Genomic DNA, 43,977 nt, shown 5'->3' with positions numbered 1-43,977 from the left:
GAACAAAAAAATTAGCTAGATACAATAACCCAAAATATCCTAAGAGTGCAGCAATTACCAAAAATCTGCCATCAATTTTTGATTGCTGTTTGAGCATTTTCCTAATCTGGAGATGTATTGAATTTACTATGTCCACTTTGTGCCTGCTGCTATTAAAGGATTGACTATCTGTCAATGACTTGAGTTCGGTATAAGACGCTCATTGCGCCGCTAAATGAAAGATTACATCCGGTCGCCATGAAGCGATTAAACGAGTCACTAACTCAGCCTCTCGAATATCCCCTAGATGGTGACTCAGATTCCGGGCTAAGTCTAACTGGTCAAATAAAGCGGGGGTGGTATTGGGAGCTAAACTGAGGCCTTTTACCTCTGCCCCCAAATGGAGTAACCAAAAAGCCCGCCAAGACCCCTTAAAGCCAGTATGACCAGCAATAAAGACCTTTTTGCCCAGCTAAAATGTTTCCTTTACCATATTTTCCATCTAGCTTGTCCAGTGTCATAAAGGTGATTGAGTATTTCCATTTCTCGGTAAGTATCCATACACTGCCAAAACCCATCATGCCTATAGACGGCGAGTTCTCCTAAAGCGGCTAGGGTTCTTAGGGGTTGTGCTTCAAAAGTCGTCGTATCTCCCTCAATTAAATCCAAAACCTTGCGATTTAAGACAAAATAACCCCCATTAATCCATCCTTCAGCCGTTTGGGGCTTTTCTTGGAATTGAGTGACTAAATTACCCTCAATGATTAACTCGCCAAAGCGAGAAGAAGGACGAACCGCCGTCATCGTGGCTAATTTCCCATGGGAGTAATGGAAATCCAACAGATCCGCAATATTCACATCACAAACCCCATCCCCATAGGTGGCTAAAAAGATCTCGCTTCCGCTTCTCTCTATGTAAGGGGTGAGACGTTTAAGACGGCCTCCGGTCATGGTTTCCTGTCCTGTATCAATTAACCAAATACGCCAGTCTTCCTCCTCGTGTCCACTATCGAGTTTGGTCACTTTTTTATTGCCTAACTCTAAGAGGACATCACTTTGATTCCAATCATAGCTAAAGAAATAGTCCCGGATTATTTCCCCTTTATACCCTAGACAGAGCATAAAGTCAGTTAAGCCATAGTGGGCATAGGTTTTCATGATATGCCAAATAATTGGCCGATTTCCGATGGCAATCATCGGCTTAGGTCGAAATTCGGTTTCTTCCCGCAGTCGGGTTCCTTTGCCACCACACAAGATAGCCACGGGAAGGTTAGACTTATAGTCCTTAACTGTTAAACTGACCGATTGTATTACCATTAGATTATATAGTGAAAGGTTTTTAGAGTGACATCATCTTATCGAGGCAGTTTAACACGGGATTCCCGATTGTGTCCAATATCATCTTAGGTACGAGACAAGCATAAAAGCAAATATTCTTAATTGTCGTTTTAATAAATAAAAGTGATGGAAGGCGAGGGGGTTTCCCAGCTTTGCATAAAGGGAATTTATGGATTTGAAAACAAAGAATATTTGTTTTTATTAAAGCCATTGCCTAGAGTGAAAACAGAGACTCAAAAAGATCACTCAAGGAGATCAAAAACGATGAAACCGACGCTACTGACAGCCTTCTGTCTATTGCTAATCACAATTTTTTCTTGCTTCCACCCTGCCATCGCTAAGGCCGTTACCCCCACTGACAGCGCACCGGCAAAAATTACTCTGGTCGAGCCGGCTGCCGCCGCGGATAATCTGCAAAAACTACAGGAAACTAACGCCTGTGTCGGTTGTGACTTTAACGGAATTAGCCTCAAAGATTTAAACTTGTCCTCGGCCAATCTAGAAGGAGCAAACCTCAGCCAAGCGGATCTAGAAAGAACAAACTTACAGGGTGCTAACCTCAAAGGGACTAATCTCCAGGGAGCCGACCTCGGCAAAACTCTCCTAGCGGGAGCCGATTTAAGCGGGGCCAATCTCTTAGGTGCAGATTTAGAAAAAGCCAACCTGCAAGGAGCAAACTTAACCAACGCCAATCTGCAAAAAGCTGACTTAGAGAAGGCCAATCTCACTAATGCTCGGTTAGACGGTGCTAACCTGCAAGATGCGGACGGTGAAGGCGCGATCGGTGTCGATCCCAATCTGTTCTAAAAAAGTTGGCGTTGCTGAATAAGGTATGAATGCCGGCCGCGCAGGTTCCCGTGCAAAAGTTAGTTTGGGTCTAGGTTTGAAAAATCCCACAAAAGAAGATTCAGACCTCAAATCAGCAACGTCCTTGCTTTTAAGTAAAAACGCGAGCATCCCGAGGACGAACATAAACTTGCTCCCCGACCTTGAGATGCAGTTGAGCCAGTTGTTCTCGATTCAGATGGGCAATCAGGAGAGAGCGATCCGGTAAAATTAATTCCACATCGATGGCCCAACCCAGATGGATAATGCGCTCGACTTTTGCCGCAATGCTAGACCCATTGGGAAAAGAGAGAATTTCTAGGTCGTGGGGACGAATAAAAATCTTGACTCCGTTAGTACCCCCTCCGAGCTGCCCGAATAGTGCAGCCGAGGTCGGTGGTACAACATTCACCCGGCCGATAAAACTCATCACAAAAGCAGAGGCAGGATGATCGTACACCTGATCGGGAGTTCCCACCTGTTCGATTTTACCCTCATTAAAAATTACGATCTCGTCGGCCACTTCCATGGCTTCCTCCTGGTCGTGGGTGACAAAAACACTGGTGACATGAACCTCCTCGTGTAACTGTCGCAACCAAACTCGTAGCTCTTTTCTAACTTTGGCATCCAAGGCCCCAAAAGGCTCATCTAATAATAATACTTCTGGTTCCACCGCTAAGGCCCGGGCTAGGGCAACCCGTTGACGTTGACCCCCGGATAGTTGGGCCGGATAGCGATCGCCTAATCCCTGCAATTGAATTAAACTCAAGAGATTGTCCACTCGTTTTTGAATGTAGTCCGGGGCAGCTTTGCGAATCTTTAAACCGAAAGCGATATTCTGACGCACCGTCAGGTGTTTAAAAAGCGCATAATGCTGAAAAACAAAGCCAATGTTCCTTTTTCTGACATTTAAATTGGTTGTGTCTTTGCCGTTGATGATAATTTTGCCTGTGTCGGGAGGTTCTAATCCTGCGATCGCTCTCAGGAGAGTGGTTTTTCCTGAACCGGACGGCCCCAGCAGTGCCACCAGACGATTCGATTTGATCTCTAGGTTGATGTTGTCTAAAGCAGTAAAGGTGCCGAATTTTTTCGATACTCGCTCGATGATGATGCTCACGGTAGCTAATCCTCTGGCAAAAAAATGTATAGGGTTTGACCGTATTTTAACCATGATTCAATCGCAATCGTATTAAAATACACTCACATTTTACAAGATAGCAAGAAAATTAAGTTTCGATTCGGAGATTACTGGTTGTAAACAGAGACTAAAAAGATTAAACAGCGATAAAAGCTTACTATTACTGTTTTTTGCTCTTTTAGTCGGTTCTAAAGGCTTAATTAACTAATTTTGTCCCTTAACCACCAGAAACACACCGGAGAAAAGAGACAACTGAGGCAAAAATGGACTATTCTTTATTGACAATATTTAGCTTTTTTATCGGAATTGTCGTGGGATTAACGGGAATTGGCGGTTCATCCTTGATTACACCCCTATTGATCTTTGTATTTCAGGTTCCCGCTACCACCGCAGTGGGTTCCGATGTGGTAGCGGCCGGGTTGATGAAAGTGGTCGGCACCGTTCGTCACTGGCAACAGCAAACGATCGAGTTAGAAGTGGTAAAATGGCTAGTAATTGGCAGTGTACCCGGTTCTCTGTTAGGATTAGTCGGTTTTCGCTATTTTCAGCAGAATAGCTCCCTCAATCTCGATCAATGGTTGCCTCCTATCATCGGCCTTGTCTTGATGATCGTGACTGTCCTAGCGGCCCTGGAACTACTAATCTCCTTATTTTTTCCCGATTTGTCCCCTTGGTCCTGGCCAAAATTAGATTTAACCACTCGCTCTGGTCAGATAAAAACAACGATATTAGGGGCAGTTTTAGGCTATTTGGTCGGTTTAACCAGTATTTCCAGTGGTTCCTTGTTTGCATTGGTCTTGATGACCTTTTTTCACCTTGATTCTCGCAAATTAGTCGGTACAGATCTATCGCAAGCGTCCATCCTCTTAACCTGTACTTCCATTGGTCATCTGGGATTAGGAACGGTAGATTGGAATCTGGTACTTCCCATCTGGTTGGGTGGAATACCGGGGGTAGTAGTGGGAGCAAGATTATCGGAATATTTCCCCAAAAATGCCCTAAAAATACTGCTTTATACTATTCTGGTCACGGTCAGTTGGCGCTTACTCCAACCAACCTAATCCCCAGAGTTCACTCGAAGGTCATCATACTACCCATCAACAGATCGGGACTGGTGGCGACAAAATAGATAATTCCCGCACCGAGAATAACGATCGCTAAACTAAATAGTAGCACCCATCGATCGGCTGGTTCGTAGGTATCTTCATCTATATCTCGTCTGACTGTAAAATAATGGGCTGTGGTCAAAAATACGGTCAATAAACCCACTAAAGCAAACATTAAGCCTAATTTCCAACCATAACCGGGCCTGGGAACCAGAGGAGGATGAAAGGCCCGTAAGCGCAGGATAACCATACCAAAACCCATTAATGCGATCGCCGTTCGCATCCAAGACAGATAGGTGCGTTCATTGGCCAGATGATCGCGGACTCGATTGGGATTGACTTTTTTCGGTTTAATGCTGGTCTTGCTTTCCGTCACTGGCGATTTGAGAAAAAATAACATGATCGAGATGGCTAGGGGGCGGTTTCAAGTTGACCGCTTGAAAAGATAAGATGATGTTATTCTATGGCACTTGAGTTATAGATGGTATTGAAAAAATCTAAAATCTCTTTTTAGATGTATTTGTATTGAATTAAAAATTAAATAGATTCTGCTTGCTGCTGGAGAAGCGCCCATCCATAGCTTAAGGATAAGGCCAAGAAAGCCAGGAGAAGACTTTCCTTGATCATAAACACACCCAAACCGATCAGCACACAGGGGACAAAGTGGCTGCCGTGACTGGTAATTAAATTAGCGATCGCCGGTAATTTAGTCAACTGATGAGCAGTAAAACACCAAACACCCACCAAGATCAGAAAAACGCTGACGATAGTGACTAAATTTGGCCAGGTATTACTAGCAAACAGCGGCAGATAAATGCCGATATTATCACTGCCATTGGCGATGGTAATTGCCGCCACAGCGCCGGTTTGAGGGGAAAACCAGGCCGCCAAAGGAGAAGACGGTGCTGATTCTACAGCCATCTCCACATTATTATCCGTCTCGGTTTCTTCTCGCTGCCAGAGACTCCTAATCCCGAAAATCACGGGTAACAGACCGAGAAAACGAATCCACTGAGCCGGAATCAAGAAACTCCCGAAAAAGCCGGTTAAACTCGCCAAAATCAGCAGTATAAAGCCTAAATACTGACCGATAACGATATGACGACGGCGAAAAAGTTTATTGACTTGGGCGAAAAGAATCGTCAAAATCAGGATGTCATCGAGATTAGTGGCAATAAACGCCGCTATTGCTGTGGATATGGCAGTAATCATGGTAGTCATAGGATTTTTTTCTTAATCGGCTCTTCTGGTCTCGATCGCCCTACTTCTACTCTAGAAAGAGCCATTAATAAAATCAAATATTCTTTCTTGTTGATTTAATAAATTAAAATGATGGAAAGACCAATAGAGACGGAAAAACTCCTTGCCATGGCCAGAATGACCCTAGATCAACTGGAAATCTTTCTAGCGACTGCTGAACATCTCCACTTCACCAAAGCAGCAGAAGCTTTATATATCACCCAACCGGCCGTCAGTGCCGCCATTGCCTCCCTAGAAAATGAATACGGGGTGAAATTATTCCATCGCGTCGGTCGTCATATCGAGATCACGGAAACAGGACGTTTACTGCAATTAGAAGCGCAACGCATTCTTACCCAGGTGACTTTGACAGAAAGGGGATTGGCGGAATTCAACGACTTGCAACGGGGAGAACTACAATTAGGGTCGAGTTTGACTATTGGTAACTATTGGCTGCCGGCAAAAATTAGCGATTTTCAGGAGCGCTATCCGGCAATTAAGATCAATTGCACCCTAGCTAATACGGAAGAAATCTGTCTGGGTACGGCTAACGGACGTTTTGACCTAGCATTAATCGAGGGAGAAGTCAAGAGTGATTTAACACATTGTTTAGAACAGGAGAGCGTCGGCAGCGATCGCCTATTAATTATTGTCGGACGTTCTCATCCCTGGTATAAAAGAGAAGCGATCGAATTGCCGGAATTAGTGGAAACCCCTTGGGTAATGCGAGAATCGGGATCGGGAACTCAACAAAGATTCGAGGAAGCGCTACGGAATTGGGGCATCGATTTACGGACATTAAAGGTGACTTTGCTGTTAAATACGGGAGAAATGGTGAAGGCAATCATCGAGAATAGTTCGGCAGCTGCCGGGATTTCCGAATTGATGGTTCAAAAGGAATTAGAATTAGGCACATTGCGATCGATTCGAGTCATCGATACTTCCGGTTTATCCCCTCGCTATCTCGAATTTACGCGCCCTTTTTTAAAAATAAAACACCGTCAGCGCTTTCAACCCCGCGTCTGTCAAGTTTTCGAGCAGATGTTGTAATCTGATAGAAGTCACCAAAAATTAAACCGAGAGAAAATAAAGCTATGTCAGGGAAATTATCTTTGGCAAAAAAGAGAGATTAGGGGTAGTGAATTGGAGGACTTGGGGACGATTTGTTTGAACAGAGTAGAGTGTACGTTTTTCAAGATAACTCGACCGACTTCTCTGCAACAAAAGGTGTTAGATTTATTAGGGGTTTCTTTAATTTGTACTCAGTAACGGGGCAGCAGAAATTCTCTTAATCCCTCCTCCGGCAAAAGTTGTCGCTTTTTGTCAACGGGGAAGTTCAGTAATATAGCCGACTTTGGTGGTTTCTTGTTCGGTGGATTTAGATGGGTTTAGTTGGCGCTTGAGGGTTGAAACTGTGGTGAAGAGGTCGAAGACGATTTGAGGCACGCTGTTAAATGTGATTGAATAGATGTCTAATGCACAGCTGTCAGGGTTGTGGGGTGAAGGCTATCAAAATTGCCTAGCTTACTTGGGAAGTAAGCCTCTCAGGGCAACCTATACAAAAAAGACCGATCGAGCTAGACTCGTAAAAAGATAACTCCATCTAGAAAGCTTACCCTAGACTGGAAAGAACGTCGGAAAAATCTCGTCAGAAATAGGAGTCAATCGAGTTTATGCCAGAGCTTGCTGTACCATTAGAGCTTGATTTCACTAGCGAAACCTATAAATCAGCCTATAGTCGCATTAATGCCATCGTTATTGAAGGCGAATACGAGGCCAATAGCAATTATATTCAATTAGCAGACATCCTTGCCGATAACAAAGAAGAGTTACACCGTCTGGCAAAAATGGAAAACCGTCACATGAAGGGTTTTCAAGCTTGCGGCCAAAATTTGCAAATCACTCCTGATATGGAGTATGCTCAAGAATTCTTTTCCTCTCTGCACGATAACTTCCAAATTGCCTACGCAGAAGGTAAAATCGTCACCTGTTTATTGATCCAATCTTTGATTATCGAAGCTTTTGCGATCGCTGCCTATAATATTTATATTCCTGTTGCCGATCCTTTTGCGCGTAAAATTACCGAAGGCGTAGTTAAAGACGAATATTTACATCTCAATTTTGGCGAAGAATGGCTAAAAGCGAACTTTGAAACCGCTAAAGAGGAATTAGAAGCGGCAAATCGCGCTAATCTTCCCATTGTCTGGAGAATGCTCAATCAAGTCGAGGATGATGCTCGCGTCCTCGGTATGGAAAAAGAGGCCCTCGTGGAAGACTTTATGATTAGCTACGGGGAAGCTTTAAGCAATATTGGTTTCAGCACCCGTGATATTATGCGGATGTCTGCCTACGGATTAACTGCTGTCTAAAGCTTGAGTCTCTAGATTTCCTTTTTTTCCCTGCTGCCGCTCAACACAGAGCGGCGCTTTTGTGTAATATATTTAAGAGTCTTAACGATTTCTTAGCAATATCCTCATTTTTATCTAGTGCCATCTAGTCTAACGAAAGAACAATCAATGTTTGGTCTTATAGGTCATCTTACCAGTTTAGAACACGCCCAATCGGTCGCCGACGATCTAGGTTATCCTGAATATGCTAACCAGGGATTAGATTTTTGGTGTGCTGCCCCCCCGCAAATTGTCGATGATTTTCATGTCACCAGCATCACGGGGCAAACCATCAGAGGGAAATATATCGAATCCTGTTTTTTACCGGAGATGTTGTCGAATCGTTGGGTAAAGTCTGCTATTCGTAAGGTGCTAAATGCCATGGCACTCGCTCAAAAAAGTGATATCAATATCACCGCACTCGGTGGTTTTTCTTCAATTATTTTCGAGGAATTTAATCTCAAAGATAATCGACAGGTGCGGAATATCGAGCTAGATTTTGGCCGTTTTACCACAGGTAACACCCACACCGCTTACGTCATCTGCACTCAGGTGGAAACCCTCGCTGAAAAAATGGGCATCGATTTAGCTCAATCTACCGTCGTGGTTTGCGGGGCAACCGGAGATATCGGCAGCGCCGTTTGTCGTTGGTTAAATGAAAAAACCGATACAAAAAAACTAATCTATGTGGCACGCAATCAAGAGCGTTTACAATCTCTCCAAGAGGAGTTAGGACGCGGTAAAATTCTTCCCCTAGAGGAGGCTTTACCCCTAGCTGATATCATTGTTTGGGTGGCTAGTATGCCTAAAGGGGTGGAAATTGATGTGGATAAACTCAAGCGCCCCTGTATTATTATTGATGGTGGTTATCCGAAAAATTTAGGCACGGTGTTAAATGCCCCCGATATTTCGGTGATTAAGGGCGGCATTGTCGAGCATTCCCTCGATATTGACTGGAAAATTATGAAAATCGTTAATATGGATATTCCCTCTCGTCAAATGTTTGCCTGTTTTGCCGAGGCGATTTTATTAGAGTTGGAGGGTTGGCAAACTAATTTTTCTTGGGGACGCAATCAAATTACCGTCCCTAAAATGGAACAAATCGGCGCAGCTTCCCGCAAACACGGTTTTCAACCTTTGTTATTTTAACTAATATCCCCAACCCCCCACCGACCAGGGAATTAGAAGTTTCAGGCGACAAATAATTAGGAGTGAGCGCTTGACTTTGACGGCGGCTTGGGTTATGATTGTTTCATAATGGGATGTTCGTGTTTAACACTGAATGCTTAGATTACCATTATAAATAAACTCTTTTAAAAATATTATCCCAAAATCTGCCCACAAAAGCCAGCCAAATTTTGCCATCAATTGTTAAATTTTGTTAAGAAAAATCCCAATAGTGGCAAGGTATAGGACTCCCTTCGCTGATCAGAGGTCTTTTGGGGGAATTATAGAGATGTGGTCCTGAATTTTAGCGCGTTCCCAGGTTCTACCTGGGAACGCTTTGTTGAGGTTCTACCTGAATACTACTTTAAGGCAGAGCCTTCGACTCATTGTTCGCTTACTCTTTTAAGGGAAGGGTTTTAAAATTGCTTTAACCTTTATCCTGTATGCTTTTTAGCGAATAAGGTAAGCAGAAAAGTGCCGAATGCGATCGCCAATTGACTCGCTCAAACCCTGATCAATTCGTTAACTTCCAAATGGTCTTTTTGTACTAATAAATATTCGAGTAGAACGCTCAATGCGTTTGCTAGACTGCATTTGAGACAATTTATCAAATTTTCGGTTCGAGAAATGAGCGAACGGTGAGTTTGAACTCTCAAAAATTAATTATGCAAGAAATCTAATAATAATAGGAGTGAGGGCTTGACTTTGCCGGCGGCTTGGGTTATGATTGTCTCATAATGGGATGTTTGTGTTTAATGGCAAGTGCTTAGATTACCATTATGAATAAACTCTTTTAAAAATATTATCCCAAAATCTGCCCACAAAAGCCAGCCAAATTTTGCCATCAATTGTTAAATTTTGTTAAGAAAAATCCTAAGAGTGGCAAGGGATAGGACTCCCTTCGCTGATTAGAGGTCTTTTGGGGGAATTATAGAGATGTGGGCCTGAATTTTAGCCTTCTAGCAAAGACGACAAAACCAATAAACCCTGACTAAATCTAGGGTTTGCGGCAAAAAGTTTGTCGTGGGATCTGGGGTGTAGGGTTTTACCGATCTCATCTGGTCAATTACTCAATTTTCAGGGAAAAAGTACCTGAAGTTTCCCCCTGATCACTCCCATGCCAGGCACTTTTGGATTTCAAAAAAGTCTAAAAGTCTTATCCAACAAGGTTTTTAGATTTGTTCAGCCAGCCCTAAATAATTAGGAGTGAGGGCTTGACTTTGACGGCGGCTTGGGTTATGATTGTCATATAATGGGATGGTCGTGTTTACCATTGAATGCTTAGATTACCATTATAAATAAACTCTTTTAAAAATATTATCCCAAAATCTCCAGACAAAAGCAAGCAAAATTTTGCCATCAATTGTTAAGTTTTGTTAAGAAAAATGGCAAGAGTGGCAAGGAAGAGAACTTCCTTAGCTGATCAGTCCGATATCCTTGATAGTTTCTCAGGGCTTTTGGGGTAATTCTAGAAGTGTGGGCCTGATTTTTAGCCTTCCAGCAAAGACGACAAAACCACTAAACCCTGACTAGAACTAGATTTTTTCCTGATGAAAACTTGGTTAGAAGATCGCGGTATTTTACCCGCTTACGGTGGTGGGGTAATCATTGGCATTACCCTCTGTTTTTTCGGAGCGGCGACTAATACCATGGCGGGATGGTTGTATGCTATCTGTGGCACGACGATCGCTGTTTTAATTTTATCGATAATTTTACCCCGTCGTTCCCTTCTTCCCCTGAAAGTGCGTCGTCTTGCCATTGTACCCGTAAGTGCGGGAGACGATCTTAGTATTAGCCTAGAGATAGAAAATACTAGCAATCAGCCGATAAATCTGTTAGAAGTGACAGATATGCTGCCTATAGTTCTCGATCAGCCAAAAATAACCCCAATAGAAGCGATTGCCCCCAAAAGTTGCCATCGTTGGACCTATTATTTACCCACCAGTAAACGGGGTATTTATCACTGGCAAGAAGTACAATTAAGAACAGCAGCCCCTCTCGGTTTATTTTGGTGTCGTCGTTGTAGTCAAGCAGCGGCTAAAGCTTTAGTTTATCCCCAAGTTTTACCCTTACAACAATGTCCCCTGATCGATTCCCTCGGTCAAGAGATGGAACAAAAATTAGAAAATAATCGCTATTATCAAAGGGCTAGTCAAGGACTTACCCGTAACCTGAGACAATATCGCCACGGGGATTCTACCCGTTTAATTCACTGGAAAACTAGCGCCCGTTTGGGAGAATTGCAAATTCGGGAATTAGAAGTGTTAACGGGAGGACAGGAAGTGATTATCTGTCTCGATACCCTCTGTGATTGGCAAGAAGACAGTTTTGAACGGGCGATTATTGCCGCTGCTTCCCTCTATTTTTATGCCCATCGTCGGCAATTAAATGTGAAACTCTGGACCGGTGAAACGGGTTTAATTCAGGGGGAAAGGGTCATTTTAGAGACTTTAGCCAGTATAGACGCAAAAGCTAGTCAAAAAAACGCCAATCTGCCTAATTTACCTGTAATTTGGTTGACAAGTAACTTCAATTCCATCGAACAACTCACCCCCGGCAGCCGTTGGTTATTTTTCCTCGCTGCCGATTCTAGGGAGAGTCCTTCACTCTTAATCCGACAGTTTAGCGGATTGGCGATCGAACCGGAAACTTCTCTACAACAACAATTGCAAAAACCCCCTCGTTGAGAAAATTTCCGTTCACAGTCTAGATTGAGAGGAAATTCTCCAGAAAAAAATACCGGTATCCCCGAAAAAGATGTTATGATGAAAAAGACTCGGACTCATGCGATCGCAACGCCTTAACCTTGTCAGGACCGGAAGGTAGCAGCAATACGGGATGCTTGTGACTGGCGTGATCTCCGGGTCTTTTTGTTGCCTGTGACGGTCGCTGTTGTGAACGCTTTCAAAACTTTTCGATCGCTTACTGCCGAGACTCGTAGTCAACTACTCTTCCTCTTCGTCACGGCGCTGTTTTTCTGGATAAGTATCACCACTCTCCTCCCCACTCTCCCCACCTATATTGACTCCCTAGGCGGTAGCAAACAAGATATCGGTTTTGTCATGGGGGCCTTTGCTATCGGTTTAATTTTATCGCGCAGTTGGTTAGGCAATCTAGTTGATCGCCGCAGTCGCCAATTAGTGGTTTTATTTGGAACTATTGTCGCCGCTACCGCACCCCTCGGTTATCTATTTTTTCGCGATCTTTCCTCTTTATTCGCCGTCCGCGCCTACCATGGCCTCAGTATCGCCGCTTTTACCACCGGTTACAGTACGCTAGTGGTGGATTTTTCCCCCGTTCGTCAACGGGGAGAGATAATTGGTTATATGAGCCTAACTGCACCCATAGGCATGGGAATCGGTCCAGCTTTAGGCAGTTATCTCTACGAATCGATCGGTTATAACGGTTTATTTCTAGTTTCCGCCACTTCGGGAGCGATCGCCTTTCTCCTGAGTTTCTCCATTCAAGAACCGGACTTCAAGAAAAAATTAGCCGAAATGAAGGCAGAAAATCAGACAATTGAGCGCAGTTTCTGGGCATTATGTCAAGAGCGAGCTTTTTTAGTCCCCACCTTAGTTTTTCTACTGGTGGGGACTTTATTCGGCGGTTTAGTCGCTTTTTTACCCCTGTTTCTCATCGAAAATCAGATCCCTTTCAGTGCTGGTCTATTCTACAGTTGTGCGGCACTATCGGGCGTAATCGGACGGATTTTGTCGGGAGGAGCCAGTGATCGCTATGGACGGGGTTTATTCATCACTATTAGCGTTTTTTGCTATGGTTTATCCATGTTGGTTCTATCTTCTGCCCGATCTTCCTCCGCTTTAATTTTAGCCGCTATCCTCGAAGGTACGGGAGGGGGGATTTTATTCCCTATGTTACTGGCTTTAATCTCCGATCGCTCTGGGCCCCAAGAACGCGGCCGGGCCTATTCTATCTGTATCGGCGGTTTTGATGTGGGAACAGCCTTAGCCGGTCCAATTCTGGGGGTTTTAGCAGTTTCCTACGAAACTATGTTTAGTTTATCGTCAGGATTAGCTGTTATCGCTCTCTTTCTCTTTTTTACTCTCTCTAACCCCACTATACGCCATTCTTTTCTCTTCGCTTTCGGTTTAGAAAAAGATCGTTATGCTCTGCGCGGACAATTACAATAAAGCTTACTGAAAAAGTTTTTCCTAGAGCAGGGTTATTTAATAGGTTTGAGGCTGAAAATTATCGGGAATATCTAATTCAAATACTTGGTCATGAATCCGAGCCACATAAAGCCCTTCTTGCAGAATTTTTTCGCGTAATTCTGGGGATAAATCAACCGCCGCTAATATGCCATAGAGTTTTTTATCCTTGTGTTCAGGAAAAAAGCGGCGAAACCGTTGCAAAATACTTTTTAATTGAGTAATATCTTCCTGTCTAGCATGACTTTTAACCTCAACGATATAAGCAGTATTTAGCTCACCATTGCTATAGGCAAGAACATCAATTTCTAGGTGTTGTCCTTCTTTACTGACTCGGACACTGGGACTGATAACCTCCATACCAAATTGTTGTCCGAGAATCGTTTCCATTGAAGGAAGGGCAAGTCCTTCGGTAAAGCTGCCGAATTTTGCACCGAGTCCCCCAATTTGTTTGCCCAGTTCTTTGAGTTGTTTGTCAGTTTCTTTCTGTTGTTGGGCGTTTTCCTTCTGTTGTTGACTAACTTCCTTCAATAGTAGTTCAGTCTCCTTCTGTTGTTGACTAACTTCCTTAAGTTGTCGGTCAGTTTCCTTGAGTTGTCGGTCAGTTTCTTTTTGAGCGGCAGTTAATTCGGCTAAGAGTCGCCATACGTCTTCGGATGTGGTTGCCATAAATAATTGTTTCCTTCCGATCTAGTCTATTGTTATTTTAGTCAATCGCGCCGATACTTCCTACTTTTTAACCTTCCATGCTCTCTTTTTTGTCCAGTACATCTTATAGGATTTTAGATGAGCTTACCCTGATAATCAATTATCGGCGGCAAGAATTGACTTTTTCTACCCCTAATTTATGACAATTTTAGGCACTTCCTCCCTTTGATGCACAAAAAAGATCGATTAAATTTCCGGTTAAACTGATAGGCTCTTCCCTTGCTCAGAAGTGGCAAAATGCCGCTCGATTAGGGAGGGGACATCTTGGGGAGCTACCTGATTATAATGCTTTTTATCGGGCATAACCACCAGATTCGGGCCTTTTTTGCACTGTTTTAAACAGCCAGTTAATTTAATATTCACCGCTTCTCCCAGTCCTTTTTCCTCTAAACCACTCTCTAACCTTTGGCAGACTCTCGCACCGCCATTTTTCCAACAATCGGACTTCTGACAGATTAAGACGGTGGCTTTTTGCGCTTTTGCCGGGGTGACTTCTGGGGTTTTTTCGCCGGATAAATGCTCAATCCCTAGTACCCTAAGTTTTAATTTTCCCTTTTTTGAACAAAGACTACTTTCTCCCGTCACTTTTAGCCATGAGTGGAGAGCAATATTAAGAGGTATGTGGTCTCGCAGTGTTTTTTCGGGCTTCAACCAATATTCCCGTTTATCAACACTGATTCTCAGGTATTTTACCTTATATCCGTCCTTGAGGACAAAACCGAGGAATTGACCGACCACTTGAAAGGGAACCATGGCAGTTGCAGATTTTGACATAATTTCTTACTTTTTACTCTCAGATTGCTAATTTTTCTCAAAGATTATGCTTGTCAACAGGTTTCCAGCCAAGCGATTAAACAGCCTCGAGAAACCCCTACCTGTCGCAGGACAATCCACAGCTGTAAAAGTTGAGCCGGTCCATCGATGCGAACCGGCAAAGGCTGATGGAGCGAGCATTTACCTTCAATGTCCAGGGCCTGCAGCCGGTGGTCAACCTGCCAGCGATCGCAAGCACTAAGATTGAATATTTTCTCACCTTCCGATGGCCATTTGTCTATACTCATGGAGCTTTTAATTGAGAACTATTAGCAATATAACTCTAGGCTGATGTTCTCAGTATAACCGACAACTGCAAATTATTGTCAATAACCCGAAGAAAAAAAGTTACCCGGTGACGGCGATCGGCTAAAATCTTGCTATCGTTGCCTTGTCCGCTTTGCCGACAGGAATCCCTACCGCCTACAATTGTCAAAGAGATAAAAATGGAGATAACAAGATTTATTAACGAAAATTATGGATAAAAAAGCTCAAAAAACCGATAATTCAGCAATTCTCTATTTTGATGGTGGTTCTCGCGGCAATCCGGGGAGAGCAGCGGGTGCAGCGGTAATAGTTTTAGCCGAGGGTAATTCCTTGACTACGACTAGATATATGGAGATAGCCACTAATAACGAGGCCGAATACACGGGATTGATTATTGGATTGGAAAAAGCCCAAGAATTAGGCTTAAAAAGCCTAGAAATTCGTGGAGATAGTCAATTAGTCATCAATCAAGTTAAGGGAGACTGGAAGGTAAAAAGCGATAGTTTACGTCCCTTTTATCAGCGTGCTTGTCAATTAGTCGCCCGATTTGATCGCATTAGCTGGTGCTGGATTGAACGAGCTAAAAATAGTGTGGCTGACGCTGCTGCTAATCATTGTATGGATGCGGCGAAAAAATCGCCAGAAAAACCGAAGGAAGGCGAAACTAATCTCGATATTCTGCTCCAATCCCTGAAACCAATCCTCAATACCGAAGAATTCGTTTTCTCTTCCCTAACAGCAACAGGACTAGAACAGCTACAATTAACCCCTATCTGCCAATTTCAGGAAGAGGAAGGCATAACGGTGATTATTCCCCGTCAGCAGGCTGATCGCACAGGATTACAGTACAAATATATTTATAGACAAATTACTCTTTCTGTGCATTCTAGTTTAGCGGCGGTGGGATTTTTAGCGGTGATTAGTGAGAAACTGTCCGAAGCGGCAATTAGCGTCAATGTCATTTCCGGTTATTATCACGATCATTTATTTATCCCTAGGGATAGGGTGACAGAAGCGATGGCTATTCTCGAAGAAATTAGCCGCTCATAACAGTTATCAGTTATCAGTTATCAGTTATCAGTTAGCAGTTAGCAGATGTGAGTTTTCAATTCACTCATTACTGTTTACTGTTCACTGAAAAAACAGGATTTATTGTTATTTGCCCTCCTCTGAGGAATTTTTCACCGTTTCTTCTAGGAAAACTACCGGTTCTTTTTCCCGTTGCTGCGAGCGGATGATATCGATGGTACTTTTCAGCACACTAGCGATGGGAACTGCTATCAATAAACCGAGAATTCCTGCCACTTTGCCCCCGATAAAAAGAGATAGAATAATCCAGACGGGATTAAGTCCGATCATACCTCCCATTAACCGAGGGGCGATGACATTATCATTAATTTGACCCACAATAATGGTCAGGGTCAAAACTTTTAACCCTAACCAAAAATCTTGAAACATCAGTAGGGTACTAATGCCAATAATGGTAAAGGCACTGGCAAAAGGAATTAATGTAGTTAGACCGATCGCCACCCCGAATAATAGGGCATAATCAACCTTGAGAACCACAAAAACAAAAATTTGAGCAAGGCTGAGAATTCCCGCTAAAATGGTTTGACCAGCAAAATAGGTTTCAAAAGTTTGACGAATAATCGTTCTTAATTTGAAATTCCAGGGAGCAGGAATCCAGCTAAAAATTCCCTCCCAAATTTGTTCGCCATAGAGAACCAGAAAGACAGTTAGAACCAGAACAAAGAGAATGTTTAGGATACTGTTGATAGTTCCCAGCACAAAGCTGAGTAATTGCGTGCTAAGAGTTTGTAAAACATTGGTTAGTCGTTCCGATAACTGGGTGATTGATTGCTCGATATAAATCGCATATTTCTGAGTTTTATCCCACTTTTCTAAATTTTGTATCTGTTCGGTTCCCGACTCGATCCACTGGGGCAAACTATTGATTAAACTGCTTAATTGCTCGACAATCTGGGGAATTAAAATTAAACCTAAAACAATCAAAATTAATAGGGCAATTAAAAAGACAATAGCGATCGAACCACTGCGATTAACCCCGCGTCTTTGCAGCAGTTTGATGGGAACATCTAAGACAAAAGCTAGTAAACTAGCAGTGACAAAAATACTGACTAAGGGTTCTAGATAGCTAAATAATTGGAATAATAACCAACCATTGAGAAATAAGAGCGGAAAAACTAGACTTAGCCGCAACCAACGAGGTAGTTGCTTAAAAAGCTCTATCATTAGACCTCTTGTAAAAATCAAAAATTGTTGTTAGGGTTAGGAGTCAGTAGTCAGTAGTCAGTAGTCAGGAGAATTAAGGCTCTTCGTTACTTGGTATGGTTCGATAGGGTGGCATAAATCGACTAAATCCTTGTCTGGCAAAAGATTTAATTGATTAGTTCGCTCTAGATCGAAAAAAATTGACAAAAATCGCCAAGTGCCTTTCTCTATAAGAGTTTCATTCCCTATAACCCTGTCCGTTGCATAAGACAAACCGAAGAGCCAGAATTAAGAATGAATAATAATCAATTAAACGGTCTATTTCCAGATTTTATGTAATTTAATCCTTGTTTTTGCCGTTTTTGAACCCTCAAAAATTAATTATGCAAGAGGTTTATTAATTTTGTCCTGAGAGAGTATCGAGGTAAAAAGAGACTTTTCTAACTAGAAATCCCCTTTCAATTTACCATCTCCTCGTTACTTTTTTGGTTCCAGTAACCCTGAAACTCTTATCCTAACTGTATGGAGCTAAGCGGATTCGAACCGCTGACCCCCTCAATGCCATTGAGGTGCTCTACCAACTGAGCTATAACCCCTTGAAGACCATTTTTGAATATAGCTTAAATAGAATCATTTTGTCAAGGGGGGACGAGAAAAAAATTTGTCACTCAAAAGGCGATCGCTGATAAGACAATGGTAAAACAATCGCCCCCATTTAGACAGGAGCCGGAATTTGGGTTAAATAGGTTAAACAGTGACCCATGAGGAAATAAACTACTAACATAGCCGCTGCCGCTGCTGCCACCAAGGTTCCCGCCAGCATCAAGGAAAACTCTTGCTTGTCGAACGCTTGCTGCATCAGATGCAATGACCAAGCCACAAGACCGAGGTCAAAGATGAGAATCGGAACTAACATATTTTAAATTTTGTTAACTTTCCTCTATTCTAATACATAATTTTCCCTGGGGATAATCGGAGGGAAGTTAAAAACAGGGATTTTTTGCCGGTTTCTCGATCAAGGCTGTCAGCCCTCAGCCATTAGCTTTCAGTAATAAGCTGCCCGGGAATTTAAATTGCTTGTTGACATAAGGCAAGAGGCAAGCGGCAAGAGGCAAGCGGCAACAGTAAGCGGTTAAAATGTGTCTTAGCTTAGGTCTAAACCTTGCTATTCTTGGGTTTAAGCCTGAAGAAATCCTTATCCCGGAAAAGCGACTCAATCACTAGATTAAGTTCTGCAAATCTGTCCCTCATTTTCGGGCTAACGCACGGGGACCTGTTGATTTTGCAGATAATTTTTAACCTCAGCGATGGTTAATTGACCATAATGGAGCAAAGAAGCCAATAAAGCCGCTTCTGCCCGCCCTTCCGTCAATGCTTCGTAAATATGCTGACAATTACCTGCTCCTCCCGAAGCAATCACAGGAATCTCCACCCTTTCCGCGATCGCTTTTGTCAAGGCCAGATCGTAACCCGCTTGCGTGCCGTCAGCATCCATACTGGTAACTAACAACTCACCCGCCCCGCGTTTTTCCACTTCTTGCGCCCATAATAAAGCATCAATACCCGTATTTTCGCGTCCACCCCGAACATAAACCTCCCAACCGGGGTTATGCACATCCTTACGTCGTCTAGCATCGATCGCCACCACAAGGCACTGTTTCCCAAAGCGATCGCTGGCTCGATCGAGCAATTCCGGCTCGCGCACGGCAGCCGAGTTAATGCTGACTTTATCGGCCCCGGCTCTTAACAAATTTTTAATATTTTCTAAGGATTGGATACCGCCACCCACGGTCAGAGGAATAAAAACCTGTTCCGCCGTACGATAGACTACATCAATAATCGTGTCGCGATCTTCATGGGTAGCAGTAATATCAAGAAAAACCAACTCATCGGCCCCTGCCTGATTATACAAGCGGGCCAACTCCACGGGGTCGCCAGCATCCTGAAGATTGACGAAATTAACTCCTTTAACTACCCGACCTTTATTGACATCCAAACAAGGCAAAATCCGCTTCGCTAACATATCCTAGACTCTTGATTGTAACAATGGCCATCAAACGATCGCACAATTCCCCCCCGGCTGCCGAGGAAAATCTGCTCACTCCCAATCCCACTATAGAAGAAACGGAAAAAGCAGAAGCGCAGATTCGTCCGCAATCCCTAGAGGATTATATCGGTCAACAGGACTTAAAGGCTAATCTAAAAGTCACCATCGCCGCGGCCAAAGCTAGACAAGAAGCGATCGATCATTTGCTCTTCTACGGACCGCCGGGGTTAGGAAAAACCACCATGGCTTTAATTTTAGCGGCTGAGATGGGAGTAAATTGCCGCATTACTGCCGCCCCCGCTTTAGAGCGTCCCCGGGACATTACCGGCATCCTGATCAATCTTCAACCCCGGGATATTCTTTTTATCGACGAAATTCATCGACTGAATCGGGTAACGGAGGAGTTATTATACCCAGCGATGGAGGATTATCGGCTGGATGTGACGATTGGCAAGGGTCAAGCGGCAAAAATTCGCAGTATTTCCTTACCTCCCTTTACTTTAATCGGTGCTACTACCAAAGTTGGCTCTTTAACTTCGCCTTTGCGCGACCGTTTTGGCATGATTCAACGTCTGCGCTTCTATACAGTCGAGGAATTGACCACAATTATTCTCCGAAGTGCCACTATTTTTAATATTCCCATGACTGAAGCGGGTGCGATCGAAATTGCCCGTCGCGGTCGGGGAACTCCACGCATTGCCAATCGTTTATTAAAACGGGTGCGCGACTATGTGCAGGTGAAGGGAGAAACTATGATTACCCCCCAGTTAGCCGCTGAGGGATTAAATCAATTAAATGTGGATTCTATGGGTTTAGATTGGACCGATCGATTAGTATTAAAGACGATGATCGAACAGTTTCAAGGCAGACCCGTGGGATTGGAAGCGGTAGCGGCAGCCACGGGAGAAGATGCCAAGACGATCGAGGAGGTGTATGAGCCTTATTTATTACAAATAGGTTATCTTAATCGTACTGCCCGGGGTCGCGTGGTGACGGCTGCCGCCTACGAACATTTAGGTTTACTGGCAAAATTGCCAAAAAATAATTATCAAAGTTTGCCTTTGTTTGAGTTGTAATTGTCTAGCTGTTAACTAGGTTAAAGATGGCATAGCCAACGCATAATTGAAACCAGTGGATTATCATTGGTTAAGTTAGGGGCATTGGTGAGTTTTTTCGTCTCTAATTGCTGATAAATTTCCCTAGCCATTTTTGTTTCAATAGCAGTGCTGATAAAAAAAGTATAAGGATGCTTAGATATTTTTCTAAAAGCATCATCAATTCTCTGCAAAGCAGTACGAGCAGTTTTCCAATGTTCATCTGCTCCCGCGGGATCAATCCCACCTTTCAATTCTCCCAAAGCAATGTATAAATCAGGAGATTGTCAGGTTTGTTTCAATCCCTAAGCGAGGGAGAGGAATGTAAAGATTTATTAAATTGTAGCGTAGGATACTTTGACCCCACTAAACAGTATTGGCTATTCTGCTAGATTGAATTGCACGGAGTTTTTCAACGCAAACCATCTTGATCCAATCCTGACGATTCATGTTCTGCAATTGACACTCTACATCTATGCTTCGTAGTAATTCCGGGGGAAAATCAAGATTAATCTGTTGCTTAACCTGAAAATTACCTGTGAAATGCTCAGAGACATCTTTCCCTAGATGTGCTTGTTGAGCAATTTCCTCAATATCTTTAATTTCAGTTGACTGTTTCCTCATAGCTTTTGCGCTCCTGTTTAGTTGATTTCCAAGCGGTGACAACCCAAATGTAATCACCGACTTCATCGACTCTGTATTCTACGATGAATGTTGTTAACGTTCCGCCCGCAAAGCCAACAATTCGATATTGTTCTGGCTGCTCAGAGCGTTGGTCTTCGATGTAAGGTTTGTAAAGCAGATCGTTTAACCGAGTGAAGTCAATGTCACGTTCTGTTAAAACTCGCTGTCGTTTGGCTTCATCCCATTGAATACCCATGAGACACCCGAAATCAATGGAGAAAAATTGTTTTCACCCACTCTATGCTAACCTATCGCTTCCGAAGGCGAGGGACTAAGGGGAGAGGAATGTAAAGATTTATTAAATTGTAGCTTTTGATACAACGGGGGGGGGAGAAGTGTGTATGATTTTCGGCGTTTATCTTAAAACCACTAAAAAATGAAATTTGTTTCACTGTTATCCATCACTGCGCTCACAAGCAGTATCCTCATCGCGACCCCCCAAGCGAAAGCAGCAGTAGTTTTCCTTGACTTGAATACCTTTACCGCTGGGGGACCAGGCACAGGAACATTCGCGGGAACCCTAGGGGGAGTCAACGTTACAGGTTCTATACTCGCTGGTGGCGGACCTAACTTTACGATTGCAGGTATTAACCCAACAAGTTGGGAAGGAACAACAATCGATAATACTACCCCTCAATACAGCTACAGCAGCATCTATACTCCATCCCAAAGTTTAGGTGATCGGGTAGGTTATACAATGGTTAATCAGACTGGCCAGACTGCGACTTTAAAGATTCAGTTTAGCTCGCCCGTGACCAATCCCACCTTTCACGTTGCCAACCTTGACGGGATGATCTATGATTTCTCCGATCCCAGCAATGGTTCGATCGCACTCAATTTACTGAGCGGTAACGGTGGTGGCGGCGATGGCTTAACAGTCGATACCACGAACAAAATCATCGCCGATGCGAATCCGTTGACTGGCGTTGGTCTTCCTCCCTCCACTACCCCTCCGACTACTGGTGCTCGTTCCGCTTACGGTTCTGTGGAGTTATTGGGGACTTTTTCCGCCTTGAACATCAAGCTAAGGGGAAATCCTAGCCTAACACTTGCTGGGGATGGTGGAAGCTTTATTCTTAGCCTGAAGACACAGATTCCACCAGTTCCCGAACCCACCTCAACTCTCGGTCTCCTAGCCCTCGGCACCCTCGGCGCAGCTTCAACCCTCAAGCGCAAACTCAAACCATAAAAGTAGGCTAAATTGCCCACCGAAAATACTATAAATGCCCCTTCATTCAGTCAGTTGAGGGGGTTTTATTTTTTTGCTTTATTAACTTGATTAAATACCTTAAGAATCGAGGGCAATTGCACTATAGCAAAATGACAAAACCTTCCTGAGTAAAATGTTTATCATGGGTCAATATCTCGATAATTTCCAGTTCTCGCATCGTCTGCATAGAGATACAATCAATGAGACTATATTCTTTGTCAGGACGATTTTGGTAAAGAGTTAGACCCGCTAAAAATGATTCATGAGTTTGGTGGATTACCTGAATATTGGGGTTTTTTATTATTCCTTGAACAAGTTGACAAGCACGCTGTCTCATCTGACTCCCGTAAGCTGAAAAAAAAGTCAAAGTCTCTGCTAAAACTTCTTCAGTTGTCACGAGACAAAATTGTTCTAAGGTGCGAGTAATAGCAATTACTTGACCGTGCCAATTATCTCTAGGATTGATGGATGCTGTCCAATAAAATGTATCAGCAAAGATAGTTCTCATGAATCGCTTTTAGGAATACCATAGATATAGTGGTCATGTTCTTGTGCGCCGTCCCTCGGCAAATTGTTGATTTCTGTTTCGGTCATGCCGGCTGTAATATTTTCAAAAAGTTCGAGAAGCGATTGGGCCGTTGTCTTGCTGGATTCTTCTTCCTGTTGATGCCAATGGGATTGGATGGCTTGTTTTATAGCATCAATGACTGAATCTAAAGAATTTCCTTCTGCTATATATCCTGTAATTTCAGGACTGTAAGCAGAATATCTTCCTTCTCTCTTTTCTATTTCAATACTGACTTTTGATTTCATCGCTCACCTGTTTAAATTAAATGAATATCTTAACTCAATTGTAATTTGTAGGAATGGAGATTGGCCAACTGCGTGAATCGCCAGTCGAGAAATGTAAAGATTTATTAAATTGTAGCTTTTGATACAACAGGGTGGGAGAAGTGTGTATATTTGTCGGCGTTTATCTTATAGTCATTTCAGATAAGTCTGATACACTCTAGACCAGTTAAACTCTTATGGACTCTGGCATTGATATTCTCAATCTTAATTGAAATGACTATATTGTAATTTTATTCCATAACGGAAGTTAATTACAGCAGTTATCTTAATGGTGAAATAACTTCTTTATTTGAGTTGTAGTTTTCTAGCTGTTAACTAGGTTAAAGATGGCATAGCCAACGCATAATTGAAACCAGTAGATTATCATTGGTTAAGTTAGGGGCATTGGTGAGTTTTTTCGTCTCTAATTGCTGATAAATTTCCCTAGCCATTTTAAGGTTCTTGCTTCTGCAATTAAAGGAGTAGCTCTCTGATTTTTTTCTAAGGCTAGAGCAATAAATCCTGAACGGATAGCTTCATAGGTAGTCTCCAAATCACAACTTTGGTTTAAATGCAAGAGATAGGGTTTTTCCATTAAGGCTTTCTCCACACATAAATACATTTTCTTAAAGATTCTCTACCATGACATCCCATTTGCTGACTACTATTACCTTTTCCCTGAGGAACTACTAAAATATTTTCTACTTTAAATCCAATTTCTTCGGCAATTTTTGACAAAATTAAATCTACAGAAATACTAGCCCCCGCATAGCGCACGTTATCATTAATCATACAGAAAATACCCGAGGATTTCATAACCCGAAAGCATTCATAAATTAGACAAGACATTTCCAGAAAATACCCCCTAATCATCCGAGGAATACCATGGTTATTTAAGGCCTTGCTTGATTTTAATTCCTCTAAATAATCCAGGACACTTTCTAATAATTTTTGACGATCAGTTATGGCAATGGCTGGCGACCAATGTTCACTTATTTTTAGTAACTCTTTGGGTTTATTTTCAACAGTGCAACTAAGCATTTGTTGACGTAATTGTTTTAATTGTAGTTGATCTATTCCCAACAGAGCCAATTCCAAAGCGTAGATACGAGTATAATCATAGCGATTACAATAAGGAGGAGAAGTAATAATAGAATCGTATTTTTCTGAGGAAATCTCTGGCAAAATCTCAAGACAAGAACCTTGATATAGTTGAATTTTTCCCTGAGGATAATCTCTAGAAAAAAGTTCCAATTGTTGCTGACTAGGCTCTAAATCTGCGAGAATTTCTCGTAACTTGCTATGTAGGGCAATTTTAAAGTCTAAAATTTCCCCTTTGTCAAATATATTTTTGCCCTGTTGTTTACCAGAACGATAATCCCAACGGAGGTATTGACCATCTTTTCTAGTATAGCTAATTGATTCGAGAATAGAAAGTAAGGCAAATTTTAAGATCGCTTGCACTCGCTCATTCTCTTGGGCAATCAACCCTAAGTAACTTTCTATACAAGCCTGATTTTCTTGGGGATATGCTCCTTGAGTAATTGGTAATTCTAATAACTTAACTTTGTAATCTACCTGTTGCCAAAGGCTATGGTTAGACCAGTACTCTAGACGATGTATATCATCACTATTTAAGCCATTTTCTAAAATTTGTCTAGTAATAATTAATTCCTGTCCAATCGGCAATAGTTCTATTCCATCTGCTGATAAACCCCTGGCCGCCGCCGCAAACAAAGTTGTTCCGCTGCCGGCGAAAAGGTCTAGTATTTTTCCTTGTTTGATACCATATTTTTCTAGAAGATAAACTATCAGATCAACGGAAAAACCCTCTTTATATTTATACCAGCGATAAACCGGTTGGTTCTTATTACCTTGAAAACTCACTAGGGTACGAGATAATTGCTCAGAATAAAGTAATTTTTCTTGAAAATAATTAAATAATTCTCGATCAAGATTGTTAATTTCTAACAATCTTTCTGCTAGATTAACTGAACTATTAATCATTTAGGTTTACTGGCGAAATTGCCGAAAAATAATTATCAGAGTTTATCTTTATTTGAGGGGTAATTTTAATCGGTGGGGAAAGGGCGATACTTAAGTAGCTGGTTATAATTAAATTGAAGATAGATTTTAGGTTCGATCCCCCCTTAATCCCCCCTTGATAAGGGGGGAACTGATCGTTTTTAACACCTACCTACTTAAGGGTTAATTCTCGCACCGATTCCCCTAGATTTAATCTCAATCCCCTAGACAAATACCCAAACCCCTGGCGGTTTTGACTAAAGTTTCTTCGGGATCGACGACGCGATAGGTTTTAATCGCCTCCTCAATGGGAACACTGACCACTTGCCGATTTTGCCAGGCCACCATGCGATCGAATTCTCCCTGGGCGATCAGATCCACGGCCGCCACGCCAAAAGCCGCCCCCAGTAAGCGATCCATCGGAGAAGGAATACCCCCCCGTTGAATGTGGCCCAGGAAAGTCACTCTCGTTTCGGCCCCGGTTTCCCTGGCAACTTCTTCGGCTAAATAGCGACCGATACCCCCGAGACGATCTTCCCCTAGGGCTTCCTTTTGCACTAGGCGATTGCCAGTTTCGGTACGCACAGCCTCGGAGACAATAATCAGAGAAAACTGTTTATCCAGACGCTGCCGTTGCCGGATCTTCTCGCAGATCTTCTCTAATCGGTAGGGAATTTCGGGAATGAGAATGATATGGGCCCCCCCCGCAATACCGGCAGCCAGGGCGATATGGCCGGCATCTCTACCCATAACTTCTAGAATCATCACCCGGTTATGACTAGCGGCGGTAAAATGGAGGCGATCGAGGGCCTCTGTGGCGATATTAGTAGCTGTATCGAAGCCGATGGAGACTTCTGTAGCTCCCACATCATTATCGATGGTTTTGGGGATACCAATCAGATTAATGCCTCCCTGTTGGGCAATACGGCGCAAAATCGCCAGACTACCATCGCCACCGATGCCGATCAGGGCATCCAGTCCCAGACTATGATAGCCGTCGATGATTTCCTGAGAGCGATCGATCAGGGTTCCATCCGGCATCGGGAAAGCGAAGGGATCCCCTTTATTGGTAGTACCGAGAATTGTTCCTCCCATCACCAACAGGCGATCGACTCCTTCAATATCAAAGATAGTGGTTTTGGGGGGACGGCTAACTAATCCGTTCGTTGCTTCTCGAATACCCACCACTTCCCAGCCATAATTGCCACTGGCATGGTGGACAACGGCACGAATGGCGGCATTTAAACCCGCACAGTCGCCACCACTGGTGAGAATTCCAATTCGTTTTTTTTCACCCATAGCTTTTTGTCAGGAGATTAACAAATCTATATTTAGGTAAAAGTTGTGGATAATGCCTGAAAATTAAGAAAGTTTCTAGATCGTCCCTGACAGCTAGGGGAAAAAAACGAAAAATTCGCCACCATCCCCTCAGTAATCGATCACGAGCAGGGTATGCAGGGCGACACGGATTCCCATTATACTAGAAAGTATATAGCAATATTAGGGCATTTGTCAACCCTAATATACAGAAAATTTTCTGATAACTGATAGCCAATCAATTTAACTATTTACTGCTTGCTGAAGACGGGATAGATCCCAACCTTTTTGATTGAGAAGTAGCCAAGACTGCATTAAATCTGGACCGTGTAACTCCCCCATCAAAGCGGCCCGCAGCGACTTCATCACTAGACCTTTTTTAACCCGATGGGCTTTAGTTGTGGTCTCCACAATTCCCTTAGCAACTTCTCCGGTCAAATCGGGAGTAATAGCGGCGAGAATATCCTTGATAATATCCTTAACTCCCTCTAATTGTAATTGACTTAAAGCCTCCTGATTATAATTAGCCAGAGGGGTTAAAAGTAAACGACTTTCGGCGACAGCATCGCTTAAACGAGTTAAACTCGGACCGATGAGAGTAGCCAAACCGATCAACCAAGCTCGATCGGTTTCAGCATCAAAATTATACCCTGCTTCTTGCCAGTAAGGGAGAAGTAAAGGCACTAATTCCTCACCGGTTAAACGATGGAGATATTGACTATTAATCCAATCCAGTTTAGTCCAGTCAAATTTTGCCCCCGCTTTATTTACCCGTTCTAAACTAAACACTTCTGCGGCCGTTTCAAGGGTAAAAATTTCTTCAGTGGAATCGGGAGGAGTCCAACCGAGGAGAGTCATGTAATTAACCAAAGCTTGCGGCAGAAAACCCAGTTTTCGGAAATCATCGATCGAAGTGACTCCATCCCGTTTAGATAACTTGCGACCCTCCTGATTTAAGATCAAAGGACTGTGGGCAAACTCCGGCACTTTTGCCCCCAAAGCTTCGTATAAAAGAATTTGTTTAGCCGTATTAGCGATGTGATCTTCCCCACGAATAACATGGGTAATTTCCATATCGATATCATCAACAACTACCGCTAAATTATAAAGAGGCTGACCGAAGTTTTCCTCGGCATTTTCCGAGGTACGAGCGATCACCATATCGCCACCTAAATCACTACCTTTCCAGATGACTTTTTCCCGGATTAAATCCTGCCAAATAATTTCTCGATCATCGTCAATAATAAAACGAATTACTGCTTTTCTCCCCGCTTGCTCGAATTGCGCTTGTTGTTCGGGGGTGAGATAACGGTGACGATTATCGTAACGGGGGGCAAGATTGCGGGCTTTTTGTTCTTCCCGCATTTTTTCCAATTCTTCCGGGGTACAATAACAACGATAGGCTAAACCTCGATCGAGCAGGGTTTGAATAGCCTGACGATAATAATTAAGGCGTTGAGTTTGAAAAAAAGGACCTTCATCCCAATTCAGTCCTAACCATTGTAGGCCCGCTTGAATATTTTCCGTATATTCTGGTCGAGAACGTTCTAAATCTGTATCTTCCACGCGCAAGATAAATTTACCCTGGTGATGATGGGCAAAAAGCCAGTTAAACACGGCTGTGCGCGCTGTTCCAATGTGTAAATTTCCCGTGGGACTGGGGGCAATACGAACTCTAACTGTCACGATCTAACTCCTAGGTTTTTTGCGGCAACGATATCCCATATTATGGCAAATTCACCTAGGTCAACTGGCAAAATTAAGAAAATTAAATGAATAGCTACCAAAGGGTGAGGGAGGAACAAGAAACTCTCAATAAATGAAGTTTCCCTCTCCGGGGAGAGGGTTTGAGGATGAGATATTTAAATAACCGTGTTATTTCGGTAATTTAGGCAGCGATTAAAGATTTGCTCAAAGGTTGCCAACGGAAATATCTTTCCCCACCCAATTCGAGGACAAATTTTAACCGGGGTTCCTGTTGACTAAGATTAATTAAGTATTGTTTTTCTTCCGAGGATAAAACAAAACTTTCAATAATCCAAATCACTAAACCTTTAGATTTGGGGGGTAAATTTTCCAATTGATAGGTAGCAATGGGAGGAATAAAATAAACCGGTCCCACGGCTGCTTCCCGACCAATATTTTTTTTACCTAAATGGGGGGGACGGACTCCATGAATGCCAGTAAGATAGGCACTTAAATCGCCCAGACCTCTAGCGGTGATATGCAGGACATTGTAACCGGTGGCCCGTAAACGTCTTTGATAGCGTCCCTCGTAACCCCCTTCTAAGGGTGCGTAAACACCTAAAGCGCCGTATTGTTCCAGATCGCGAATAAATGGTTTTCCTGTGGTCAGTAGTGCCATAGCTAGTAAAAAAATCTTTTTCCCTATAATCGCACGTTTTGTTAAGTTGTGCGTCAGGTGAACAAAGAAAGACTTAAGATCAAAGATAGAGAGAGACAATCGCTACTCTCCCAAGGAGGCAATATGTTTCACGATCTCCTTTATCCCAACGGACTGCTTTATATCCTGATTAAACTAACTGTTTTAGCTTTAGCAGTCTTGCTCTGGTTTATGGTCGTTTCGGCCCCGGCTGTCTGAAAAAAACACTGCTCTTGTCTCAGGTTAGCCTTGTCTTCTACAATTAGCGTTCTATGCAATGGCTAAATTTTGTCGATGACTCCTGTTAAATTGCCGATCGATCCTTTTCTGAAACCCAACCTAACCACTAAGCTACTAGGGGTGGGGTTGGTATTGACAATTATTTTTATCCTGATTGCCCTGTTTTCGCCCCTTCTACAAGCGATCGGCCTGATTCAGGATCCAACCGACATTTTAAGCAATTATCCCCTACAAACCCCCAGTTCCGCCCATTGGTTCGGGACGAATGTGCGCGGTTACGATGTCTTTTCCCGCACCCTATTCGGGGCCCGGGCGGCCTTGTCCGTGGTATTTTTGGCCACAGGATTATCTTTAGTCATCGGGGTTCCTTTAGGGTTAATTAGCGGTTATTTGGGGGGTAAGATCGATCGCGTTCTCCTCTTTCTCATGGATACCCTCTACACCTTGCCGGGGTTATTATTATCGGTGGCTCTGGCCTTCGTTTTGGGTCGTGGTATCGTCAATGTAGCCATCGCTGTTAGCATTGCCTATATTCCTCAATATTTTCGCGTGGTCAGAAATCAAACCGCCAGCGTCAAAAATGAGTTATTTATCGAAGCGGCACGAGCGATCGGTGCCAGTCCTAGCCGGATACTATCAAAATATCTTTTCTTTAATGTCGTCCAAAGTGTCCCGGTTCTTTTTACCCTCAACGCAGCGGATGCGATCCTGGTTTTAGGCGGTTTAGGCTTTTTAGGCTTAGGATTACCAGAAGAAGTGCCGGAATGGGGTCATGATCTCAAGGAAGCTTTGGCGGATTTATCTACAGGTATCTGGTGGACCACTTTATTCCCCGGATTAGCGATGACCACGATGGTGGTGGGTTTATCCCTCTTGGGAGAGGGGTTAAGTGAAATTGTAAACCCCCTGAGTCGTAAACGCTAAAAGCGAGGGTCAGAGTTCGAGAGAAATCAACTCAGGACCCCACACCCTCAGCCTCTCTGTCCAGTAACAATGTAGGATACCCTTTGGGCGATATTGGTGGCGTGATCGGCCATGCGTTCCAGATGACGGATTAGTAAAGCCATCAGCAGGATTGGTTCCACCACACCCTTGATATCTCTTTGATGGGCGAGAGTGTGATAGAGATAATCATAGGCTCGATCGACCGTATTATCTAGTTCTTTGACCTTTGAACCCGCTTCTTGATCGAGGTCGGCCAGAGCAACCAGGCTCGTGGCTAACATATACTGAGCATGGTGGGACATAGCCTCGATCTCACTCATACAATCATGAGGAGTATAGGCGAATAACTTGAGTGCTATTTCGGCTAAATCCTTGGCATAATCGCCGATCCGTTCCAAATCGCGCACTAATTGCATAAAAGCACTTAAAAGCCGCAAATCTTGGGCTACGGGAGCCTGTAGAGTCATGAGAGTGGCACAATCTAACTCGATTTGACGATAGTAGCGATCGATTTCCTTATCGAGGGGGGCGATTTTTTTCGCCATTTCCAAATCCCTAGCAAAGAGGGATTGATGGCTAAGACGAAAGGATTCTTCGACCAAGGTTCCCATTCTCAGCACATCCTGCTCCAATCGCTGGAGAGAACGAGCGAAATAGGTGCGATCGGGATGATTGGTTTCTTTGGATAGGCTCACGGTCGGATTCGCTTAACATAAAACTACTCTTTCTCTACAGTCATAACAAGAAAATTTTAGATTTTGCACAGTTGTCTAGAGAACTTGACAGAATTTTTTCTCCCCTCTCCCCAATTCATAATTCATAATTCATAATTCATAATTCCCACCTAATTTTTTTGACGGGGGAGAGTGACTTGTAGGCGAGCGCCACCGGTGTTAGGATCATTTTGAGCGACGATCGAACCACCGTGGGCTTGAATAATCTCTTTGGCAATCGATAAACCTAAACCGGTACTATGATCCTTGCTGCCTTGTTTTTGACGGGTGCGGGAAGGATCACCACGAAAGAGGCGATCGAAAACGTAGGGCAGATCCGCTTCGTTAAATCCCTTCCCGTTGTCGATAACGTCAATTCTCAGCCATTTTTTCCCGATAGTATCGGATATTTCCCGAATTTCTAGGCGAATTTCCCCCCGATCGGGACTATACTTAATGGCATTATCAAAGAGATTCAGGAAAACTTGCAGCAGACGAGAATGATCCACTTCCAGCGTCCAATCCACCGGAGAGGAATAATCTAAGCTAATCTGTTTTTGGGCGGCTATTGGGGTGACAGTCTGCCAAGCAGCGCTGATTAATTCCTCTAGATTAATTATCTGGTATTGTAAAGATCGCCCCGCATCCGCTTGTAATTCACTGATTTCTAGCCAATCGCAGACTAATTGACTCAAACGCTCCACTTCTTTCCCCATTTGTTCTAACCAGCGTCTTTCGGGAGCTTGCAGGCGTTTTTGTAAAGCTTCGGTGAGGAGAGAAATGGAGGTTAAGGGAGTGCGTAACTCGTGGGTTAAGTCAGAGAAAGCTCGCTCGCGATTTTGCGATAATTCCACTAAAGGCTGTCTATTTTCGATAAATACAGCGATTTCACCTTCTGGCAAGGGATAACCGTAACCCTTCAAGGCAATCGATTTAGGAGCAATCACTTGGCGATCGCTAATGGGAGTGACAGGATAATTAGTCGGGTAAAAAGTCCAAGTTTGCACCTGTGGACTCTGTTTTTGGCGAGTTTCTTGAATTAATTGATCTAATTCGTAGGAACGCACTAATTCCAGCAGCAGACGTACCTGATCTGGCTGCCAGCGATCGAGTTTTAAGAGGGTAATTGCCTGTTGATTACACCAGAGCAGTTGATTATCGGCATCTATATGAAGATAGGCGATCGGCGCTATTTCTAGCAAGGATTTCTGAATTTCTAAACTCTTTTCTCGCTCTTGCAGACTTTGGGAGAGAAACTGTAATTCTCGACGCACTAGGGAGGTAACGGGAAAAGAGGCCGACAAATCCACCGAATCCGAGAGAGCGCTTAGGTTTCGCTTTAACTCTCTATTTAAGCGTGAGACTTGCCAATAACAAATACTCAAACCTAAAACTACTCCGAAAATAAAAGCGAAAATAGTCATTATCCCAGAAAGCGGCGATCGCTAAACTTGAAAATATAATCGCTCACCTAGCCAAAACGATAACCGAAACCGCGTACAGTAATCAGGTATTCCGGTTGACTGGGATCGATTTCTAGTTTTTCGCGTAACCAGCGAATGTGAACATCGACGGTTTTGGTGTCTCCTAAAAAATCTGGCCCCCAAATTTGTTCAATTAATTGCTCTCTTGACCAAACTCGGCGCGGATAACTCATAAATAGGTCGAGGAGACGGAATTCTTTAGGAGAAAGGTTAATTTCTTCATCTCGCACCGTCACCCGACATTCCTGGGTATAGAGAAGAACATCGCGGAATTTTCGCACGGGAGCGGCAGCTAGGGAAGTAAATCCTTGACGACGAATGAGAGCGCGACAACGAGCGACTAATTCGCGCATACTAAAAGGTTTAGTCAGATAATCATCGGCACCCACTTCTAAACCCAAAACTCGATCGGTTTCGCTGGCCTTAGCACTTAAAATTAAAATCGGGATAATATTGCCGTGATAGCGCAACAGACGGCAGATATCAAGACCGTTGATTTGGGGTAACATTAAATCCAAAACGACCAAATCAAAACGAGACTCACCGTGATTAGATTCTTGACTTTGCAGTAATTCTAGGGCAACGCGACCATCACTAACACCGAGCGCCTCGTAACCTTCTTCTTCCAAAGCCAAAATAATCATATCCCGAATCACTTCTTCGTCTTCAACGATTAAAATCCGATGATTGGGAACGAAATCCGTACTCGCCGACAAGGGGGGGGTGTCAAGGGTTAACATAAAAATACTTGATTATTCGTCCTAATTTTATCTCAATTTGTCAACCGGCACTCGTTTTGGGGGGTAGAGCCGAATGTTATTACAGTTATCTACCTGGTTAGAGGTGGAATCCTATCTAGAACAATCTCAGGGAATTATTATTCCCATTGGTTCCACGGAACAACACGGGCCGACGGGACTAATTGGTACAGATGCTCTATGTGCTGAGGCGATCGCTAAAGGAGTGGGGAAACAGGTACGAGCAATGGTAGCACCCACCTTAAATGTCGGTATGGCCCTACATCACACGGCTTTTCCCGGTACGATTAGCCTTCGTCCTAGCACTTTGATTCAAGTCATCCTCGACTATGTGACTTGTTTAGCTAGAGCGGGTTTTCGTCAATTTTTCTTTATTAATGGTCACGGGGGCAATATTGCCACCCTAAAAGCCGCTTTTTCGGAAACCTATTATCATTTGGATTCCCTCAATTTGCCTAACACAAACGAGGTTAAATGTCAAGTGGCCAATTGGTTTATGGTGCGAGAAGTTTATCTTTTAGCCAAAGAATTGTATGGAGATCAGGAGGGTTCCCACGCTACACCGAGCGAAGTGGCGTTAACTCAGTATCTTTACCCTGAGAGCCTTAAAAACGCCTTTTTATCGGAAAAAGTGGCTTCTGGTCATGGTATTTACGGTGCGGCTAATTTTCGCCAAAACTACCCCGATGGTCGTATTGGGTCCAATCCTGCTTTAGCGACTCCCGAACACGGTCAGAGGTTCTATGAATTAGCTGTGAAAGAATTGAGTAATACTTATCTGGAATGGCTCTCTTGTCCTTTGTCCGAGTGATAGTGACTAGGCCTCCGAGACCCGGAATAATTTAACTGTAGCCCTAAGTAACTGGTTTCAATTAAATTGAAGATAGATTTTGTCTTTGATCCCCCCTTAATCCCCCCTTAATAAGGGGGGTGCCGATCCCCCCTTAATCCCCCCTTAATAAGGGGGGTATCTGACAGTTTTTAACACCCACCTGCTTAGAAAGAAAACTTAAATATGCAAGGAGAAAATTGATGATTGCCCTCACTGACAATAACTCCAATCAACCACTGGCTAGTTTGCGGGAAATACAAGAACTTGCCATCGCAATTACAGCCAAAAGCCTCAATCCCGCCATGCTAACGGTTGATTTCCTCAAATATTCGGGAATAGTTCCCCCCGACTGGGAATTGAATGGCCAGCCGGTACTCAATCCTAATTACGCTCAAGTTAATTTTCAAAATGGTATCAGCATCGTCGCCCAACCCCGGAAAATTACCTTTGTGGAGATAATTAACTCTCCCGATCGCCTGAAACTGAAACTGCCAGAAATTGTTGGTTTATATCTAGATAAACTCCCTTTAGCCGAATATCAAGCCCTGAGTATCGCCCCGAAAAGCATTGTTCCTCTCCCTAGTAGTCCCGATGCCGCTCAAAAATACATCACCGAAACTCTTCTGGCCCCCGGTCCCTGGCACAATTTCGGTACAGCCCCCCTACAAGCCGGCATCAATCTACTTTATCAGTTAGAAACCTCTCAGCTATCCGTGGCGATTAACGAGGCAAAATTGCAATTACCCGATGGCCAAACCTTAGCGGCGCTATTATTTGCCGGTAACTTTAACTATAATCTGGCCGAGGGCAGCGATCGATTAAATCTGCTCAAACAATATCTGGGACAATGGCAAAAAGATCTAGAGATGTTCCGAGAATTAGTCACCCAGCGTTTTCTGGAAAGACAAGTCCCAGTTTTCCCCTCTAATATCAATCTGCCCCTAGGACCCCAAGCTGGACTGTAATCAGTCATCAGTCATCAGTCATCAGTCAATACTTACAGCCTTTCTCGTAAAGGTGAAGCACAGAGTAATCCTTGCTAATCAAGTGTTTTAGACGCAAGAACGAACCTCATCTATCTGAGAAACGCTGTATACTAAATTCTGTTATTAAAAACTGATTATTTATTCCCCCTTTTGCCTCTTGCCTATTGCCTATTGCCTTTTTTAACTAGCCATCTCTGCCGCTAGTTTAGAAAATTGGTATTACCAATAACCTAAAACACATCCACCCCCGCAAAGCCTTGTATTTTCGCATTAGCGGCTTCCCCACAGCTGCGCGGGGTGGGGAATAATTTCCCCGGGTTAGCCAAACCCTTGGGATTAAAGCAATCCCGCACATAGCCCATAGTTTCTAAGTCAATCTCGTTGAACATGGCGGGCATATAACAATTTTTATCGATGCCGATACCGTGTTCCCCCGATAAACTGCCCCCAACCCGCACACAAAGCTTGAGAATTTCACCGCCTAATTCCTCCACTTCTTCCCAGGCCCCCTCTACCCTGTTATCGTAGAGAATCAACGGGTGTAAATTGCCATCCCCGGCGTGGAAAATATTGGCGATTTTATAACCGTATTTTTCACTTAAAGCCTTAATTTCCTGAAGAACATACACCAATTGAGTGCGGGGAATCACCCCATCTTGCACAAAATAATTAGGGCTAATTTTCCCCGCCGCCGCAAAAGCCGCTTTTCTGCCCTTCCAGAGTTTAAAGCGGGTTTCGGCATCATTAGCCGTGGTGATATTTCTCGCCCCATTTTGACGGCAAATCTCGGCAACCCGATGTTTATTCCTGGCTACTTCTACCCCTAAACCATCCAATTCCACTAATAAAACTGACTCGGCATCCCGGGGATAACAACCGGTAGCTACCACGTCTTCCACGGCGTTGATACTGAGATTATCCATAATCTCCATCCCCGCCGGAATCACTCCCGATTTAATAATATCCGCCACCGCTTGGCCCGCCGCCTCGATACTGGTAAAATCAGCCAGTAAAACACAGATAGATTCCGGAGTTTTCAGGATTCTTAAGGTGATTTCCGTGGCAATGCCTAAAGTTCCCTCGGAACCCACAAATAAACCGGTTAAATCGTAGCCCGGTTGTTCCGGTACCGCACCCCCCACATCGATAATTGAACCATCGGGAAGGACGATTTTTAAGCCCATAACGTGATTGGTAGTGACACCGTATTTTAAACAGTGAACCCCGCCGGAATTTTCCGCCACATTACCACCGATCGAGCAGATAATTTGACTAGAGGGATCCGGTGCATAATAAAATCCCGCCCCGCTTACCGCTTGCGTCACCCAATTATTAATCACCCCGGGCTGTACCACCACCCTTTGATTATCTAAATCAACCCTGAGAATCTGATTCATTCGCGCCGTGACGATGAGAATCCCCTCTTCTAAGGGTAACGCCCCCCCCGATAGGCCCGTTCCTGCACCCCTCGCTACCCAGGCAATCTCGTTATCGTGACAGAGTTTCACCACCGCCGCAATTTCTGCGGTGCTGCGGGGCAGTACCACAAGAGCAGGTCTTTGTCTGTATCCTGTGATACCATCGCACTCGTAGGTTAATAATTCATCTTTGCGACGGATGACACCATCTTTACCGAGGATCGCTTCTAGCTGTTTGATCAGATTGGGGGAGATTTTCGGGGGATTTTTGAGTAACATAGGTTTCAGGGCGGCGGAGTCGCCATAAAATCGCTCTATAGGTTAAAATTTCGCAAAAAAGCCAGAAATGAAGCTTTAAAAACTGCTCTCTCCTATTTTAGCACTATAACCCCTTCCTCTGTAGAAATCGGGTGCATCTCGCACTTGCAGCAATACCGACAATCAGCAATTATCAGTGACTTTTAAATTATTACAGATATATCAGCAGCTGTCTGTAAGCATCTCACCGAAAAACTAATGCGCGGGGGGTTTGGGGGCGGCGCCACGCCCCCAACGGGGGGTTTGGGGGGTAGAACCCCCCAAAAGCTTGGATTGAGTGATAAAATCGAAAGTAACGCCCGATTTTAGTAGAGAGTTTCCCCTTAAAAATCCCAACTTAGTAGATTTACAAAAATGATATGCACCCGCAGAAACCTGCAAGGGTCTGGATTATAGAGAAAATTGCCGATAAATTTGCCAGTGCTTACCGTTATGAATTAGGAGGGTAATTTGATCGATTATCACCTCAAAAAATAGCTCTTGATTAGCATATTTTGACCAAGCTTTCCAGAAATTATCTTTAGTTAAATCTCGGAAGCCAACGGTTAAATGCGGCGCAAAAGCCCGGCTTTTTGAGGTATTATCGCTGATATTCAAGGAAGATTCTAGCTGCTGTAAAAGCCGTTTTTGCAGGGTTAATAATTCTGGGGTTTTCTGGACATTAATATAAATGACTCGCGGTTTAAAGGCGGCAAAATTCTCGAGAATTAGGGGAATAGGAGAGTGCAAGCGGGCAAATTCCTCTAAACATCTTTCTAAATCTGGTAATTCTCCTAAATTCCACCGGAAAGGGGGTTGGAGAGTGACGTGGGGAGGCGATTTCAGGGCGGCGCGACTATTGTAAATTTCTGCAAACTCTAACTTGATTTTTGTGGCAATTTCCTGTACTTCCGGCGGCGGCAAAAGCGCAATAAAAAATAGAGATCCCTGGGGTTGATTCATGGAAACAAGCAAAGCTACAGAAATGAAGCTGTCACCTCGATTCTAGCAGTCTTTCACAACTCTAGCTAATTGTATATCTCTGTTACATTGCACCATCGACAGCCAAGATTAATCGGTATAATTATATGGTTGTTAATCCGTCCTAGCCTACTGAGAATTTATGACCTGGTTTGTCAAGATAGAAAAAGGCATTGTTGATAAAGCTACCTTCGATCGCTATGTCAGCGCCCATAAGGACTATGTGCGTGATTTAATTAGCCAAGGACGAGCAGCAAAAACCGGTTATTGGGCAGAAAGGGGCGGCGGAATGTTATTATTTAAGGCCGATTCTCTTGAGGAAGCCCAAGCAATTATAGTTCGCGACCCTTTAATCGAGAATGGTTGTGTGGAATACGAACTTCATGAATGGCGAATTGTCGTAGAATAATCTAGCTTTTCAGGGAACAGTAATCAGTAATCAGTAATCAGTGAAAAGACAGCAATGTTAAGCTGTTGACTATCTAAATATTACTCGTTAATACTGCCTGGGAGTGGGGAGCTTTTCAGGGAACAGTGAAAAGTAATCAGTAATCAGTGAAAAGACAGCAATGTTAAGCTGTTGATTATCTAAATATTACTTGTTAATACTGCCTGGGAGTGGGGAGATGGGAGTGGGGAGTGGGGAGTCGGGAGACCACTTCGTGCGCGACGTTCGGCGATGCTCAGTCGAGCCGTTGCGGGGGGAGAGGGAAGATGGGGAGCTTTTTGCTGTGAACTGAAAACTCACATCTGATCAGTGATCAGTGATCACTGATCACTGATCAGCTATACTGGGGGAATTGTGCTAAAAGCACGGTTGATGCTGCCGAGCGTTAAATTAAATTGTCTCTAGTGAAATTGAGGAATTAACTTTGTCTAAACAAGATCTGATCGAAATGGAAGGAACCGTCACCGAATCCTTGCCTAACGCCATGTTTAGGGTGGATTTAGATAACGGTTTCAACGTCTTAGCCCATATATCCGGCAAAATCCGCCGTAATTATATCAAAATCCTCCCCGGCGATCGAGTCAAAGTGGAACTGACCCCCTACGACCTAACCAAAGGCAGAATTACCTATCGCTTGAAAAATCAGAAAAAATAGGGACAAATGGGGGCAAAGAAGCCAAAAAGTCTAATCAGCGGCCAAATTTATTTAAAAAAAATAGGTGACACGGGTAAAAGAAATCTGATATAATAATAAGCTTGCAGTGTTGCCAGAATAGTTAGGCATGAAAGTTAGAGCGTCTGTCAAAAAAATGTGCGAAAAGTGCCGCGTCATCCGTCGGCGCGGTCGAGTCATGGTAATTTGTTCTAACCCCAAACACAAGCAGAGACAAGGTTAATCCACCAAAGTCACTGTCTTGGGGCAGAGAATCGTTACCGTTAATTGTAGTCGTTTTTGGAAAAAAAATCGTTCATAGGGAGAAAGAAAAAGCGTGGCAAGGATAGCTGGTGTAGACCTACCTCGCGATAAGCGTGTGGAAATCGCCCTGACCTACCTCTACGGAGTGGGTCTATCGCGTTCCCAAGAAGTCTTATCTGCGACGGGTGTTAACCCTGACACTCGGGTCAAGGATCTCAGCGATGAAGACGTGGCGGCGCTACGGACTTATATCGAAACAAATTATCAAATCGAGGGGGATTTGAGACGCTGGGAGGCGATGAACATCAAACGCCTCGCCGATATCGGCACCTATCGAGGTCGTCGGCATCGGCTAGGATTACCCGTGCGCGGGCAACGGACGCGAACCAATGCGCGGACCCGTCGCGGTCGTCGGGTGACAGTGGCAGGGAAGAAAAAAGCCCCCTCCAAGAAATAATTTTTTATTCATTGCGATATCCCCCAATCAAGAAAAACTATGGCGCGACCAACCAAAAAAACCGGACCAAAAAAACAGAAGAAAAATATTCCTACCGGAGTCGCTCACATTCAATCGACCTTCAACAATACCATTGTCACGATCGCCGATACCAAAGGCGATGTGATCTCTTGGGCATCGGCGGGATCGAGTGGTTTTAAAGGAGCCAAAAAAGGAACCCCCTTCGCCGCCCAAACCGCCGCCGATAACGCCGCCCGCCGAGCAATCGAACAGGGAATGCGTCAACTAGAGGTGATGGTGAGCGGCCCCGGGGCAGGACGGGAAACCGCCATCCGGGCCCTGCAAGGAGCAGGATTAGAAATCACCCTGATCCGGGACGTGACCCCCATCCCCCACAATGGTTGTCGTCCTCCCAAACGCCGGAGAGTGTAAACAGTGAACAGCTTTTTCAGGGGACAGGGATCTTGAGGCTGGCAGCCGTTAGCTTTGAGCGCATCAGCAGCAGAATCGGGTCGTCAAAGACCATCTGCTCAAAAAACTGAACGCCGAACGCTAAACGCTGAAAGCCAAAGAAAACTGATAACTGATAACTGATAACTGAAAACTGAACAAGGGAGGTCAATCGGTGGCGCAATTTCAAATCGAGTGTGTAGAAGCAAAAACTTACAAGAATCAGAGTCAGTACAGTAAGTTTGTACTAGAGCCTCTAGAAAGAGGCCAGGGTACAACCGTAGGCAATGCCCTGAGACGGATTCTCATTTCCAATCTGGAAGGGGCGGCCGTGACGGCCCTGCGGATCGCAGGAGTCAATCACGAATTTGCCACCGTCGAGGGAGTACGCGAGGACGTGATGGAACTCATGCTCAACATGAAAGAAATCATCCTGAAAAGCTACACCAATCAAACCCAGATCGGGCGTTTAGTGGCAACTGGACCGGCGACGGTAGTGGCGGCACAATTCGATTTACCCTCAGAAATCGAGATAGTTGATCGCAATCAGTACGTCGCCACCCTAGCCGAAGGAGCCAAGCTAGAGATGGAATTTCGCGTGGAAAAAGGCAAAGGCTATCGGGCGATCAATCGCAGTAAAGAAGAAGCCACTTCGCTAGACTTTCTGCAAATCGACTCGATTTTTATGCCCGTAACCAAAGTCAACTATAGCGTCGAAGATATCCGTTCCGAAAGCGGTCAAGCTAAGGATCGTCTGCTCTTAGAAATTTGGACAAACGGGAGCATTAACCCCAAAGAAGCCCTTTCCCAAGCGGCCGATATGCTAGTTAATCTCTTTAACCCGCTCAAGGATCTCAACGCCCTCGAATCCTCCGGTAACTTTGACGACCAAGAGATCAACCAAGAAAACCAAATTCCGATCGAGGAACTACAATTATCCGTGCGCGCCTACAATTGCCTGAAGCGAGCGCAGATCAACACCGTAGCCGACCTCCTCGATTACAGCCAAGAAGATCTCTTAGAAATCAAAAACTTTGGGCAGAAATCGGCGGAAGAAGTCATTGAAGCCCTACAAAAACGGTTAGGAATCACCCTACCCCAAGAAAAAAGCAAGTAAACCCAATTCCAGGAAAATACCATGAGACATCGGTGTAAAGTGCCTCAATTGGGTCTGCCGGCTGACCAAAGAAAGGCACTGCTGCGCAGCTTGGCCACCCAGCTAATTCGCCACGGTCAGATCACCACCACCCTAGCGAAAGCGAAAGCGGTGCGAGCAGAGGTAGACCACATTATCACCCTAGCTAAAGACGGTTCCCTGAGCGCCCGTCGCCAAGCTATGGGCTACATCTACGATAAACAACTGGTTCACGCCCTTTTTGAAGGCGCCCAGGCCCGTTATGGCAACCGGAACGGCGGTTATACCAGGGTCGTGCGTACCCTGCGCCGTCGCGGGGATAATGCCCCCATGGCGATTATCGAACTGATGTAAAGATGACAGCTTGCCACCAGTCGCGGATCGCCCTAGTTATCCAGTATGTGGGAACTAATTTCCACGGCTGGCAACGGCAACCCGATCACAGGAGCGTGCAGGAGGAAATCGAGAAGGCTCTGGCCGATATTCTCGGTCATGACGTCACTCTGCACGGGGCCGGACGTACCGATAGCGGTGTTCACGCCGCCGCCCAAGTTGCCCATTTCGAGCAGCAGAGTCCGATCCCACCTTCCCATTGGGCCAAGGTTCTCAATGCTCGGCTAGATGACGATATCGTCATCCGGGCCTCGCGCCGGGTTCCCGATCGCTGGCACGCCCGTTTCTCGGCCCTCTGGCGACGTTATCGTTACACCCTCTATACCGACCCCATCCCCAATCTATTTGTTAGCCCCTTTAGTTGGCACTACTACCATCGTCCCCTCGATGCCGATTTGATGGCCAGGGCCTTAAAGCCCCTATTGGGTAAGCACCATCTGGCCGCCTTTCACCGTGCTAACTCTAGTCGTGACCATTCCTGGGTAGAAGTACAAGGGGTGGAATGCTACCGTCAAGGGCCATTTGTACAGATGGAAATTCAAGCCAATGGCTTTTTGTACGGGATGGTGCGCCTATTGGTGGGAATGTTGGTGGAGGTGGGAACTGGTGAGCGATCGCTAGAAAACTTTACCGACATCTGGGTCAATCAGCGCCGAGAATTGGTCAAATACGCCGCACCAGCTAAAGGACTATGTTTACTGCGGGTGGGTTACGCCGATTTTCCCTTTGCCGATAGCGTCTGGTTCGAGACTCAGCCTCTTTATTATTTCCGAGCAGAGGGGATAGGGGAATAGGGTAATGGGGGAATAGGGGAATTTCAACTAAAACCCGAAAACCCGAAAACCCGAAAACCCTAACCCCCCAACACCCAGGTCGGCAATAAAAAAAATTATTTTTGTAAACCAAGGCAAACTCACCATGAACAAAACACCTCTACCAAATTTAGAGACTCTAGAGCAGAAATGGTACGTCATTGATGCGGCCGATCAGCGTCTAGGTCGTCTGGCCACCGAAATCGCTATGATTCTACGGGGCAAAAATAAAGCCACTTTCACCCCCCATCTGGATACGGGGGATTTTGTCATTGTTATTAACGCCGAAAAAGTGACGGTGACGGGCAAAAAACGCCAACAGAAAGTTTATCGCCGCGACTCCGGCAGACCGGGTGGTATGAAGGTAGAAAGCTTCGATAAACTGCAAAAACGCATTCCCGAACGGATTATCGAACACGCTGTTAAGGGAATGCTCCCGAAAAATAGCTTAGGTCGGAAATTGTTCACGAAACTGAAAGTTTATGCCGGTGCGGAACATCCCCATCAGGCACAACAACCGGAAGTTTTAGCGATTAATACGATTCCCGCAGGAGGAAATTAAGTCAATGCAAGCCACGGACAGTAAAAATAAGGTAGTTTATTGGGGAACGGGACGACGCAAATCGGCGGTCGCTGCCGTGCGTCTCGTGCCGGGGACGGGGGCAATTACCGTTAACGGTCGCGATGGAGAAACCCATTTTAACCGCATTCCCACCTATATCCAGACGATCAAGGCTCCTCTGGAGACTTTGGGACTGGAAAACGAGTATGATATCATCGTTAAGGCCGAGGGCGGTGGTTTGACCGGCCAAGCGGACGCGGTGAAATTGGGTGTCGCTAGAGCTTTATGTCAATTAGCGCCGGAAAATCGTCCTCCCCTCAAGAGTGAAGGTTATCTGACTCGGGATCCCCGGGCGAAGGAACGGAAAAAATACGGTCTTCACAAAGCGCGCAAAGCGCCTCAATACTCGAAACGTTAGGTTAATAGAGAGGTTTATTATGCCGAAAAAAATTCATCCTACTTGGTATCCGGAAGCCAAGGTGATCTGTAATGGTGAACTGGTGATGACGGTGGGTTCGACAAAACCAGAAATTCATGTGGAGGTTTGGTCGGGTAATCATCCTTTTTATACGGGAACCCAGAAGATGATCGATACGGAGGGCCGGGTCGATCGCTTCTTGCGTAAGTACAAAATGGGCGATAAGTCAAGCAAAAAGGCCGATCAGAAATAATTCTTTACTTTTGCCTTTTTGACCCGGTGGGGAGATTTTCCCGCCGGGTTTTTTGCTATTTTTAGGCTGGTAGGGTCATTATTTCTGCACTGATAAGCTGCCCGCGCATTTAAATTGCTGGTTGAGACGAGGCAAGAGGCACTCTTGCAAGAGGCAACAGTAAAGGGATTGGGGGAGATTCGGCTAATCTTAAGAATAAGCGCTTTAAATGCGTCTTAGCTTACTAAATCTGGTTATTAAAAACTGATTATTTATTCCCCCTTTTGCATCAGTGCCTGTCTTCATACTGCTTTTCTCATAAAGATGAAGTATAATCTGATGCGGTATTGGCGATCAAATCCCGTTCCCTACACCCTATTTTTAGACTCGCTCCCAGATTTATAGCAAAGAGCGGGATAGTTAGGACATAATAGAGAAAAAGAAATGAGGAGAAGCTTTCATGGCAGCACCCTATAGTGATGATTTAAGACAGAAAGCAGTGAGTGCCGTAGAGCGAGGGGAGAAAAAAAGCCATGTCTGT

At 44.3% G+C, this 43,977-nt stretch carries 51 protein-coding genes, 1 tRNA gene, 1 other RNA gene and 1 pseudogene; 25 read left to right on the top strand and 29 right to left on the bottom strand.

The window, feature by feature from the left end:
* Window positions 1–199: 199 nt before the first annotated feature.
* Entirely contained in the window at window positions 200–433 is a 234-nt protein-coding gene (locus O9334_RS09410) for a GDP-mannose 4,6-dehydratase (RefSeq protein ID WP_274518330.1), read from the bottom strand.
* A gap of 32 nt (window positions 434–465) precedes the next feature.
* The gene (gene rfbF, locus O9334_RS09405; RefSeq protein WP_045358465.1) at window positions 466–1,296 is read right to left on the bottom strand and encodes a glucose-1-phosphate cytidylyltransferase; all 831 of its coding nucleotides are present in this window, start codon (window positions 1,294–1,296) and stop codon (window positions 466–468) included.
* 285 nt (window positions 1,297–1,581) lie between these two features.
* Between rfbF and O9334_RS09400 the strand changes: the two genes are divergently transcribed.
* The gene (locus O9334_RS09400; protein ID WP_045358466.1) at window positions 1,582–2,124 is read left to right on the top strand and encodes a pentapeptide repeat-containing protein; all 543 of its coding nucleotides are present in this window, start codon (window positions 1,582–1,584) and stop codon (window positions 2,122–2,124) included.
* Between the two features lie 130 nt (window positions 2,125–2,254).
* On the opposite strand, the gene O9334_RS09395 is transcribed toward O9334_RS09400, so the two are convergent.
* Window positions 2,255–3,259 carry a sulfate/molybdate ABC transporter ATP-binding protein gene (locus O9334_RS09395; protein WP_045358467.1) on the bottom strand — a complete coding sequence of 335 codons (1,005 nt, stop codon included), beginning with the start codon at window positions 3,257–3,259 and terminating at the stop codon, window positions 2,255–2,257.
* A 284-nt stretch (window positions 3,260–3,543) separates the two neighbouring features.
* Here O9334_RS09395 and O9334_RS09390 point away from each other — a divergent pair, with 284 nt between their 5' ends.
* The gene (locus O9334_RS09390) at window positions 3,544–4,341 is read left to right on the top strand and encodes a sulfite exporter TauE/SafE family protein (RefSeq protein ID WP_045358468.1); all 798 of its coding nucleotides are present in this window, start codon (window positions 3,544–3,546) and stop codon (window positions 4,339–4,341) included.
* A gap of 10 nt (window positions 4,342–4,351) precedes the next feature.
* Here O9334_RS09390 and O9334_RS09385 read toward each other — a convergent pair whose 3' ends face one another.
* Both O9334_RS09385 and O9334_RS09380 read right to left on the bottom strand, forming a co-directional pair.
* Window positions 4,352–4,786, bottom strand: coding sequence for a YidH family protein (locus O9334_RS09385; protein WP_002762666.1), 435 nt, complete (start codon window positions 4,784–4,786; stop codon window positions 4,352–4,354).
* A 137-nt stretch (window positions 4,787–4,923) separates the two neighbouring features.
* Window positions 4,924–5,607 (bottom strand): cadmium resistance transporter, encoded by a 684-nt coding sequence (locus O9334_RS09380; RefSeq protein WP_045358469.1) that lies wholly within the window; start codon window positions 5,605–5,607, stop codon window positions 4,924–4,926.
* A gap of 147 nt (window positions 5,608–5,754) precedes the next feature.
* On the opposite strand from O9334_RS09380, the gene O9334_RS09375 reads away from it, so the two are divergent.
* The 6 genes from O9334_RS09375 (at window position 5,755) to O9334_RS09350 (ending at window position 13,330) form a co-directional block, all read left to right on the top strand.
* Window positions 5,755–6,675: a LysR substrate-binding domain-containing protein gene (locus tag O9334_RS09375; RefSeq protein ID WP_287999989.1), complete on the top strand. Its 921-nt coding sequence runs from the start codon at window positions 5,755–5,757 to the stop codon at window positions 6,673–6,675.
* 623 nt (window positions 6,676–7,298) lie between these two features.
* Window positions 7,299–7,994 carry an aldehyde oxygenase (deformylating) gene (locus O9334_RS09370; protein ID WP_045358471.1) on the top strand — a complete coding sequence of 232 codons (696 nt, stop codon included), beginning with the start codon at window positions 7,299–7,301 and terminating at the stop codon, window positions 7,992–7,994.
* A gap of 147 nt (window positions 7,995–8,141) precedes the next feature.
* Window positions 8,142–9,161, top strand: a complete 1,020-nt coding sequence (locus O9334_RS09365; RefSeq protein ID WP_045358472.1) for a long-chain acyl-[acyl-carrier-protein] reductase — start codon at window positions 8,142–8,144, stop codon at window positions 9,159–9,161.
* Between the two features lie 1,568 nt (window positions 9,162–10,729).
* Window positions 10,730–11,866, top strand: a complete 1,137-nt coding sequence (locus O9334_RS09360; RefSeq protein WP_190380586.1) for a DUF58 domain-containing protein — start codon at window positions 10,730–10,732, stop codon at window positions 11,864–11,866.
* 86 nt (window positions 11,867–11,952) lie between these two features.
* Window positions 11,953–12,049: signal recognition particle sRNA small type (gene ffs / locus O9334_RS09355), an RNA gene on the top strand.
* Window positions 12,050–12,058: 9 nt separating this feature from the next.
* Window positions 12,059–13,330 carry an MFS transporter gene (locus O9334_RS09350; RefSeq protein WP_287999984.1) on the top strand — a complete coding sequence of 424 codons (1,272 nt, stop codon included), beginning with the start codon at window positions 12,059–12,061 and terminating at the stop codon, window positions 13,328–13,330.
* 36 nt (window positions 13,331–13,366) lie between these two features.
* On the opposite strand, the gene O9334_RS09345 is transcribed toward O9334_RS09350, so the two are convergent.
* The 3 genes from O9334_RS09345 to O9334_RS09335 all read right to left on the bottom strand — a co-directional run bounded on the left by O9334_RS09345 (window position 13,367) and on the right by O9334_RS09335 (window position 15,117).
* A complete protein-coding gene (locus O9334_RS09345) occupies window positions 13,367–14,017 on the bottom strand; it encodes a DUF3782 domain-containing protein (protein ID WP_287999982.1) in 651 nt (216 codons plus the stop codon).
* A gap of 237 nt (window positions 14,018–14,254) precedes the next feature.
* Entirely contained in the window at window positions 14,255–14,830 is a 576-nt protein-coding gene (locus O9334_RS09340) for a (2Fe-2S) ferredoxin domain-containing protein (RefSeq protein ID WP_287999980.1), read from the bottom strand.
* A gap of 53 nt (window positions 14,831–14,883) precedes the next feature.
* Entirely contained in the window at window positions 14,884–15,117 is a 234-nt protein-coding gene (locus O9334_RS09335) for an Asr1405/Asl0597 family protein (RefSeq protein ID WP_287999978.1), read from the bottom strand.
* A gap of 229 nt (window positions 15,118–15,346) precedes the next feature.
* On the opposite strand from O9334_RS09335, the gene O9334_RS09330 reads away from it, so the two are divergent.
* Window positions 15,347–16,186 (top strand): reverse transcriptase-like protein, encoded by an 840-nt coding sequence (locus tag O9334_RS09330; protein ID WP_287999976.1) that lies wholly within the window; start codon window positions 15,347–15,349, stop codon window positions 16,184–16,186.
* Between the two features lie 105 nt (window positions 16,187–16,291).
* On the opposite strand, the gene O9334_RS09325 is transcribed toward O9334_RS09330, so the two are convergent.
* The 5 genes from O9334_RS09325 to hisF form a co-directional block, all read right to left on the bottom strand.
* A complete protein-coding gene (locus O9334_RS09325) occupies window positions 16,292–17,389 on the bottom strand; it encodes an AI-2E family transporter (RefSeq protein ID WP_045358485.1) in 1,098 nt (365 codons plus the stop codon).
* 57 nt (window positions 17,390–17,446) lie between these two features.
* Window positions 17,447–17,641 (bottom strand): hypothetical protein, encoded by a 195-nt coding sequence (locus tag O9334_RS23135; protein ID WP_072024799.1) that lies wholly within the window; start codon window positions 17,639–17,641, stop codon window positions 17,447–17,449.
* A gap of 250 nt (window positions 17,642–17,891) precedes the next feature.
* Window positions 17,892–17,964, bottom strand: a tRNA-Ala gene (locus O9334_RS09320).
* Between the two features lie 119 nt (window positions 17,965–18,083).
* The gene (locus O9334_RS09315; RefSeq protein WP_002796074.1) at window positions 18,084–18,284 is read right to left on the bottom strand and encodes a hypothetical protein; all 201 of its coding nucleotides are present in this window, start codon (window positions 18,282–18,284) and stop codon (window positions 18,084–18,086) included.
* Between the two features lie 342 nt (window positions 18,285–18,626).
* A complete protein-coding gene (gene hisF, locus O9334_RS09310) occupies window positions 18,627–19,391 on the bottom strand; it encodes an imidazole glycerol phosphate synthase subunit HisF (protein ID WP_045358486.1) in 765 nt (254 codons plus the stop codon).
* A gap of 23 nt (window positions 19,392–19,414) precedes the next feature.
* Between hisF and ruvB the strand changes: the two genes are divergently transcribed.
* A complete protein-coding gene (gene ruvB / locus O9334_RS09305) occupies window positions 19,415–20,491 on the top strand; it encodes a Holliday junction branch migration DNA helicase RuvB (protein ID WP_045358487.1) in 1,077 nt (358 codons plus the stop codon).
* A 20-nt stretch (window positions 20,492–20,511) separates the two neighbouring features.
* On the opposite strand, the pseudogene O9334_RS09300 reads toward ruvB, so the two are convergent.
* From O9334_RS09300 to O9334_RS09290, 3 genes and pseudogenes are all read right to left on the bottom strand, one after another.
* Window positions 20,512–20,796: pseudogene (locus O9334_RS09300) on the bottom strand (AvaI/BsoBI family type II restriction endonuclease); the annotation flags it as partial.
* Between the two features lie 79 nt (window positions 20,797–20,875).
* On the bottom strand, window positions 20,876–21,133 hold the full coding sequence (locus O9334_RS09295; protein ID WP_079209336.1) for a hypothetical protein: 258 nt from the start codon (window positions 21,131–21,133) through the stop codon (window positions 20,876–20,878).
* Entirely contained in the window at window positions 21,114–21,389 is a 276-nt protein-coding gene (locus tag O9334_RS09290) for a BrnT family toxin (protein WP_287999972.1), read from the bottom strand. Before O9334_RS09290 ends, O9334_RS09295 begins: the two co-directional genes overlap by 20 nt.
* A gap of 180 nt (window positions 21,390–21,569) precedes the next feature.
* Between O9334_RS09290 and O9334_RS09285 the strand changes: the two genes are divergently transcribed.
* Entirely contained in the window at window positions 21,570–22,382 is an 813-nt protein-coding gene (locus O9334_RS09285) for a PEP-CTERM sorting domain-containing protein (protein ID WP_287999970.1), read from the top strand.
* Between the two features lie 121 nt (window positions 22,383–22,503).
* Here O9334_RS09285 and O9334_RS09280 read toward each other — a convergent pair whose 3' ends face one another.
* From O9334_RS09280 to O9334_RS09250, 8 genes are all read right to left on the bottom strand, one after another.
* On the bottom strand, window positions 22,504–22,911 hold the full coding sequence (locus O9334_RS09280; RefSeq protein ID WP_079209337.1) for a type II toxin-antitoxin system VapC family toxin: 408 nt from the start codon (window positions 22,909–22,911) through the stop codon (window positions 22,504–22,506).
* Complete coding sequence (locus O9334_RS09275) at window positions 22,908–23,216, bottom strand: type II toxin-antitoxin system HicB family antitoxin (protein ID WP_287999968.1); 309 nt, start codon at window positions 23,214–23,216, stop codon at window positions 22,908–22,910. The genes O9334_RS09280 and O9334_RS09275 overlap by 4 nt, the downstream gene beginning before the upstream one ends.
* A gap of 359 nt (window positions 23,217–23,575) precedes the next feature.
* Entirely contained in the window at window positions 23,576–23,686 is a 111-nt protein-coding gene (locus O9334_RS22860; protein WP_353737883.1) for an AvaI/BsoBI family type II restriction endonuclease, read from the bottom strand.
* Window positions 23,659–23,829: an AvaI/BsoBI family type II restriction endonuclease gene (locus O9334_RS09270; protein ID WP_287999966.1), complete on the bottom strand. Its 171-nt coding sequence runs from the start codon at window positions 23,827–23,829 to the stop codon at window positions 23,659–23,661. The genes O9334_RS22860 and O9334_RS09270 overlap by 28 nt, the downstream gene beginning before the upstream one ends.
* Window positions 23,829–25,241: a class I SAM-dependent methyltransferase gene (locus O9334_RS09265; protein WP_287999964.1), complete on the bottom strand. Its 1,413-nt coding sequence runs from the start codon at window positions 25,239–25,241 to the stop codon at window positions 23,829–23,831. The genes O9334_RS09270 and O9334_RS09265 overlap by 1 nt, the downstream gene beginning before the upstream one ends.
* 234 nt (window positions 25,242–25,475) lie before the next feature.
* Entirely contained in the window at window positions 25,476–26,558 is a 1,083-nt protein-coding gene (locus O9334_RS09260; RefSeq protein WP_045358489.1) for an ATP-dependent 6-phosphofructokinase, read from the bottom strand.
* Between the two features lie 261 nt (window positions 26,559–26,819).
* Window positions 26,820–28,262, bottom strand: a complete 1,443-nt coding sequence (gene gltX / locus O9334_RS09255) for a glutamate--tRNA ligase (protein ID WP_287999961.1) — start codon at window positions 28,260–28,262, stop codon at window positions 26,820–26,822.
* Window positions 28,263–28,464: 202 nt separating this feature from the next.
* Window positions 28,465–28,941, bottom strand: a complete 477-nt coding sequence (locus O9334_RS09250) for an NAD(P)H-quinone oxidoreductase subunit N (RefSeq protein WP_002747620.1) — start codon at window positions 28,939–28,941, stop codon at window positions 28,465–28,467.
* A 312-nt stretch (window positions 28,942–29,253) separates the two neighbouring features.
* Between O9334_RS09250 and O9334_RS09245 the strand changes: the two genes are divergently transcribed.
* Complete coding sequence (locus O9334_RS09245) at window positions 29,254–30,123, top strand: ABC transporter permease (RefSeq protein ID WP_190380613.1); 870 nt, start codon at window positions 29,254–29,256, stop codon at window positions 30,121–30,123.
* Window positions 30,124–30,170: 47 nt separating this feature from the next.
* Here the strand turns inward: O9334_RS09245 and phoU are convergent, their stop codons facing one another.
* The 3 genes from phoU to O9334_RS09230 all read right to left on the bottom strand — a co-directional run bounded on the left by phoU (window position 30,171) and on the right by O9334_RS09230 (window position 33,081).
* Window positions 30,171–30,839: a phosphate signaling complex protein PhoU gene (gene phoU / locus O9334_RS09240; RefSeq protein ID WP_045358492.1), complete on the bottom strand. Its 669-nt coding sequence runs from the start codon at window positions 30,837–30,839 to the stop codon at window positions 30,171–30,173.
* A 149-nt stretch (window positions 30,840–30,988) separates the two neighbouring features.
* Window positions 30,989–32,281 (bottom strand): sensor histidine kinase, encoded by a 1,293-nt coding sequence (locus O9334_RS09235; protein ID WP_190380614.1) that lies wholly within the window; start codon window positions 32,279–32,281, stop codon window positions 30,989–30,991.
* Between the two features lie 47 nt (window positions 32,282–32,328).
* Complete coding sequence (locus O9334_RS09230) at window positions 32,329–33,081, bottom strand: response regulator transcription factor (RefSeq protein WP_190380615.1); 753 nt, start codon at window positions 33,079–33,081, stop codon at window positions 32,329–32,331.
* A gap of 73 nt (window positions 33,082–33,154) precedes the next feature.
* Between O9334_RS09230 and O9334_RS09225 the strand changes: the two genes are divergently transcribed.
* Both O9334_RS09225 and O9334_RS09220 read left to right on the top strand, forming a co-directional pair.
* Window positions 33,155–33,910 (top strand): creatininase family protein, encoded by a 756-nt coding sequence (locus tag O9334_RS09225; RefSeq protein ID WP_045358495.1) that lies wholly within the window; start codon window positions 33,155–33,157, stop codon window positions 33,908–33,910.
* Between the two features lie 221 nt (window positions 33,911–34,131).
* Complete coding sequence (locus O9334_RS09220) at window positions 34,132–34,896, top strand: hypothetical protein (RefSeq protein ID WP_287999959.1); 765 nt, start codon at window positions 34,132–34,134, stop codon at window positions 34,894–34,896.
* A gap of 251 nt (window positions 34,897–35,147) precedes the next feature.
* Here the strand turns inward: O9334_RS09220 and glcD are convergent, their stop codons facing one another.
* The gene (gene glcD / locus O9334_RS09215) at window positions 35,148–36,614 is read right to left on the bottom strand and encodes a glycolate oxidase subunit GlcD (protein WP_287999957.1); all 1,467 of its coding nucleotides are present in this window, start codon (window positions 36,612–36,614) and stop codon (window positions 35,148–35,150) included.
* Window positions 36,615–37,043: 429 nt separating this feature from the next.
* On the bottom strand, window positions 37,044–37,595 hold the full coding sequence (locus O9334_RS09210) for a 2'-5' RNA ligase family protein (RefSeq protein WP_045358498.1): 552 nt from the start codon (window positions 37,593–37,595) through the stop codon (window positions 37,044–37,046).
* A gap of 160 nt (window positions 37,596–37,755) precedes the next feature.
* Between O9334_RS09210 and O9334_RS09205 the strand changes: the two genes are divergently transcribed.
* From O9334_RS09205 to rpmE, 11 genes are all read left to right on the top strand, one after another.
* Window positions 37,756–38,022 (top strand): YciI family protein, encoded by a 267-nt coding sequence (locus tag O9334_RS09205; protein WP_045358499.1) that lies wholly within the window; start codon window positions 37,756–37,758, stop codon window positions 38,020–38,022.
* A gap of 463 nt (window positions 38,023–38,485) precedes the next feature.
* A complete protein-coding gene (gene infA / locus O9334_RS09200) occupies window positions 38,486–38,716 on the top strand; it encodes a translation initiation factor IF-1 (protein ID WP_002737109.1) in 231 nt (76 codons plus the stop codon).
* A gap of 127 nt (window positions 38,717–38,843) precedes the next feature.
* The gene (gene rpmJ / locus O9334_RS09195) at window positions 38,844–38,957 is read left to right on the top strand and encodes a 50S ribosomal protein L36 (protein WP_012593611.1); all 114 of its coding nucleotides are present in this window, start codon (window positions 38,844–38,846) and stop codon (window positions 38,955–38,957) included.
* Between the two features lie 93 nt (window positions 38,958–39,050).
* A complete protein-coding gene (gene rpsM / locus O9334_RS09190; RefSeq protein WP_002735415.1) occupies window positions 39,051–39,434 on the top strand; it encodes a 30S ribosomal protein S13 in 384 nt (127 codons plus the stop codon).
* A gap of 39 nt (window positions 39,435–39,473) precedes the next feature.
* Window positions 39,474–39,866, top strand: a complete 393-nt coding sequence (gene rpsK, locus O9334_RS09185) for a 30S ribosomal protein S11 (protein ID WP_002735413.1) — start codon at window positions 39,474–39,476, stop codon at window positions 39,864–39,866.
* Between the two features lie 193 nt (window positions 39,867–40,059).
* Window positions 40,060–41,001: a DNA-directed RNA polymerase subunit alpha gene (locus O9334_RS09180; RefSeq protein ID WP_045358500.1), complete on the top strand. Its 942-nt coding sequence runs from the start codon at window positions 40,060–40,062 to the stop codon at window positions 40,999–41,001.
* 21 nt (window positions 41,002–41,022) lie between these two features.
* Window positions 41,023–41,373, top strand: coding sequence for a 50S ribosomal protein L17 (rplQ, locus tag O9334_RS09175; protein ID WP_002766099.1), 351 nt, complete (start codon window positions 41,023–41,025; stop codon window positions 41,371–41,373).
* A 2-nt stretch (window positions 41,374–41,375) separates the two neighbouring features.
* Entirely contained in the window at window positions 41,376–42,206 is an 831-nt protein-coding gene (truA, locus tag O9334_RS09170; protein WP_287999952.1) for a tRNA pseudouridine(38-40) synthase TruA, read from the top strand.
* Window positions 42,207–42,330: 124 nt separating this feature from the next.
* The gene (gene rplM, locus O9334_RS09165) at window positions 42,331–42,786 is read left to right on the top strand and encodes a 50S ribosomal protein L13 (protein WP_002735375.1); all 456 of its coding nucleotides are present in this window, start codon (window positions 42,331–42,333) and stop codon (window positions 42,784–42,786) included.
* Window positions 42,787–42,790: 4 nt separating this feature from the next.
* Window positions 42,791–43,204, top strand: a complete 414-nt coding sequence (rpsI, locus tag O9334_RS09160; RefSeq protein ID WP_002760057.1) for a 30S ribosomal protein S9 — start codon at window positions 42,791–42,793, stop codon at window positions 43,202–43,204.
* 19 nt (window positions 43,205–43,223) lie between these two features.
* Window positions 43,224–43,457: a 50S ribosomal protein L31 gene (gene rpmE, locus O9334_RS09155; protein WP_002760058.1), complete on the top strand. Its 234-nt coding sequence runs from the start codon at window positions 43,224–43,226 to the stop codon at window positions 43,455–43,457.
* Window positions 43,458–43,977: the final 520 nt, after the last annotated feature.

It is taken from the genome of Microcystis sp. LE19-8.1F (assembly GCF_027531715.1).
In the GTDB taxonomy this organism is placed as follows: domain Bacteria; phylum Cyanobacteriota; class Cyanobacteriia; order Cyanobacteriales; family Microcystaceae; genus Microcystis; species Microcystis wesenbergii_A.
This window is presented reverse-complemented; position numbering and strand designations above follow the sequence as displayed.

Bases quoted from the DNA above. Each gene is read 5' to 3' on its own strand.
- O9334_RS09235 (WP_190380614.1), bottom strand. From the start codon at position 32,281: ATGACTATTTTCGCTTTTATTTTCGGAGTAGTTTTAGGTTTGAGTATT.
- O9334_RS22860 (WP_353737883.1), bottom strand. From the start codon at position 23,686: ATGGCTAGGGAAATTTATCAGCAATTAGAGACGAAAAAACTCACCAAT.
- O9334_RS09280 (WP_079209337.1), bottom strand. From the start codon at position 22,911: ATGAGAACTATCTTTGCTGATACATTTTATTGGACAGCATCCATCAAT.
- rplM (WP_002735375.1), top strand. From the start codon at position 42,331: ATGAACAAAACACCTCTACCAAATTTAGAGACTCTAGAGCAGAAATGG.
- O9334_RS09270 (WP_287999966.1), bottom strand. From the start codon at position 23,829: ATGGAAAAACCCTATCTCTTGCATTTAAACCAAAGTTGTGATTTGGAG.
- O9334_RS09365 (WP_045358472.1), top strand. From the start codon at position 8,142: ATGTTTGGTCTTATAGGTCATCTTACCAGTTTAGAACACGCCCAATCG.
- O9334_RS09290 (WP_287999972.1), bottom strand. From the start codon at position 21,389: ATGGGTATTCAATGGGATGAAGCCAAACGACAGCGAGTTTTAACAGAA.
- O9334_RS09325 (WP_045358485.1), bottom strand. From the start codon at position 17,389: ATGATAGAGCTTTTTAAGCAACTACCTCGTTGGTTGCGGCTAAGTCTA.
- O9334_RS09265 (WP_287999964.1), bottom strand. From the start codon at position 25,241: ATGATTAATAGTTCAGTTAATCTAGCAGAAAGATTGTTAGAAATTAAC.
- O9334_RS09335 (WP_287999978.1), bottom strand. From the start codon at position 15,117: ATGAGTATAGACAAATGGCCATCGGAAGGTGAGAAAATATTCAATCTT.
- glcD (WP_287999957.1), bottom strand. From the start codon at position 36,614: ATGTTACTCAAAAATCCCCCGAAAATCTCCCCCAATCTGATCAAACAG.
- O9334_RS09285 (WP_287999970.1), top strand. From the start codon at position 21,570: ATGAAATTTGTTTCACTGTTATCCATCACTGCGCTCACAAGCAGTATC.
- O9334_RS09205 (WP_045358499.1), top strand. From the start codon at position 37,756: ATGACCTGGTTTGTCAAGATAGAAAAAGGCATTGTTGATAAAGCTACC.
- O9334_RS09385 (WP_002762666.1), bottom strand. From the start codon at position 4,786: ATGTTATTTTTTCTCAAATCGCCAGTGACGGAAAGCAAGACCAGCATT.
- O9334_RS09360 (WP_190380586.1), top strand. From the start codon at position 10,730: ATGAAAACTTGGTTAGAAGATCGCGGTATTTTACCCGCTTACGGTGGT.
- O9334_RS09295 (WP_079209336.1), bottom strand. From the start codon at position 21,133: ATGAGGAAACAGTCAACTGAAATTAAAGATATTGAGGAAATTGCTCAA.
- O9334_RS09370 (WP_045358471.1), top strand. From the start codon at position 7,299: ATGCCAGAGCTTGCTGTACCATTAGAGCTTGATTTCACTAGCGAAACC.
- hisF (WP_045358486.1), bottom strand. From the start codon at position 19,391: ATGTTAGCGAAGCGGATTTTGCCTTGTTTGGATGTCAATAAAGGTCGG.
- O9334_RS09230 (WP_190380615.1), bottom strand. From the start codon at position 33,081: ATGTTAACCCTTGACACCCCCCCCTTGTCGGCGAGTACGGATTTCGTT.
- rplQ (WP_002766099.1), top strand. From the start codon at position 41,023: ATGAGACATCGGTGTAAAGTGCCTCAATTGGGTCTGCCGGCTGACCAA.
- O9334_RS09375 (WP_287999989.1), top strand. From the start codon at position 5,755: ATGGCCAGAATGACCCTAGATCAACTGGAAATCTTTCTAGCGACTGCT.
- O9334_RS09260 (WP_045358489.1), bottom strand. From the start codon at position 26,558: ATGGGTGAAAAAAAACGAATTGGAATTCTCACCAGTGGTGGCGACTGT.
- rpsI (WP_002760057.1), top strand. From the start codon at position 42,791: ATGCAAGCCACGGACAGTAAAAATAAGGTAGTTTATTGGGGAACGGGA.
- O9334_RS09250 (WP_002747620.1), bottom strand. From the start codon at position 28,941: ATGGCACTACTGACCACAGGAAAACCATTTATTCGCGATCTGGAACAA.
- O9334_RS09225 (WP_045358495.1), top strand. From the start codon at position 33,155: ATGTTATTACAGTTATCTACCTGGTTAGAGGTGGAATCCTATCTAGAA.
- O9334_RS09340 (WP_287999980.1), bottom strand. From the start codon at position 14,830: ATGTCAAAATCTGCAACTGCCATGGTTCCCTTTCAAGTGGTCGGTCAA.
- O9334_RS09390 (WP_045358468.1), top strand. From the start codon at position 3,544: ATGGACTATTCTTTATTGACAATATTTAGCTTTTTTATCGGAATTGTC.
- rfbF (WP_045358465.1), bottom strand. From the start codon at position 1,296: ATGGTAATACAATCGGTCAGTTTAACAGTTAAGGACTATAAGTCTAAC.
- rpsK (WP_002735413.1), top strand. From the start codon at position 39,474: ATGGCGCGACCAACCAAAAAAACCGGACCAAAAAAACAGAAGAAAAAT.
- O9334_RS09345 (WP_287999982.1), bottom strand. From the start codon at position 14,017: ATGGCAACCACATCCGAAGACGTATGGCGACTCTTAGCCGAATTAACT.
- O9334_RS09380 (WP_045358469.1), bottom strand. From the start codon at position 5,607: ATGACTACCATGATTACTGCCATATCCACAGCAATAGCGGCGTTTATT.
- rpmJ (WP_012593611.1), top strand. From the start codon at position 38,844: ATGAAAGTTAGAGCGTCTGTCAAAAAAATGTGCGAAAAGTGCCGCGTC.
- rpmE (WP_002760058.1), top strand. From the start codon at position 43,224: ATGCCGAAAAAAATTCATCCTACTTGGTATCCGGAAGCCAAGGTGATC.
- O9334_RS09245 (WP_190380613.1), top strand. From the start codon at position 29,254: ATGACTCCTGTTAAATTGCCGATCGATCCTTTTCTGAAACCCAACCTA.
- O9334_RS09275 (WP_287999968.1), bottom strand. From the start codon at position 23,216: ATGAAATCAAAAGTCAGTATTGAAATAGAAAAGAGAGAAGGAAGATAT.
- O9334_RS09330 (WP_287999976.1), top strand. From the start codon at position 15,347: ATGGATAAAAAAGCTCAAAAAACCGATAATTCAGCAATTCTCTATTTT.
- O9334_RS09400 (WP_045358466.1), top strand. From the start codon at position 1,582: ATGAAACCGACGCTACTGACAGCCTTCTGTCTATTGCTAATCACAATT.
- O9334_RS09220 (WP_287999959.1), top strand. From the start codon at position 34,132: ATGATTGCCCTCACTGACAATAACTCCAATCAACCACTGGCTAGTTTG.
- truA (WP_287999952.1), top strand. From the start codon at position 41,376: ATGACAGCTTGCCACCAGTCGCGGATCGCCCTAGTTATCCAGTATGTG.
- ruvB (WP_045358487.1), top strand. From the start codon at position 19,415: ATGGCCATCAAACGATCGCACAATTCCCCCCCGGCTGCCGAGGAAAAT.
- O9334_RS09315 (WP_002796074.1), bottom strand. From the start codon at position 18,284: ATGTTAGTTCCGATTCTCATCTTTGACCTCGGTCTTGTGGCTTGGTCA.
- O9334_RS09210 (WP_045358498.1), bottom strand. From the start codon at position 37,595: ATGAATCAACCCCAGGGATCTCTATTTTTTATTGCGCTTTTGCCGCCG.